The sequence below is a fragment of the Streptomyces cirratus genome (genome assembly GCF_014650775.1).
Taxonomy (GTDB): domain Bacteria; phylum Actinomycetota; class Actinomycetes; order Streptomycetales; family Streptomycetaceae; genus Streptomyces; species Streptomyces cirratus.
In genome coordinates this window covers 1-45,290 of record NZ_BMVP01000027.1, presented here as the reverse complement: position 1 = coordinate 45,290, position 45,290 = coordinate 1, and the positions used below count along the sequence as shown (strand labels likewise).

General features: G+C 70.0%; 38 protein-coding genes and 4 pseudogenes. 24 read left to right on the top strand and 18 right to left on the bottom strand.

All coding sequences use genetic code 11. The annotated features are described in order from the left end of the window. The first annotated feature begins 254 nt into the window (after positions 1–254). Both IE207_RS34370 and IE207_RS31945 read left to right on the top strand, forming a co-directional pair. Positions 255–1,326 (top strand): IS630 family transposase gene (locus tag IE207_RS34370; protein WP_444545004.1). Its coding sequence is split into 2 segments (ribosomal slippage): positions 255–719 and positions 721–1,326, totalling 1,071 coding nucleotides; the frame shifts between segments, so codons are not numbered across the junction. A 307-nt stretch (positions 1,327–1,633) separates the two neighbouring features. Next, a complete protein-coding gene (locus IE207_RS31945) occupies positions 1,634–3,490 on the top strand; it encodes an NACHT domain-containing protein (RefSeq protein ID WP_190187824.1) in 1,857 nt (618 codons plus the stop codon). Between the two features lie 4 nt (positions 3,491–3,494). Here IE207_RS31945 and IE207_RS33640 read toward each other — a convergent pair. Next, positions 3,495–3,662 (bottom strand): annotated as a pseudogene (locus tag IE207_RS33640) (helix-turn-helix domain-containing protein); the annotation flags it as partial. Positions 3,663–3,807: 145 nt separating this feature from the next. On the opposite strand from IE207_RS33640, the gene IE207_RS31935 reads away from it, so the two are divergent. The 7 genes from IE207_RS31935 (at position 3,808) to IE207_RS31905 (ending at position 9,263) form a co-directional block, all read left to right on the top strand. Continuing rightward, the gene (locus tag IE207_RS31935; protein WP_190187823.1) at positions 3,808–4,167 is read left to right on the top strand and encodes a UBP-type zinc finger domain-containing protein; all 360 of its coding nucleotides are present in this window, start codon (positions 3,808–3,810) and stop codon (positions 4,165–4,167) included. A 641-nt stretch (positions 4,168–4,808) separates the two neighbouring features. Beyond that, a complete protein-coding gene (locus IE207_RS31930; protein WP_190187822.1) occupies positions 4,809–5,381 on the top strand; it encodes a YceI family protein in 573 nt (190 codons plus the stop codon). A 387-nt stretch (positions 5,382–5,768) separates the two neighbouring features. Beyond that, entirely contained in the window at positions 5,769–6,278 is a 510-nt protein-coding gene (locus tag IE207_RS31925) for a hypothetical protein (protein ID WP_190187821.1), read from the top strand. 50 nt (positions 6,279–6,328) lie between these two features. Further along, a complete protein-coding gene (locus IE207_RS31920; RefSeq protein WP_190187820.1) occupies positions 6,329–6,724 on the top strand; it encodes a hypothetical protein in 396 nt (131 codons plus the stop codon). A gap of 132 nt (positions 6,725–6,856) precedes the next feature. After that, positions 6,857–7,690, top strand: a complete 834-nt coding sequence (locus IE207_RS31915; protein WP_190187819.1) for a transposase family protein — start codon at positions 6,857–6,859, stop codon at positions 7,688–7,690. A 103-nt stretch (positions 7,691–7,793) separates the two neighbouring features. Then, on the top strand, positions 7,794–8,621 hold the full coding sequence (locus IE207_RS31910) for a barstar family protein (RefSeq protein ID WP_229874233.1): 828 nt from the start codon (positions 7,794–7,796) through the stop codon (positions 8,619–8,621). 60 nt (positions 8,622–8,681) lie between these two features. Beyond that, complete coding sequence (locus IE207_RS31905) at positions 8,682–9,263, top strand: hypothetical protein (protein ID WP_190187818.1); 582 nt, start codon at positions 8,682–8,684, stop codon at positions 9,261–9,263. Between the two features lie 291 nt (positions 9,264–9,554). On the opposite strand, the gene IE207_RS31900 is transcribed toward IE207_RS31905, so the two are convergent. The 3 genes from IE207_RS31900 to IE207_RS31890 form a co-directional block, all read right to left on the bottom strand. Beyond that, positions 9,555–10,013 carry a hypothetical protein gene (locus tag IE207_RS31900; RefSeq protein ID WP_229874231.1) on the bottom strand — a complete coding sequence of 153 codons (459 nt, stop codon included), beginning with the start codon at positions 10,011–10,013 and terminating at the stop codon, positions 9,555–9,557. A gap of 371 nt (positions 10,014–10,384) precedes the next feature. Continuing rightward, positions 10,385–11,083, bottom strand: coding sequence for a sigma-70 family RNA polymerase sigma factor (locus tag IE207_RS31895; RefSeq protein WP_190187828.1), 699 nt, complete (start codon positions 11,081–11,083; stop codon positions 10,385–10,387). A gap of 143 nt (positions 11,084–11,226) precedes the next feature. Further along, positions 11,227–11,985, bottom strand: a complete 759-nt coding sequence (locus IE207_RS31890) for a hypothetical protein (RefSeq protein WP_229874229.1) — start codon at positions 11,983–11,985, stop codon at positions 11,227–11,229. A 230-nt stretch (positions 11,986–12,215) separates the two neighbouring features. On the opposite strand from IE207_RS31890, the gene IE207_RS31885 reads away from it, so the two are divergent. Both IE207_RS31885 and IE207_RS31880 read left to right on the top strand, forming a co-directional pair. Continuing rightward, on the top strand, positions 12,216–13,439 hold the full coding sequence (locus tag IE207_RS31885; RefSeq protein WP_373304808.1) for an MFS transporter: 1,224 nt from the start codon (positions 12,216–12,218) through the stop codon (positions 13,437–13,439). Next, the gene (locus IE207_RS31880; protein ID WP_229874225.1) at positions 13,436–14,521 is read left to right on the top strand and encodes a sugar ABC transporter permease; all 1,086 of its coding nucleotides are present in this window, start codon (positions 13,436–13,438) and stop codon (positions 14,519–14,521) included. The genes IE207_RS31885 and IE207_RS31880 overlap by 4 nt, the downstream gene beginning before the upstream one ends. On the opposite strand, the gene IE207_RS31875 is transcribed toward IE207_RS31880, so the two are convergent. Further along, complete coding sequence (locus IE207_RS31875; RefSeq protein ID WP_190187816.1) at positions 14,508–15,716, bottom strand: acyl-CoA dehydrogenase family protein; 1,209 nt, start codon at positions 15,714–15,716, stop codon at positions 14,508–14,510. The genes IE207_RS31880 and IE207_RS31875 overlap by 14 nt on opposite strands. A 152-nt stretch (positions 15,717–15,868) precedes the next feature. Here IE207_RS31875 and IE207_RS31870 point away from each other — a divergent pair, with 152 nt between their 5' ends. From IE207_RS31870 to IE207_RS31860, 3 genes are read left to right on the top strand one after another with little or no spacing between them, the layout of a single operon-like run. Beyond that, positions 15,869–17,665, top strand: coding sequence for a CoA transferase (locus IE207_RS31870; protein WP_190187815.1), 1,797 nt, complete (start codon positions 15,869–15,871; stop codon positions 17,663–17,665). Further along, positions 17,662–19,347 (top strand): class I adenylate-forming enzyme family protein, encoded by a 1,686-nt coding sequence (locus IE207_RS31865; RefSeq protein WP_190187814.1) that lies wholly within the window; start codon positions 17,662–17,664, stop codon positions 19,345–19,347. Before IE207_RS31870 ends, IE207_RS31865 begins: the two co-directional genes overlap by 4 nt. Positions 19,348–19,397: 50 nt before the next feature. Then, positions 19,398–20,141 carry a DJ-1/PfpI family protein gene (locus tag IE207_RS31860; RefSeq protein WP_190187813.1) on the top strand — a complete coding sequence of 248 codons (744 nt, stop codon included), beginning with the start codon at positions 19,398–19,400 and terminating at the stop codon, positions 20,139–20,141. 68 nt (positions 20,142–20,209) lie between these two features. Here the strand turns inward: IE207_RS31860 and IE207_RS31855 are convergent, their stop codons facing one another. The 6 genes from IE207_RS31855 to IE207_RS33915 form a co-directional block, all read right to left on the bottom strand. Beyond that, the gene (locus tag IE207_RS31855) at positions 20,210–21,661 is read right to left on the bottom strand and encodes a PepSY-associated TM helix domain-containing protein (RefSeq protein ID WP_190187812.1); all 1,452 of its coding nucleotides are present in this window, start codon (positions 21,659–21,661) and stop codon (positions 20,210–20,212) included. Between the two features lie 110 nt (positions 21,662–21,771). Continuing rightward, on the bottom strand, positions 21,772–22,092 hold the full coding sequence (locus tag IE207_RS33630; RefSeq protein WP_229874224.1) for a hypothetical protein: 321 nt from the start codon (positions 22,090–22,092) through the stop codon (positions 21,772–21,774). Between the two features lie 603 nt (positions 22,093–22,695). Further along, positions 22,696–23,535: a metal ABC transporter solute-binding protein, Zn/Mn family gene (locus IE207_RS31845; protein ID WP_190187811.1), complete on the bottom strand. Its 840-nt coding sequence runs from the start codon at positions 23,533–23,535 to the stop codon at positions 22,696–22,698. Continuing rightward, positions 23,493–24,362, bottom strand: a complete 870-nt coding sequence (locus tag IE207_RS31840) for a metal ABC transporter permease (RefSeq protein ID WP_190187810.1) — start codon at positions 24,360–24,362, stop codon at positions 23,493–23,495. Before IE207_RS31840 ends, IE207_RS31845 begins: the two co-directional genes overlap by 43 nt. Then, positions 24,359–24,994 carry a metal ABC transporter ATP-binding protein gene (locus IE207_RS31835; RefSeq protein WP_190187809.1) on the bottom strand — a complete coding sequence of 212 codons (636 nt, stop codon included), beginning with the start codon at positions 24,992–24,994 and terminating at the stop codon, positions 24,359–24,361. Before IE207_RS31835 ends, IE207_RS31840 begins: the two co-directional genes overlap by 4 nt. Positions 24,995–25,146: 152 nt before the next feature. Next, positions 25,147–25,332: a hypothetical protein gene (locus tag IE207_RS33915; protein ID WP_190187808.1), complete on the bottom strand. Its 186-nt coding sequence runs from the start codon at positions 25,330–25,332 to the stop codon at positions 25,147–25,149. A gap of 1,178 nt (positions 25,333–26,510) precedes the next feature. Between IE207_RS33915 and IE207_RS31825 the strand changes: the two genes are divergently transcribed. Next, the gene (locus tag IE207_RS31825) at positions 26,511–27,164 is read left to right on the top strand and encodes a hypothetical protein (protein ID WP_190187807.1); all 654 of its coding nucleotides are present in this window, start codon (positions 26,511–26,513) and stop codon (positions 27,162–27,164) included. 1,211 nt (positions 27,165–28,375) lie between these two features. Then, a complete protein-coding gene (locus tag IE207_RS31820; protein ID WP_190187806.1) occupies positions 28,376–28,978 on the top strand; it encodes a hypothetical protein in 603 nt (200 codons plus the stop codon). A gap of 136 nt (positions 28,979–29,114) precedes the next feature. On the opposite strand, the gene IE207_RS33620 is transcribed toward IE207_RS31820, so the two are convergent. Then, on the bottom strand, positions 29,115–30,842 hold the full coding sequence (locus tag IE207_RS33620) for a beta-ketoacyl-ACP synthase 3 (protein ID WP_229874222.1): 1,728 nt from the start codon (positions 30,840–30,842) through the stop codon (positions 29,115–29,117). Between the two features lie 411 nt (positions 30,843–31,253). On the opposite strand from IE207_RS33620, the gene IE207_RS33615 reads away from it, so the two are divergent. Further along, on the top strand, positions 31,254–31,469 hold the full coding sequence (locus IE207_RS33615) for a hypothetical protein (RefSeq protein WP_229874220.1): 216 nt from the start codon (positions 31,254–31,256) through the stop codon (positions 31,467–31,469). Between the two features lie 246 nt (positions 31,470–31,715). Here the strand turns inward: IE207_RS33615 and IE207_RS31805 are convergent, their stop codons facing one another. The 3 genes from IE207_RS31805 to IE207_RS31795 all read right to left on the bottom strand — a co-directional run bounded on the left by IE207_RS31805 (position 31,716) and on the right by IE207_RS31795 (position 34,436). Next, complete coding sequence (locus tag IE207_RS31805) at positions 31,716–32,363, bottom strand: hypothetical protein (RefSeq protein WP_190187805.1); 648 nt, start codon at positions 32,361–32,363, stop codon at positions 31,716–31,718. A gap of 478 nt (positions 32,364–32,841) precedes the next feature. Beyond that, positions 32,842–33,294, bottom strand: a complete 453-nt coding sequence (locus IE207_RS31800; protein ID WP_190187804.1) for a hypothetical protein — start codon at positions 33,292–33,294, stop codon at positions 32,842–32,844. Positions 33,295–33,443: 149 nt separating this feature from the next. After that, positions 33,444–34,436, bottom strand: coding sequence for a YncE family protein (locus IE207_RS31795; protein WP_190187803.1), 993 nt, complete (start codon positions 34,434–34,436; stop codon positions 33,444–33,446). A gap of 189 nt (positions 34,437–34,625) precedes the next feature. On the opposite strand from IE207_RS31795, the pseudogene IE207_RS31790 reads away from it, so the two are divergent. After that, a pseudogene (locus IE207_RS31790) lies at positions 34,626–35,118 on the top strand (helix-turn-helix domain-containing protein); the annotation flags it as partial. Between the two features lie 207 nt (positions 35,119–35,325). On the opposite strand, the gene IE207_RS31785 reads toward IE207_RS31790, so the two are convergent. After that, entirely contained in the window at positions 35,326–36,087 is a 762-nt protein-coding gene (locus IE207_RS31785) for an SDR family NAD(P)-dependent oxidoreductase (RefSeq protein WP_190187802.1), read from the bottom strand. A 276-nt stretch (positions 36,088–36,363) separates the two neighbouring features. Between IE207_RS31785 and IE207_RS31780 the strand changes: the two genes are divergently transcribed. Beyond that, positions 36,364–36,939 carry a TetR/AcrR family transcriptional regulator gene (locus IE207_RS31780; RefSeq protein WP_190187801.1) on the top strand — a complete coding sequence of 192 codons (576 nt, stop codon included), beginning with the start codon at positions 36,364–36,366 and terminating at the stop codon, positions 36,937–36,939. A gap of 108 nt (positions 36,940–37,047) precedes the next feature. Here IE207_RS31780 and IE207_RS31775 read toward each other — a convergent pair whose 3' ends face one another. Together IE207_RS31775 and IE207_RS31770 are read right to left on the bottom strand one after the other, a co-directional pair. After that, on the bottom strand, positions 37,048–40,584 hold the full coding sequence (locus tag IE207_RS31775; RefSeq protein WP_190187800.1) for a tetratricopeptide repeat protein: 3,537 nt from the start codon (positions 40,582–40,584) through the stop codon (positions 37,048–37,050). An 82-nt stretch (positions 40,585–40,666) separates the two neighbouring features. After that, positions 40,667–40,984 (bottom strand): trypco2 family protein, encoded by a 318-nt coding sequence (locus IE207_RS31770; protein ID WP_229874218.1) that lies wholly within the window; start codon positions 40,982–40,984, stop codon positions 40,667–40,669. 756 nt (positions 40,985–41,740) lie between these two features. Here IE207_RS31770 and IE207_RS31765 point away from each other — a divergent pair. From IE207_RS31765 to IE207_RS31745, 5 genes and pseudogenes are all read left to right on the top strand, one after another. Then, positions 41,741–41,968: pseudogene (locus IE207_RS31765) on the top strand (DUF3626 domain-containing protein); the annotation flags it as partial. A 36-nt stretch (positions 41,969–42,004) separates the two neighbouring features. After that, a pseudogene (locus tag IE207_RS31760) lies at positions 42,005–42,447 on the top strand (transposase); the annotation flags it as partial. Between the two features lie 395 nt (positions 42,448–42,842). Further along, positions 42,843–43,568: a YoaK family protein gene (locus tag IE207_RS31755; protein WP_190187799.1), complete on the top strand. Its 726-nt coding sequence runs from the start codon at positions 42,843–42,845 to the stop codon at positions 43,566–43,568. 347 nt (positions 43,569–43,915) lie between these two features. After that, complete coding sequence (locus IE207_RS31750; RefSeq protein ID WP_190187798.1) at positions 43,916–44,422, top strand: hypothetical protein; 507 nt, start codon at positions 43,916–43,918, stop codon at positions 44,420–44,422. Between the two features lie 182 nt (positions 44,423–44,604). Beyond that, positions 44,605–45,180: a hypothetical protein gene (locus IE207_RS31745; protein WP_190187797.1), complete on the top strand. Its 576-nt coding sequence runs from the start codon at positions 44,605–44,607 to the stop codon at positions 45,178–45,180. Positions 45,181–45,290: the final 110 nt, after the last annotated feature.

Genomic DNA, 45,290 nt, shown 5'->3' with positions numbered 1-45,290 from the left:
CCACTACACTCCCGACGCGCCCTCCTGACCAGGCCAGATAGCGAAACGCTGCTGGAGTACTAAGTCGGAGTCCAGAGCTGTCCCACGGACGGTTGTGCACGAAGACGAGGAGCGGCGGGTCCGCTGCACCGACCTGCTGCCATGGCCTGCGAACCTGATCCACGCCGATTACGGTGGAGGAAGGGGTCTACTGAGCTTGAAGGCAGGTTGTCGTAGGGGCTGACGGTTGGTGATCGTCGTGGTATGCCGGAGGTATGAGGTATCCGCAGGGTGGGGATCTGACCGCGGAGAGGCGAGTGTTCCGTGAGCGGGTCCGGATGGAAGCGGTCGGCATGTTCGTCGATGGGCGGGGCAGCACGGGCATCGCGAAGGAGTTACGGGTCAGCGTCAGATCGGTGCAGCGGTGGCGGCGGGCCTGGCGGGAGGCTGGTCAGGACGCGGTTCGTTCCCGTGGCCCGGCGTCCCGGCCGAAGCTGAGCGATGTGCTGTTCGCCGCGCTCGAGGACGAGTTGGCCAGAGGCCCGGTTGCACACGGCTGGCCCGATCAGAGATGGACGCTGGCCAGGATCAAGACCCTGATCGGCCGACGTTTCCACAAGAGCATGACGCTGTCGGGTATCTCCCAGATGCTGCGCAGGCACGGCTGGAGCCACCAGGTTCCGGCCCGCCGTGCCGTCGAACGCGACGAGACAGTAGTCGCCTGCTGGGTGAAGGACGTGTGGCGCACCTGGAACCACCGCGGCGGCGCTCGGAGCCTGGATCGTCTTCGAAGACGAAGCCGGATTCTCGATGACGCCGCCGACCTCACGCACCTGGGGCAAACGCGGAACCACTCCGGTTATCCGGGTCCTCGGCCGCTCCCAGCGACGCTTCTCCGTCGCCGCCCTGTGCTGCTACAAACCCTGCGAACGCTCCCGCCTGGTCTACCGGCCCAAACGGCACACCGATCACAAGAACGGGGGCCGCAAGAGCTTCGCCTGGACCGAGTACCGCGACCTCCTCATCGCCGCCCACCAGCAGCTCGGCGGACCGATCGTCCTCGTCTGGGACAACCTCAACGTCCATAAGGACCGTCGCATGCGTGAGTTCATCGACGCCCACGACTGGATCACGGCCTACCGCCTGCCGCCCTACGCCCCCGACCTCAACCCTGTGGAAGGCATCTGGTCGATCCTTCGCCGGACCAGCCAGGCCAACACCGCCTTCACCGACCCCGACCACCTCATCCGCTGGCTACGACACGGCCTCCGCCAGATCCAGTACCGCAGCGACGTCATCAACGGATGCCTCACCGCGACCGGCCTCGCACTCACGACACGAGGTTGAGGGCGTGTTGTCGTCCGTCTGAGTCCGGTTTCGGCGAGGCAACCAGTAGCTCCGCGCGGCGCTCCTGCGCTGGCCGGTCCAGGCAGGGCATGCTGTGCGGGGTGAGAGGTGCCCTCAACCGAGAGTGGGTCCGTTACACAAGCGGGCTGCTGCTAGCTTCGGCATGCCTGGCTGTGTGTGTCTGGGCCGTGATCACGTTCATCAGCGGCAACCTGGCCATGTCCGACAAACTAGGCCTGATGGGTCTAGTGGTCGGACTGCTGCCCGTGGCCGGTGTAGCAGCGAGGCACTCAAACCGTCGGCCGATGTGGACGTGGTCCAAGCAGCCCGAAAGCTTGCCGAAGTGGTAGAAGCCAGTGAACTGGCGCAACGGACTCAGTTGCTGGGCGGCGACAACCAGCCGATCAATGTTGCCTTCTGCTTTCGGGCCCCACCCTCCCGGGCAGCTGCTGGTGCCGAGCCCGCTGGGAATCTGAGCGAGATCAGCGACTACTACCGCCGCCTTCAGCCCGGGCGGCTGCTCATCACCGGAGCCCCCGGAGCAGGAAAGACAGTCCTGGCCGTCGAACTCATGCTGGGCCTGCTTGAGATACGAGAAGTCGGCGAACCTGTCCCGGTCCGCATGGCCCTGGCTGGCTGGGACACCACTCAGCCCCTGGACAGGTGGCTTAGCGACCAGCTCGTAGATACGTACCAGCTGAGCAAGGCAACAGCCAAGCGCTTGGTCGAACGACGCTGCATCCTGCCGGTACTCGACGGCCTGGACGAAATGGACGGCGGAGTGAGCGTTGCCGGACCGTGCCGTGCCGCTGAAGCCCTGGCCGCCTTCAACCAGTACCAAGTCGGCCGCCAAAAGGCACCTCTAGTAGTGACCTGCCGCACTACCACCTACGACACGCTCTCAGCAGGAATCCGCCTGACCGACTCAGCCCGCATCGTCGTGTCATCTGTGACGGCCGAACAGGCAGAGCGCTTCGTCGCCGCTCGCGCTCTGGCCCCCGACGACTGGCAGCCGGTGCTTGCCATCGCACGACAGCACCCGCAAGGAGCAGCCGCCCATATCCTCTCCACCCCCTGGCTGCTCACCCTGGCGGTGACCGTCTACGAAGCCAACGGCCACCCCACCGAACTGCTCCGCTTCACCGACCCAGAGGCGCTGCGCAACCAACTCCTTGACCAGTTCCTGCCCGCCGCCACCAAACTGCACGAGCGTGCAGGCAATCGTGTCTACGGACCGGAGCAGGTCGGGTGCTGGCTCGGGCTCCTCGCCCGATATCTGACCCAGAACGCCCGCGAACGCCGCACTGTGGGCGGCCACGTGCTGTCCAGCACCGACCTGGTTCTGCACCGGCTCTGGCCAATCGCAGGGATGCGTGCCCGAGTAGCCGACATGGCAGTAAGCAGTACCGTCGGACTGGCCTTCGTGTACTCGATGGTGCCCGCGGCCATCGACGACCACAGGCTAGCCCTGGGGCTCGTAGTCTTGGCATTGCTGGCCATCAGCTGGATCGTCGCCTCGGCCAGAACTGTCTGGCCCACACCCAAAAGCATCACGCCTGGACGTCTCCGCACGCAGGAGGGAAGGCGAGCAGTCATCGGGCCAGTCGTTGTAGGCTTCGTTGCAGTACTTGCCTTCTCATTGGCCGTGACCCTGCCCAACACGTATTCCCCTGCCTCCGACGTCGTGCTGGGCTGTAGCTTGCTCTTCCCGGTCGCCCTGATCGGAGGCTGTGCTTTTGGCCTTCGGCGCAACCTGGAAACTACGGCTTCTAATACGGGCCCCAACGCCCTTGTTCGGGCAGATCTACGCTCAGGGATTCTGGTCGGTGTCAGCGCCGCGGCCGGCCTTGTCCTGAGCATCGTGACCTGGGGCCTTTTAAAGGAACGGGGGTTTCACCCCAACTATTATCGCAGTCTGATCATCTTGCTGGTGCTCTTGGGTAGCGGTGGTGTTCTTGGCGGGGTTGTCTGGGCCGCCGCCTGGCGTCGCTACGTTGCCACACTACTCTGCACACGCCGACGTCTACCGTGGCGCCTCGGGCGGTTCCTCGCCTGGGCCTCTGACGCAGGTCTACTTCGGGTTGCCGGGAACGCCTACCAGTTCAGACACCTCGAGCTTCAGGATCACCTCGCAAACGCGGAAGCGGCGGGCGGCAATCAATAGTGCAGCGCCACGATCGACGCCACCGCTGAACTGAGCGGACGCTGACGCGCAACTCCTTTGCGATCACGCCATTGCTGAGACCGCTGACGAACATCCCGGCCGCTTCCATCCGGATCCGTTCGCGGAAAGCCTGCCTCTCGGCGGTCAGACCCCCACCCTGCGGATACCTCATGCTTCCGGCATACCGCGACGATCGCCAGCTGTCAGCCCCCACGACCCCACGCCTACAAGGTCAGTAACCGTCCCGGCTTCGGCTCCAGGTGCCGAAACCCCGTCCGAAACGGCGTCCGAGCGACCTCGCCAGGGAGGCGCAGCGCATGCCTCAGGAGCAGATCCCGGGTATTGATCTCACTGCGCCGCCGAGTGGCGACGGGTGCGTGGAGTGTCTGGCAGGCGATGGACCCGGCTGGTGGTTCCACCTGCGGCGCTGCGCAGCGTGCGGGCACATCGGATGCTGTGACTCCTCGCCCTCGCAGCACGGCTCGAAGCATGCCCGGATGGCTGGGCACGCCTTCCTGACGAGCTTCGAACCCGGCGAGTCCTGGTTTTGGAACATCGAGACCGAGCAGTACTACGAGGGCCCGCCACTGGCACCGCCGACCTCACACCCGGCCTCGCAGCCGACCCCGGGGCCGCGGGGCAAAGTCCCGGCGGACTGGCAGCTTCACCTGCACTGACCTGCTCCGAGCTCCGGGGCCAGCGGGTGGGGGAGAATCGGCCCCCGTTTGACATGCTTCGAACGGATGGCAGGGTGGTATCTGAGGCCAATGTTGGGAGGCTCGGCATGGTATCCGGTTGGGCACGATGTTCCGCAGCACGGCAACTTCCGCTCATGCTCACGGTCGGCGCGTTCTTCCTGAACTCCGGGCTCTCGAAACTCGGTGCGGACGAGGCCACCGCCGCGAGGCTGCAGCAGCTCGCCGCCACGACCTACCCGTTCCTGGGCAGGCACGACTCCCAGAAATTCGTACGGCTGCTCTCCGCCGGGGAGCTCGCGATTGCCACGACACTGCTCCTGCCGGTCGTGTCTGTCGTTCTCGCCGGGGTTGCGCTCACCGCATTCTCCGTTGGCACCCTCGGGCTCTACCTGCCTACGCCAGGGATGCGGCAGGAAGGCAGCCCAGCCTGCGCCCGACCGAGCAGGGAACCGCGCTGGCCAAGGACGTCTGGATGCTGGGTATCGGCGAGTCCCTCATCGCCGACGGCTTGAACGAACACCGGTGACACACCGCGAGCACGTCGGCCCCCAGCACTGCCTTACGCGCTCCGTGGCCGCCATAGGGTCAGGGCTATTTGAAGGGGTAGAACAGGGGCGCACATGGCCATGACCAAATGGTTCTTCGAGCCCGGTCATACCGCGGCGGAGTTCCGCGCCAGACACATGACGGTCACTTACGTGCGCGGGCAGTTCAAGAACGTGCACGGCTTGCTGGAGGTCGATCCCGACGAGCCGGAGGACGCTCGCGTCGAGGTGACGGTCGATGCGACCCAGGTGTATACCGGTCAGCCCCAGCGCGACGCGCACCTCCGCAGTGCTGATTTCTTCGATGTCGAGCACCACCCGATGTGGACATTCGTCGGGTCGTGTATTCACCAGGTGAGCGGAACCGAGTTCGAGGTGACCGGAGATCTCACGGTACGTGGAGTGACGCGCCCCGTAACCTTTGACGTCACCTACTTGGGACAGTGGGATACGCCTTGGTGGGAGGAGGGGCGGGATCTCGGGCCCAGGCGACGCGCCGGTTTCGCCGCCACGACGCGTATCAATCGACATGACTTCGGGGTGAGTTGGAACGATGTGGTCGACCGCGGCGGCGTGGTCGTCAGCCCCATGGTCGATGTCGTGGTCGACGTCGAGGCCGTGCTCGAGCCCATCGAAGCGGCCGCCTGAGCACGACCAGCTCGGCTTGCGAGCCGAACAGCTTGATAGCGGGCGGCAATCGCTGAAGCCGGCAGCAGGTCTCGGACGATGGTGGGTGAAGAGGCTTGGCTTGTTGTGCTGGCGGACGGGTTCTCTGTGGCGGCTTGTCGCTGAGGTGGGCAGCCTGGGTGCCAATGGCCGCAGTGAGAGGAGTGCTGATCAGTGAGCTTCCGCCAACTTGAAGTAGCAGGTCAAAGGGCTGGTGTGACCGGTCCCCGGGGTACTCGTGCTGGTCGTGGGCGGGAGTCTACGAAGGAGATCGTCCGTCAGGGCAGTCAGTTCGAAGGGAAACACGGTGCAGCCGTGTCGGCTGGTGTGCGAGCCTTCTTCTTCCATATGCCGACCGAGAAGACTCCGATGACCCAGGACGACGCCCTCAAGCAGCTCAGCCATATCGCGCGGGAGAGGGCATTCGACAGGCACGTCGGGTCAGACCGGCTCATCCAGGCAGGGCTGGACGCACTGATTGCTGGGGTTGAGAGCCCCTCTCTCGCCATGCTGGCCGGCCTCCTCCGCAGCGAAGAGCCTGACGCGCCAGCACTCTTCGACCAGGTGCTGGAGGAGTTGGGGTTGTTGTTCCATCCTCCCGCCGATCCTCGGGCGGCAAAGTGGGCGATGGCCGACTGGGTCGCCGGTCAGATCGCCGACAGAACCCTGGATCCCGCCTTGGGTACCTGGCTCATCTGGGCCAACATCGCTGAGGACCTCGGCTACCCCGAAGAGCTCGAACCGCTTGTCCACTGCGCGCACAACCTGGACGGCTGGGAGGAGAGCTGGGGAGTCTCCCTCGACGAACTCAACCGGGAAGCAGTCGAGGCGGCCAAGCATTTCCTGAACAAGCGGTCGGGGGCAGAAGCTGGCAGCTGACCGTCCCGTTCGTACCCGCCGCTGTCCTGCTGCCCTCTACGATCCGGTGCATGCTGGATCCCGAGCTGCTGGAACGGATCACCGCGCGGCGCGCGGAACTGGACGAACTCGAAGGGTGGCTGGCCAGACAGTTGGCCGAGGTGCGGGCCGAACGGGACGAACTCGCCGTCGCCGAGAAGGTCCTCGAGCGGATGAGCGAACAGCTCGCTGAGGAGCGAGCCTCGGCCACGCCGGTGCCTGGGCAGGTGGGCGGTCGGGCGGTGATGCTGATCCCGCACCGCGAGCCGGGCGTGGAGGACACCGTGCTCCCGCCGGACTACCAGCGCATCCTCGCCGCCGTGCGGCAGGCCGCCGGGCCGGTCATGGCCCGGCGGGTCGGCGAGATGCTGGGAGTGGACATCAGCGCGAAGAGCAAGCTGGAGCCGCTGCGGGGGAAGCTTCTTTGACTGACCGACCGCGTCTGGCTGCGGAAACAACCCGACGGCCGGTTCGCCACCCGTCTGTGACCTGGTACGCAGCAGCAGCAAGCAGTGCGGAGCTGGCGTAACCGGAGTGCCCCCGGCGGCCGTTGGAATTGTGTGACGAATAACAAAGAGCGCGCCGAGGACACCTGCCCGCTTGTCTACCAGTGCCGCCTGCCGCTGTCCACGCGCACCGTCAACCACCTCGCCGATCTGCTGCGGCGCCACCTGAAGGCGATCGGGTCCAGGTGGTGGATCCTGCCGCCGGGGAAGATCGCGGTGATCGTCTTGGCAGTACTGCGCCACGACCAGTGCCTGGGCGACATGGCCGGCGGAAACGACGTGTCCGAGTCCACCGTCCGCCGTTGGCGCGACGAACTGATCGGGCTGGTCGCCGCCCAGGCGCCGCGCCTGGACCGCGCCTTGAAGAAGGTCGCTAAGCAGGGCGGGGAGGTGGTCCTGATCGACGGCACCCTCATCCGCACCCAGCGCCGCACCGGCAAGGCCGACCGGCGCAACTACTCCGGCAAGCACCGCAGCCACGGCCTGCACTTCCTCGCCCTGACCGACGAGAAGGGCCGACTGATCTGGATATCCGCCGCCCGTCCCGGCCGCACCCACGACAACACCGCCGCCCGCCACGACCACATCCTGGCCCACCTGCGCGCCGCCGGCCTCGGGGCTCTCGCGGACCTCGGCTTCCGCGGCCTGGACAACGACATCCTCGACCCCGTGATCGTCACCGGCTACATCGCCACCCGTACCCACAAGCTCACTCGAGGCGAGAAGGAGGCCAACCGCGTCCTCGCCGTCGGACGGGCACCCGTCGAGCACGGCTTCGCCCACCTCAAGAACTGGCGGATCCTCACCAAGCTCCGCACCGACCCCGCCCGCGCCACCCGCCTCCTGCGCGCTCTGGTCGTCCTGACGAACCTCGAAATCAACCGCTGACGGACGATCTACTGCTCAGACAGTCGCCCGTGACCAGCACGAGTACCCCGAGAACCGGTCACACCAGCCCTTTGACCTGCTACTTCAAGTTGGCGGAAGCTCCGTGTACGACTTCCTGGAGCAGATCCGCCTCCGCCCCGGCATGCGGCTGCCCGGTGGTTCGTTGATCCAGCTGGAGTCGTTCCTCGTCGGCTACCGAGTCGCACTGAGCGTGCACTCCATCGACGAGCCCTTTGCCTTCTGGCCCGACGACCACTTCACCCAGTGGCTGCATGAGCACCACGACATGTCCAGCTCCCTCGGTTGGGCCGCAGAGATCGAACGCAACACCCCGGACGGATCCACTCCGATGGCGGAGTTCTTCCAGCTCCTGGACGACTACCGCCGTCACGCCGCTTTGAAGCCGACGCCGAACACCTCAAAGGCCCGCTTCCCTGGCATCGAGTACATGGGCAACACGTTCGTCACCCTCTTCCGGCGCCAGCTGCTCCTCAACCAGGCCGTGCAGCGTCTCGAAGACCGCGACTTCCGCGTCGTCCGGCTGGCAGCAGGCCAATGGAGCACGGAGCAGCACATGCACCGCGCCATCGCCGCCGCTTTGCAGTTCCCCGACTACTACGGACACAACCTTGACGCACTCAACGACTGCCTCGGCGACGTCGCCTGCTACGGCGGTTACGACGACTCAGAGGAAGGCGCGGGACTGGTCCTCACCTTCACCGACTACGACCGATTCGCAGCCGCCTGCCCCCGGGCGGCGCAAGTCGTACTCGACATCATCGCCGACCGAGCCCGTCAGGCAGCCGTACTTCAGCGCCGGCTGATCTGCTTGGTCCACAGCAACGACCCCGACATCCAATTCGACCCGGTCGGTGCCATGCCCGTCATGTGGAACAGCGACGAATGGCTGGACGCCAACCCACGAGGCTGACGGGGCCTGCGGGTCCCCACCGAGCGCCGCACTGTCCGAGCCGGAACGTAGATTCACCGCATGGGAATCTACGTATGCAGCGTCGACGCCGACGACTGGTTGGACGAGGACATTCTCCGGCCCACTGCCCAGGCCCTCGACGCCGAACTTTCCAAGCGCGGCCTCGCGTCCTGCCCCCCGCCGGCAGCAGTGCAGTTCGTCCCACAGTCCGGAATGTCGTTCGAAGAGAAGATGTACCGGCCGATACAGACATTTGAGGATCTTTGCCGCGCTCAGTCGGACGCGCAGGACTTCTACGACGCACTGCTCGGATGGGACCTGCTGGTATCCGTCGACTTCGAGGACTGCCTGACCCTTCCCGTGCCAGCTCGCTACAGCGAGAACACGACCGTCCTCAGCGCCCATCGCACGCTCAGGGCAGCGAAGCGTCTTGTCGTCCAGCTCGCTCTGCCGCCGCACGTTCCGCACCGTTGCGACAACCTCGATCTCGGCAATTGGTTCGACAGTCCGGCCGCGGCCGCGGCCGCCGTCAGCCACCCCGGCCCCTGGGCCGAGGACCTGGACGCCGCGTACTACGCGGCGCTTTACCTCCGTGCTGCCGAACACTCGCTTCGGCGGCAATGCCCCATCAACTACGTGTGATGAGCGATTTCGTGCAAGCTGCCCACTGCCGGGGAGTGATCTACGGCCAGCCGGGAAACGATCTCCAGGGGTTATGACTGCTCGCTGCTCATGACCCGTCGTGAACAGCCCCTTGGGTGAAGAGGTGTTGGACGTGGCGCTGCACGACTTTCTCTGGACCTGCGTGCGTAGCGTCGTCGCATTTTCAGGTGGCGCCGAACGTCCACCGGGGAGCAGGCAGCGCTGCCGCCGTCCCGTGCGAATGTGAACCAGACCGCGCCTTCGAGTGGCGGTCTTGGTGCGGTGCGGGTCTCAGGCAGCGTCGCTTGCGACGGGCGGGCGTTTCGGCAGGCCGAACGTGGAGTCGAAGGCGCGGCACAGTGTTACAGGCACGAGCAGGTACGGCGCTCCCGAACCCGAGATCGAGTGGGGGCCGGCTTGTCCCGCTGTGAGGGCGTCGTACGGAGTCAGCACGTCGAGGTTGTCGAACACGTAGTAGATGGGCAGTTCGGTCCACGCGACGAGATGGAAGTGCGAGCGGACCGCAGCCCGCTCGATCGCGTGGCGGCGGGTCGAGCGGCTGGTCATGCTGCTCTTGCAGTCGATCATCGCGAGGTGGTCGTCCCTGGCGGCGAGGAGGTCGGGAGTCCACCGGAGGGAGCTGTCGGTTTTGCGGAGCGCGGCTTGAATCGGCTGGGTGAGGACTCCCTGTCCCCACGCGTTGACCGACCATCCGCGCGCGGTCAGTTCTTCTGCGCTTCTCGTGGGCATCCCCCACGGCCTTCCTCTGCTGAAAGCTCGGCATGACCAGAAGTGTTGCGCAATACGCCCCGGCCGAAACGAGTGGCGGGCGCAGACCGGCCAGACGGAACCCCGCACATCCCGTCCCGACGCGTCCGCCTCTGTCCGCCTGAGTCCGGCTGTGTCTCACTGCGTCCGGACCATGTTGACCGGAAACAGCCGCTACTCGTCCTGCCTGAGACGGCCTTGAGGAGCCGCATCCCGCCCGACGGGTGCACTGAAGGATCGTGTGTCGGCAGGACAGCCGGCATCGGGGCGGCGCCTGGCCGAGACCAGGGCCGCCCCGCGGTGCAGGTTCGGTCAATGCTGCGGTGCGTGGGGTGACCGCAGGGCTGCCGGCATCACGCCCGTGACGCCGCGAGGACGCGGTCCTGGGCTGCGCCGGTGTCGCGACCGGCCTGTGCCGGGAGCCGCGGTTCCGGCGCGGTGGTCGTCGGGGTTGTGTCCGTCAGGAGGGCGATGAGGTTGAGCCGGGCCCGGGCCACGCGGGAGCGGACGGTGCCGACGGGGCAGCCGATGGCGGTCGCGGCCTCCGCGTAGCCCAGCCCGAGGAGCTGGGTGAGGACGAAGGCCTCGCGGCGCTCGGTGGGTATGGCCGCCATGAGTTCGGCGAGGGCGATCCCGTCCTCGAAACCGGGGACGCCGTAGGGCTGGGCCTGCTCGGCGGCGGTCTGCCAGTCCTGCTGGTCCGACAGGCGGGGGCGGGCGGAGGCGTGGCGGATGCTGTCGACGACCGTGCGGCGCGCGATGGACAGCAGCCAGGTCCTGGCCGAGGAGCGGCCCTCGAAGCGGGGGAGGGCGGCCAGAGCGCGGAGGAAGACGTCCTGGGTGAGGTCATCGGCAGCCTGGGTGTCGGCGCTGAGGTAGGCCACGTACCGCCAGACGTCGCGGTGGAGCGCGCGTACGAAGCGGTCGGCCTTGACGGGGTCGCCGTCGCGGGCGTCCAGGGCAAGCCGTGTGACCGCCTCCTCGGAGCCGTTGGTGGGCCGGGAGGTCTTCGGGTCGGCCGTACGGGCATGGGTGGGCAGGGCAGGAGTCATCGCCACGAAATCCTCATGGGTGAAGGGAGTCCGGCGCCGCGCACGGCGGGGCCGGTGAAGGGGGTACGGCCAGCGGGAGGGCATGGCCGATGCCCGAGGCGCGACGGCGCGTTGCCGTCAGCGTTCGCTCGGGGAGCCGGCTGTCACAGGACAGCGGTTCCCGTCGGCGGACCCCGTGAGGTGAGGGAGTGGGCGAGGAGGAGTTTCGGCAGTGCCTGGTGGTGGCGGGACCGGCGGACGTGGATGCGGGGAAGGTGCGGTGTCGTCGGCGCGAGGAGGCGGAAGAGGACCCGCAGAGGGGTCCAGAACCAGCCCGCGACGGCACGCAGGAAGCGGAACGCCGCCTGTTCCGCGTAGGCGAGCCAGAGGCCGCACAGGACGGCGGCGAGCAGGTGTGCGGCCAGCATGCCCGTCGGGGACATGCCGGCCATGTCGTGGCCGGTGGCGGGCATGCCGATGCCGGCCGCCGTTGACGCCATGTCGTGCATGTCGTGCATGCCGTGCATGGCGTGGGTGTCCGTCATCGCGGGGCCCGGTGGCGGCTGGGACAGAAGTGTGCCGAGTCCCGCGTCATGGACGACTTTGAGGGCTTCGTGGGCCGACAGGTCCGCAGTTCCTTCGCCGCACGTCAGGTACGCGGCCCATTGCCGGGTGAAGGAGCTGCCGGCCGGCAGGGACGGGTGGATCAGCGACTGGGTCAGGGTGAAACCGGCGTGAAGCAACGCCTGGACGGCCACTGTCGCGCTGGTGACGGCGAGAAGTCCCCGCTCGCGGTCCGCCAGGGTCCAGGCCGCTGCGATCGTCCCGGCGAAGGCGGGCGGCAGCGCCCACCAGGGGACGGCCATGCCCGACATGAGGATGTGGCCGGTGGCCGCGAGCAGCACGCAGACGGCTGCGAACATCGCAGCCCGTGCGGCTCTGGAACAGTGGCCCGGTTTCATGGCGCGTTCATCTTCGCACCGGGTTTCCGGGCAGGGCAGGGGGGTGCGCACTTCACGACAAGTCCTCGTCCTCGCCCTTGGTACGACTGGCTCCGGTCGGTTGTGGCGCACGGCACAGGAGGGAACGGGAACCGGAGGGCCGTGCCACCCGACTGCCTTCCCAGTCGGGCCGCTTATGCAACATCCGGAGAATGGGGACTTCTGTGGGGGCAGCGCAAGTCGCTCCGGGGTCGGTGGAGTTGGACGGTTGGGCAAGGCGACGGCTGACCGCGCTCCTCACGTGCGCCATGGCGTTCTCGATGCTGCAGCTGTTCCTGATGGGGGCGCTGGGCCCGCGTCTCGTGGCGGACATGGGCATATCGCCTGCCGTTCTCGGGCTGACGACGACGATCGGATTCGGGACGGCTGCCGTTCTGTCCCCGGTGGGGGGCCGGATCGTGGACCGTATCGGCTCAAGGCGCTCACTGGTTCTTCTCCTGTTGGTCTCGACTGCCGCCCTGGCCCTGATCGCCGCCGCTCCGGGCATCGCCGTCCTGCTGGGGGCGGTCGCGCTGGGCGGAGTGCCGCAGGCGTTGGCGAACCCCGCCACCAACAAGGCGGTACTGGCCGCGGTTCCCCCCGCCCGGCGGGGCGCCGTGACGGGCCTGAAACAGTCGGGCGTGCAGTGGGGCGCGTTCGTGGCCGGTCTGCCGCTCGCGGCGCTCGCCGCAGGGGCGGGCTGGCGGGTCGCGGTCTGGACGGCATCGGGTGCCGCGCTGCTGGCGGCCCTGTGGGCGGTGCGGTCGCTGCCGGCCGATGCTCCGTCGTCCGCGCCGCCGCCCCGGGCATCGTGGGTTCCGCGGGGGATGGTGGCCTGGCTGGTCGTCTTCTCGCTCTTCCTCGGTGCCGGAATCGCTTCGGTAAACACCTATCTGTCGCTGTACGGCGTGCAGCGACTGGGGATGGACCCGACCGTGGCCGGTGCCCTCGTGGCGGTCCTCGGCGTGACCGGGATCGTCGGCCGGGTGGGGTGGTCCAAGGCGGCCGTTCCCGGGCGGGCCGAATGGCTGCCGGGGTGGCTGGCGTGGGGCGCGCTGGGGGCCGCGGTCCTGCTGGCCGCCGCCCAATCGGCGGGTCCGCTGGTGTGGCTCGGAGCTGTGGCGGTAGGGGTGTTCGCCGTCTCCGGCAACGCTGTGTCCATGGTGCTGGTCATGCAGCGCGCGAAGCCCGGGCGGGCCGGTCGGGACTCTTCGCTCGTCGCGGCCGGGTTCTTCGCCGGGTTCGCGATCGGTCCACCGCTTTTCGGTCTCTTCGCGGAGCACGGCCGGTACGGGGCGGGCTGGCTGCTGGTGGCCGCGGAATTCGCCGTGGGTGGAGCCGTCGCGTTCCTCTGGGCGCGTCAGGACCGCCAGGACCGGAAGGGGAACAGCGCGTGAGCTCCACGGACTGGGCCGACAGGGCGCTGGCGGCCGTGATGGCACGGGTGGTGGCCACCGGTGCGCAGGTGGGCGCTCGCTTTCCGCTGTATGCCGATCCCCGGGACGGCTCGTGGACGACCACCGGGCGCGGTTCGTGGGCCGGAGGCTTCTGGGCCGGGCTCCTGTGGCTGCGGGCGCGCTACTCGGGGCACGATGCCGACCGCCGCGCCGCCGCTGAATGCACTGCCCGACTGGAGGGCTGGACGGGTGCTGACACCGCGACCCGTGGACTGATCCTCTGGTACGGGACCGCTCTCGCCGAAGGCGACGAAGAAGCGACCGCACTGGCAGGCCGGGCGGCGCGCGCCTGCCTCCAGGACTTCGACCCCGAGGCAGGGATCGTCCCTTGGGGCGGCGCCTTCGGCGGCCCCCGCATGCTGGCCCGCGTGGACGGCGTGCCCGGGATGGTGCCCCTCCTGGTTCGTGCCGGTCCGGCCGGGGCAGCCATCGCGGCCGCCCACCTCGACCGGCACCTCGGCCTCTGCCTCGGCCGCACCGGGGATCCGCGGCCACCTGCCTGGCAGTTCGACGAAGCGGACGGGACGTGGAGTCCGCTCGAGGAACCGAGGCCCGGATGGAGCCGTGGCCGGGCGTGGCTGCTCCTCGCGATCGCCGACGCCCTCCTGCGGCCGGACGTCACTGCACACAGCTCGGCAAACCTCGTGGAGGCGGCCGAGCGGCTCATGGCTCAGGGCGACGTGGTGACCGGGCGGCTGATCCCACCGGCCGAGGGCGCCGACCCAGACGGGCCTCTGGACACCTCGGCCGCGGCGATCACCGCGGTCGCCCTGCTGAAGCTCGCCAGGGTCCCCGGTGCCTGGACGGACGCGTGTTCGTACCGGGGCGTCGCGATCCTGAGCCGGCTCGCGGAAGCCCACCTCTCCCGCGAGGGCGACGGGCTTCCGGCCGGGATGCTGTTGGACGGCTGCTACGACGCGGGCAAGGGCCTCGCCGTACGCCACGAGCTCGTCTGGGGCGACTTCTTCCTGGCCCTGGGACTCGCCTCGCTGGACGGGCTCGTCGACATCACCCGGGTGTGACCACCGACGGGCCGTAGCCGCGCAGGATCCGCCGGGCAACGGCCGTGATGTGGAGCTCGTCCGGGCCGTCGAGGATGCGGGCGGCCCGTCCGCCGCGGAACAGCGCGGGCAGGGCGGTGTCCGGGCCGAGCCCGGCGGCGCCGTGGACCTGGATGGCGGAGTCGGTGACCTGTTGCAGCATCCGGGCGGCGGCCACTTTGGCGAGCCCGACCTCGGTACGGGCGTCCTGTCCGGCGGCGATGAGCGCCACCGCCTCGTGGACCAGGGGCCGTGTGGTGCGCAGGGCGAGCAGGGCATCGAACACGTGCTGCTGCACGAGCTGGTGGCCCGCGAGCGGCCCGCGGGAGCCGTTGCGCGTGGCGGCCCGCTCGCACATGAGGTCGAAGGCACGTTGGGCCTGGCCGAGCCAGCGCAGGCAGCGCAGCGTCCGGCCCAGCGCGAGCCGTTCCCCGGCGATGGCGAGCGCCCCGCCCTCGGCACCGATCAGGTGGTCGCCGGACACGCCGACGCCGTCGAGTTCGATCTCGTACTGCCCCGCCGCCCCGAGGACGGGCAGCTCTCGGACGATCCGGAAGCCGGGGGAGTCGGTGGGGACGAGGAGTAGCGAGAGCCCTCCGCGGTCGCCCGGCGCACCGCTGGTCCGAGCCAGCACGGTCACCAGGTCCGCGGTCGCGGCCCCGGAGGTGAACCACTTACGTCCGGTGATCCGCCAGGTGCCGTCCACCTCGCGCTCGGCCCGGGTGCCGGTGAGGAAGGGATCGGTGCCGGGCACGTCGGGTTCGGTCATCGCGTAGCAGGTACGGATCTCGCCGGCGACCAAGGGCTCCAGGTACCTCTCCCGGATCCGGCTTCCGGCATGCCGCGCGAGCATGGTGACGTCGAGCAGCGGAGCGGAACCCAGGGCGGCCGGTCCATGGTCGCTGGCACCTTCGGCCTCAGCGAGCTGCGCGTACGCGGAGAAGGGCAGCCCGCCGCCACCGAGTTCGGCGGGCAGGGGCAGCGCCCACAGCCCGTCCGCGCGGGCATGGGCGTGTAGTTCCTGCAGAGCTGCTACGGCGGCCGGCCCGCCGGCGTCGAGGACCGGCTCCTGCGGGATCACCCGGGTACGGATGAAACGCCCGACTCGCTCCCTCAACTCCGTCAGCTCGCCGCTGGGTTGGGGAGCCGCGTCATCTGTCGTGCGTGAACCGGCCACCGTGTTCCTCCTGATTCCCGGGAACTCACGGGAACGTCTGTCCGACTGTCTGTCCGTGGAACTGGTCGGGCGCGGAGGCTCCCGAGTTCCCGCGTTCCGCGTTTTCCGCACGACCTGGGCGACGGCCACCGCCGCGCCGGGAGAGGAGAGGCATGGCGTCACCGGCAATCTCGCAGACGGTCCGGCCACTCGACACACTGAGCCTCAGCATCTCGGGCCCCCCGCAGATCACGAGCGTCGTCGCACAGCACCTGCGGCTGCTCGGCGCACAGGGAGAAGCCACCGGGCAGCAGAACGCGTCCGGTGCCATCACGCTCACTGGCGGTGGGTACGACACCGCGCACGCGACCGTCACCTGGGGCCGTCCCGGCAGCAGTGTCGTCGATGAGGCCACGGTCCAGGCTGCCACCGGCGTCATGGCCGTCCACGGCCGGCGCGACGGCAGCCCGCGCGGACTCGCCGCCGACTACGCGGCGACGGCCACCGGCGTCCTGGCCGTTCAGGGGCTGCTCGCCGGACTGGTCGGCCAGGCCCGCGGCATGGCCGCCACCCACGTCACCACCAGCGCGGACCGCGCCGGGCTGCTCGCGGTGTCGCAGTACCTGGCCGCTGCCGGAGCGGACGAGGGCGAAGCCGCGGAACTCGCGCCCGGCGGACCGCCCTTCACCTCCTCCGAGGGAGTGCTCTTCGAGCTGGAGACGCTCGACCCAGGGGCGTGGGCCGCGTTCTGGCGGGCCCTGGACGCCCCCGCAGAAGCGATGCGGGCCGGCTGGCGCCCCTTCCAGTTCCGCTACGCCACCGCCTGCGCCCCCTTCCCCCAGGCCCTCCACACCGTGACCCGGACGCACCCCCTGGCCCGCATCCGGCAGGCCGCGGCCCTTTCGGGAGCCGAGGTGTGCGTCCTGCACACCCTCGCCGAGCGGTTCGCCGAAGCCGATGGCGCCCCGCCCTGGTCCCTCCGGCCGCTGGGGACCGAGGGCCTCTCCACGTCGTTCCGGGCCGCCTCGGCCGGCCAAATGTCTCCTGATGCGGTGCTGCCACTGGCCGGTCTGACGGTGCTGGAGGCGGGCCGCCGTATCCAGGCTCCGCTCGCCGCGCATCTGCTGGGCCTGCTGGGCGCCGAGGTCATCAGGATCGAGCCGCCGGGCGGCGACCCGCTGCGCGGCATGCCCCCGGCGTGTTCCGGGATCTCGGCGCGCTGGCTCGCCCTCAACCGGGGCAAGAAGGCAGTGGAGATCGACATCAAGTCCGAGGCCGACCGCCGCGCCCTGCGGGGGATGGCCGGAGAAGCGGACGTCTTCCTCCACAACTGGGCGCCGGGCAAGGCCGCCGAGCTCGGCCTCGACTCCGACGACCTGGCACGGATCAATCCCGCGCTGGTGTACGCGTACACCGGCGGCTGGGCCGACCGGATCGCCGACGCCCCCATGGGCACCGACTTCATGGTCCAGGCCAGGACGGGGGTCGGCGAGGCCGTTCGCCCTGAGGGCGAGATCCCGGCCCCGTCCCTCATGACCCTGCTCGACGTCCTCGGCGGCCTGCACGGCGCCGAAGCGGTCCTCGCCGGGCTGCTGCTGAGGGAGCGCACCGGTCGCGGTGTCCGCGTGGACTCCTCACTTCTCGGCGCGGCCGACACCCTCACCGCTCCCGCCCTGGCACGCGTGGCCCGCGGTGAGAACCCGCGCCTCCCGGCCGGCTTCCGCCACCCCCTGCCCACGGCGGACGGATGGATCGCCCCCTGCGACGACACTGCCCCGGCCGCCACCGCCCACGACCTGCGCGATCTGAGCACTTCTGACGCCCTGGCCCGGCTGGGCTCGCTCGGCCTGACCGCCACCGCGGTCACCACCGACCTGTCCGACCTGCACCACGACCCGCGCTTCGCCGGCTCGATCAGCCGCGACGCGCACGGTGCCCCCGCCGTTTGCGACCCCTGGAGCTTCGCATGACCGTCGAACTGCACGACCTGCTGCCCGCCGAACTGCGCCGCTCGTGGGTGGTCGACGGCACCTGCCCAGACCTCGACCTCTACAGCCTCTTCCGGGCCCGCCAGATCGCGAACCTGCACCAGACGGCCGTCCTCGACGCCAAGGGCAAGCTCTGCTACACCGCCTTGGACCGCAAGGTCCGATGTCTGGCCGTCGGCCTCAGAGGCCTGGGCATACGCCCGGGCGACGTGGTCGGCGTCCAACTGCCCAACAACCGTAACGCTGTTATCGCCGACCTGGCCCTGGCCGCGCTCGGCGCCGTCGCCCTTCCCTTCCCCGTCGGCCGCGGCGTCCTGGAAGCCGAATGCCTGCTGCGCCGGGCCGAGGGCGTCGCCGTCATCGCCGCGGTCGAACACCGGGACTTCCACCACGCCGCCGACCTGCTCGCGCTCTCGCGGTCCATGCCGGCCCTGCGCCATGTCGTCGCCGTGGGCCCCGGGGCCGCACCGGAGGGAACCGCGGCCTGGTCCGAGCTCATGCGCTCCGACCCGCAGGCGTTCGTACCGGCCCGCCCCGACCCGGACAGCGCGGCCCGCATCCTGGTGTCCTCCGGCTCCGAGGCCGAGCCGAAGATGATCGCCTACTCGCACAACGCGCTCGCGGGCGGCCGCGGCAACTTCCTCGCCTCCCTCATCCCGGACGGCACGCCGCCCCGCTGCCTGTTCCTGGTCCCGCTGGCATCGGCCTTCGGGTCCAACGGGACCGCTGTCACCCTCGCGCGGCACGGCGGCACCCTGGTCCTGCTCGACCACTTCACCCCGGACGCAGCCCTCGCGGCCGTGCGCGAGCACGAGCCCACCCACGTCCTGGGCGTGCCGACCATGATCCGCATGATGCTCGAACGCCTCGACGCCACGGGCGAACGGCTGCCGGTGCCCACCGCCCTCGTCATGGGCGGGGCACCGCTCGACGAGACCACGGCGGAGGCCGCGGCCAAGGCGTTCGGCTGCCCGGTCGTCAACCTCTACGGCTCCGCCGACGGCGTCAACTGCCACACCGGGCTCGCCCACACCGTCCCGCCCACGGACGGCACAGGAGTCGTCGCCGGCCACCCCGACCCGCGGGTCGCGGAGATCCGCATCGCCGACCCCGACACCCACGCGGCGCTGCCCGGCGGGGCCGTGGGGGAGATCATCTCGCGCGGCCCGATGACCCCGCTGTGCTACGTCGCCGCCCCCGACCTCGACGCCCGCTACCGCACGCCGGACGGCTGGGTCCGCACCGGCGACCTCGGCTACCTGGACCCCGACGGCGTCCTGCACGTCGTCGGCCGCCTCAAGGACATCGTCATCCGCGGCGGCGCCAACATCAGCCCCGCCGAGGTCGAGCGCCAACTCAGCTCCCACCCCCAGGTATGCGACGTCGTCTGCGTCGGTGTCCCCGACCCGCTCATGGGCGAACGACTGGCGGCCTGCGTGGTCCCGCGCTCCGGACAGACCCCGACCCTCGAAGAACTCCGCGCCCACCTGACCGATCGCGGCCTGGAGCGGCAGAAGCACCCCGAGCGCCTCCTCGTCGTCGACGCCCTGCCCCTGACCCCGGCCGGCAAGCCCGACCGCGCCGCCCTCCGCGAACGACTGACCGCGGATCTGCCGGCCACCCCGGCAGCCGACCCCGGACCGCCGCTCGCACAGGCCAGCTGACTGGTCAAGCCCGCTCCGACCACTGGCCCGACCCTGAGCAGGAGCACGTGATGAACCGAAGGGACTTACTCCGCGCCTCGACCGCGATCGGCGCCACCGGCGCGGTCGCCGGCCTCGCCGGAACCGCACCGGCCGCAGCAGCGACGACCGTCACCGCGGCCGGGCGGCCCTCCGCCCCCGCCAACCGCCCCCTGCGCGTCCACATCGTCATGTTCGACGGAGTCGAGGAACTCGACTTCGCCGCCCCGTACGAGGTCTTCTCAGCCGCACGGTTCTTCACCGGGCGGCCGGTGGAAGTCCGCTACGTGACCACGTCGCGCCCCGGCTTCGTCCGCGCCTCGTACGGCTCGCGGATCGAAGTCGCGCACCAGTGGGCCCCGGACGAGGCCGATGTGATCGTCGTACCGGGCGGCGGATACGCGCGCCGTGAGGACCCGGGCGTGTGGGCCGAGATCCGACGCGGCACCCTGCCACGGGCGCTGGCCGCGGCACCCCGCACCGGCCTCACCATCAGCGCCCTGTGCACGGGCGTGATGCTGCTGTCCGCCGCCGGGCTGACCCGGGGACGGCCCTGCACCACCCACCACAAGGCACGCCCCGACCTCGAACAGCAGGGCGGGGTACTGAAGAACGCGCGGGTCGTGGACGACGGTGACCTCGTCACCGCCGGAGGCATCACCTCCGGCCTGGAGCTCGCCCTCTGGCTCGTATGCCGCGAACTCGGGCCGGACACGGCGACGAGCGTGGAAGCCATGCTGGAGTACGAGGCCCGAGGCACGGTCTGGTCCCGATAGGGAGCCAACCGCGTACGGGAGACCACAGGGGCGGGAAGGCATTCAGGATGCCCTCCCGCCCCTCCTGCTCAGGCGGTCCGGGACCGCTTGACCAGGCCGACGGCCACGTCGACGACGACGAAGCCGAGCAGCGTCCCCCCGAGTACGGGCAGCGCCCAGCCCAGGGCGACGACCGCCGGAACACCCACGACGAGCACCACCGGCGGCAGCTGCCGCCAGGTGCCGCGGGCGGGCGCCTTGCCGAAGGCGGCCTTGCGGTCCTCACGCGTGGGACGCCGCTGCCACCACATCCGATAGCCCCAGACCGTCACCAGGGTCAAGCCGATGGCGACCGCAGCGAGCACGATCTGGTTGACGATCCCGAAGAGCACGCCCATGTGGCCCTGGACGCCGAGCTTGCTCAGCTTGGCCAGCGCCGGATAGTCCGCCCACCGGGTGTGGGAGGTCACCTCACCCTTGGCGGTGTCCACGGCGACCTTGTCGTAGTGGACCGGCCAGGTGTTGTCGTTCTGGGCCACGACCCAAGCGCTGGACGCGTTCTCCGGCGGCGTCACCGACACGGTGCCGCCCAGCCCGGCCTTGCGCGCCACCGCGAGGGCGGCCTCGAAGCCGGCCGGGTCCACCTTGGCGCTCTCCTCTGCCGCGCCGTGCCCGGCATGCCCGGCGTGCTCCCCGCCTTCGTCCTCGGCCGGTGGCTGCGCACCGGGAAGCAGCGGGTCGAGTTCCGGGGGGTGCCCCTTCACCGCGTCCAGCAGCTGGCCGAATCGGTCACCCGCGTAGTGGGACCAGGTCAGGCCCGTCGCGCTGAGGAAGAACAGGCCCAGCGCCAGCCACACGCCGGTCGCGGCGTGCCAGCTGCGGGTACGACGCACTCCGCGGGCCCCGCGGTCGGGCAGCAGCACGCCGCGGGCGGACTTCGCCCGCTGGCCCCGGCTGCGGCCGATCCACAGGACGAGACCGCCGGCGACGAGCACCCAGAGCCAGCTCGCGGCGACCTCCGAGTAGAGACGGCCGAATTCGCCCAGGTGCAGGTTGCGGTGCAGGTCGTCGAGCCAGGTGGTGAGGGGCGTCGACCCCCACCAGGTGGTCAGCTCGCCCTGGACCTTCGCCGTGTAGGGGTCGACGAAGACCGTGCGCTGCTTCTCCCCGAGCTCGGGCACGGACAGGACGACGCGCGTGGTGTTCTCCGGACCGGCCGGGGTGACGACGGAGGCGAGGGTGCCCTCCGGGTGGGCGCTGCGCGCGGCGGCGATCTGCTGCGCCAGGGGGAGCGGCGCCTCGCCGACCTTCTCGACGCGCAGCTGGTCGCCGTAGACGGCCTGGTCGAGCTGCGGGGTGAACGTGTACGCGAGCCCGGTCAGGGCGGCGATGAGCAGGAACGGGGCGGCGAACACCCCGGCGTAGAAGTGCAGCCGGACGAGTTGGGCCCGTACGCCCCGCCAGGAGCGCCCGGCCGGCGCCGGGTTGGGGGCGGCTGCGGCCGCCGGTCTGTCCGGTGCCTGTTCGGTGGTTGAAGACATGCCTGTTTCTCCGATCGATGTACGCGTGTCCGCACCGGGGCGGGCGTCGCCGGGCCGGTGCGGGGAAGCCGCCCCCAGAGGGGGCGGGTGTCGTGATCACGTGCGAGTGATCAGGCGGACATCGCCGGACGAGGACCGCGCCTGGGGCACGTCCGGGCGAGCAGGACACCGAACCGACGAGCTGCGGGCTGGGCGGGCGCGAGCCGCGGCCGCTCCGGTACGGCAGGCAGGGCAGGGAGCGCACCGGGGGACAGGGAGGGGAGCAGCAGGGCGGCGAGACGCCGCAGGATCCGCTCCCCGAAGATCACGCACAGCGCGGTGCCGAGCGTCGCCAGCCCGTGCGCCAGGGTCATGGCCGAAGTCATGGAGTGTCCGGGAAGACCCATGCCGGCCATGTCCGCCCCCGGGTGCATGAAGGAGGCGTGGCCCATGCCGGCCATGGAGTGGTGGCCTGCTGTCCGGAAGACATGCCCGGTCCGCCGTGGTCCCCGCCGGACAGCGAGTGGAAGGCGAAGTGGAGGGAGAACTGGACGACGCCCAAGGCGATCGTCGTCGTCTCGAAACGCCGGGGACGCCCGCCCAGGAGCAGACCGCACACGAGGCTCAGGGCGGCGAAGAGCCCGACCGTGCTCGCCGCGTCGGGCAGCTGTCCGCCGGCCAGGACATGGCTCGCGGCGCCAAGAGACAGGCAAGCGGAAGCACAGAGCAGACCCGTCCGGGTCCGCCTCAGCCAGGTTCCCGGTCCGCGCACCGGCACAACTTATGCGCGCCCTACGCGGTGGCCGACGCTGTGTGCCGGGCGGCATGGAGTCCCGGGGCGCACCTTCCGGTGTGCCTATGAACCGTCAGTGCCACCCCAGCCGAGGGACGTTGGTCCCCGGGAAAGCCGTCGGGCGGGAGTGCCCGGCTACCAACGGAGCGCCCTGCGGGGAGCCGAATCACAGGAGGGATCAGAGGCCCAAATGGTGCATCCCGGGGCGGTTCGTGCAGTCCGTCCCGGGATGCGGACGGCCGATGGGTATCGGCGCAGGGGTTCAGGAGGTGCTCACGGCCTTCTTCAGCTCGGCCGCCGCGTTGCGGTAGACCGGCAGCAGTTCGAGGTCCTCCCCCGGATAGTTGACGATCTCGATCTGCTTCGCGCCGGAGTCGGGCAGCACTGTCCCGGTCGACATGTGGACGTTGTCCAGGACCAGGGCCGGCTTCTTGGAGGAGAGCTCGGCGAGCTGCGCCGGGGTGACGGCCTCGGGGCCGTACGTGCCCACGGTGGTGGCGCCGGCGAGCTTGGCCGCCCAGGCGGTGAAGACCTGGGTGACGACGTTCGGGCTCTTGCCGGCGGGCCAGGCGGCCTGGAGGTCCTTGTTCAGCTTGCCGTACTCGGCATCGAAGCCGGTCTTCCACGTGGTCGCGGCGTCGGCCGTGCCGAAGAGCGCGCCCAGCTTGTCGACCTCGGCCTTGACCTTGTCGGGGTCGTTGTCGAGGTTGACCTCGACGAGCTTCGCCTTGGAGCCGGCGGCCTCCTTGATCTTCGCGGCGTACGGCTCGAACGGCGCGTACAGCACGAAGTCGGCCTTGGCCACGGCGGCGAGGTCCGAGGGCTTGGGGTCGTAGTCGGGGGCGTGGTGGACGGACTGAGGGACGATGACCTTGACGTCCTCGGCGCCCGCGGCCTTGGCGAAGGCCCCTTCCCAGGTGGTGGTGACGACCACCACGCGCTTCTTCCCGGCCTTGGGCGCGCCGGACGCGGCGGGGGACGAGGTGCCGTCGTTCTTGCCTTCGCCGGTGCTGTCGCTGTTGTTGCCGCAGCCGGTGACGAGGGCCAGCGTGACCGCGGTCAGTGCGAGGAGGGAAGGGATGCGGACGCGGGTGCGCGCCATGGGCTGGTTCTCCGTTCGGAAATGAGATGGACGGCGAGGACGAGTGCTCCCGCCGTCAGGACGAGGACCGGGCCCGGTGGCCAGTCGAGCCACAGGGCCAGGAGGAATCCCGTCAGGTTCACGGTCACGCCGATGCCGATCGCCCAGAGGGTGATCGACTTCAGCGAGCTGCCCAGACGCCGGGCGGCGAGGGCGGGCAGCAGGGTCAGGGCGTCGACGAGCAGCGCCCCGGTGAGCTTGATGGCTCCGGCCACCGCAACCGCGACCAGCACCAGCAGCGCTGCTGTCAGGGCTCGTACGTCGACGCCGGAGCACTGGGCAAGTTCGCGGTCGTACAGGAGCAGGCCGATGTCGCGCCGCTTCCACCAGAAGAGGCCGGGCACGAGCACGGCGAGCACGCCCAGGACGACGAGGTCGGGGGTGCCGACGGACAGGATCGACCCCCACAGGAGAGCGAACGCCCCCGACGCGTTGACCCCCGACACGGCGAGCAGCAGCAGTGCGGCGGCGATGGCCAGGCTCATGAGCAGCCCCATCGCCCCTGAGAGGCCGTCCGGCGTGCGGGCGAGGGGTGCCACGCCCGCTCCGGCCAGGGCGCAGGCGACGAGCGCGCACAGCATCGGGTCGAGCCCGGTGAGGAGGCCGACGGCGATGCCCAGCAGGGCGACGTGCATCATCGCGAACCGCACCGGCATGATGTCGAGCCCGACGATGACGACCCCGATGACCGGCAGGCCGACCGCAGCAAGCAGCAGGGCCGCCCCGGCCCGCTGTACGGGGACCAGCTGGAGCAGGGCGCCGATGTCGGCGGTGGCGAGGGTGGTCACCGGACCTCCCGCAGCCGGCCCGCGGCCATCTCCAGGACCCGGTCGCAGCGGTCCGCGAGGGCCCGGTCGTGGGTCACGACGACGAGTGTCACCGGTAGCGAGGTCAGGACGTCGGCGGCCTCCGCCTGCCCGTCGAAGTCGAGGGCGGCGGTCGGCTCGTCGGCCAGCAGCACTTCGGCGCCCGCGGCCACGCAGCCGATGGCCCGGGCCAGGTACATGCGTTGCAACTGACCCCCGGAGAGAGTGTGGAGCGGCCGTGCGGTGAGCTGACCCACCCCGAGCCGGTCGGCTGCCTCGGAGGCGTCGTCCGGCGCGGCGCTGCTGGCCAGCAACTCCGCGCCCAGCAGTGGGAAACGGCCGGCGGCGGGCTTCTGGGGGATCCAGGCACAGGACCGGCGCCGCCAGGCCCATTCCGCCGGCGTGCGGGTGTCCCGTCCACCGACCAGGATCGAGCCCGCCACCTGGCGGTGCAGGCCGAGAACCGCGCGCAGGAGGGTGGTCTTGCCCGACCCGTTGGTTCCGGTCAGCGCCACCCGCTCACCTGCGGCGATCTCCAGATCCACGTCGGCGACGGCCTCCACCCGGCCGTGCCGGCAGGCGACTCCCCGCATGCGTACATCGAGCCCGCCCATCACACATCCTTCGGGTCGTTCGCTGCTGTGTGAGGGCGGGCCGTGCCGACCTCCACACAGCGGTAGTCGGACGGTGCATGCGAGAAGTTCCCGGACTCCGGATCTTTTCGCACGGGCATTGAAGCGGCGCGGTACGCAGGCCGTATGGCCGGTCAGCGGACCGCCGCGACGGAGTAGCCCGCCTCGGAAATGGCCTCGCGGATCAGGTGGTCGTCGAGGGAGGCCACTGCGGAGGGCGCGGCAGACGAGGCCCGGGCGCTCGCCCTGGCCGTCCGCGACCGGCTGCCCACTCGGCAGCCGGCGGCGGCCGCGGTCGGGACGGGCACCGGTCTGGTCATCGCCCTCAATCCTGCGGCCCGGAAGGCGGGTCTGAACGCCTCGGCGCTGGTCAAGCAACTCCTCGGCGGCCGAGGCGGCGGCTCCGCCGAGCTGGCCCAGGGCGGCGGCCTGACCACCGACGCCATCGATCGCCACGTTGTAGCCGTCCGTCTTCAGGGCGTTGTAGACGCCCTGCCAGCCCGAGCCGTCCCCGAACCCTCCGTGGACGAGCACGACGTTGCGCGGGAGATGGGCGGCACGGCGAAAGCTGCGGCCGCCTCCGGCGCGAAGCACGTGTGGAAGGTGGCCGACGACGGGGCCGGAGAGGACTTGTTTTCCGGCTGGTCCACCGACGCCGACGCCGACGCACTGACCGGGCTGGCGGCCAGAGAGGTCGGGGCGTCGCTGTGCCGCCTGACCGCGCCGGCACGAGCCGGTTGGCGGTCAGGGGGGCAGGTGCGGGTGGCGGAGCGGTTCCGTTCCGGGTCGGGCGGCCTGCGCCTCACGCTCACCCGGCCTGCGGGCCTGCGGGCCTGCGGGCCTGCGGGCCTGCGGGCCTGCGGGGCGCCGCCTCGATCGGCTCGGGTCGGAGTGAAACGCCTCGCGGTTGCATACGCCGGTCCGGGGGAAGCTCCAGGAGGCACGACTGCGAAGGCGTCGCCTCGGCGGGCTGGTGCCAGGAGCACGGGGACGCAACCCGCCCGGTGATGGACTGCCACTTGGAGGCGGAATTCGCTGCCCCCCTGGCCGGAGAGCGGGACGGGGTCGCGGTGGGCGCTGTGAAGAAGCACGCTCATGACAGCCGGCCACCTTCCCGGTCGAGCCCCGCTGGCAGCCGCTTGGCCACTTCCTGAGAGCCGTGATCACTACTGCAGCACAGGATGAGCTGGGGCAGCCGCCCCGTCCTGGCTGACGCCCACACAGCGCCACCTCCGCACCCATTCACACGTGGTGCCCCGGCCACGGCACAGCCGCCGGGCCGGGCCAGGGAGACCCACATCGAGGGCGGGATCCACTGCACAGAACGCGCCCGCCGCATGCGCGCCCCTGCCGTTCCACAGGGGCGGCCGTAGGCGGGGTTGAACTGGTCGGGTGACAACGCGGCCTGTCGGACTGCAATTGGCGTGTTCACGCCTTCGGAATTGCTGTGCTTTGACGGGGGCCTAGCAGACATCCCACTTCGAAGGGAACCGATGACATGAGGCGCATCGCACGGAGGTTCTCAGTCATCGCGGTGGCCGTCACAGCGGCGGCCACGGCGACTGTTCTCCCAGCGCCGCACGCCCAGGCCACATCCAGGCTGCTCACGCCTCCTGAGATCGGCATCCGGTTCAACACCGACGGCGATCCCGGCCAGTGCGGCGGGCGGACAGGTGATCAGTGGCACTCCGTGGGGAACTGGACCGATGCGATCCGCCTCGACACCGACGGGCGCCGGGGCGGTTGCCAGCTGGCGTTCGGCGTGTACGACCCGGACAATTCCTTGCAGGGTTTGTCCCTCACGTACGGCTTCGCGGCCACATCCGGCGGGGACCCGGGCCAGTGCGGGAACCAGGGCGTCTACCGGATGCCGATCCGGGGGGATGCCCGCACCTTCGGCCCCAGCATTCGGATCGACACCGACAACCGGCCGGGCGGCTGCACACTCACCTTCACCGTTCCGACGATCCGCGACTACTACGCACTCGACATCCAGTACGACGCAGATGGCGCCGCCGGCCAGTGTGTGAACACCGGGTATCACTGGGCGGAGACCGACCGCGGCCCGGTGACGATCGGCATCGACACCGACGATCGCCCTGGCGGCTGCCGGCTTCAGATCCGGCTGAGATCCGGCTTCAGATCCGGCTGAGATGGTGCGGAACAACCGACTACCAACCCTCCGGTGCTCGGACATGGGAGCAATAGTCAAGATCTGTGGATCAAGCCATGGCCGTCAGTCGCCGGACCTGCCCCAAAAGGCGATCATGGTGTCCACTCCATCGGCGTCCTTCAACGGCACGCACCACGCTGACCAACCCGGCATGTCCCACAGTTCCTCCGAGTCTGGGTGCCGTGCGTCGTAACGCTCCTGAGTTCGTTCGAAATCTGCTCGGGTCGGCTCCGCGGTTTCGAAGATCTCGATGGATTCCTGCCCGACAGCGGGCGCACGGTTGGAAATCGTCGTATGCCCCGGCCTCGATCACCTCCCACACGCCGATGATCGTGTGCGTTCCTTCGCTGCCGAAGGTCTCGTCTTCCCACAGAGCGTCGAGGTCGTCGATAGAGGTGAACGACATGCCTGCGGGCTGGAGTCCGTTCCAGCGGGTTCCGTGGAAGAAGAGCCTTTCGAACTCGCGCTGTCGCACGGTGGCCAAAGCCGCCGCGAGATCTCCGGAATAAGGCTCGATGTACTGCCACGATGACGCGCCCACCCCGGCTTCTGCCCTTCCTCCGGGCGTCGACGAAGCCGAGGTCCGTGTGAGGGAGAGGAACCGGTCCCCACCTTCGGCCCGGAGGCGAAGCCGTGGACGAACACCACGCCCAGTCTGTCCCGGTCACACATGCGGGCTTTCCCTGGTGTCTGCGCATTCGCCCGGGGTTCCTACCCGGCCGGATCCGGCCGCGAACTCCTGTGCCGCGCCACGGTCGTTTCGTAACCCGAGCGTGAGGCGGCGCGGGCCGGGACCGCCTCACGCCGGGAACCTCCGATGAGGCCGGCAGGGCGGGACCTTCCGTCTGACCGGGTGAGGGAGGAGCGATTCTGCTCGGGTCGGCGGGAGTTCGGACAGCACCGGCGCCGACGGCCGCGGTAGGGGCTCGCACTGCCGAACCGAAAGGCCGCCATGAGGCTCACCCGACCTCTTCTGCTCGCTGCTGCCGCGCTGTCGCTCTGTGTGGGACGACCGCCGCGGCGCAGCAACACCCCAGTCCCTCACCGTCGCACAATCCCTCGGCACGCCGAGGGCCGCCGAAACCCTGACCAGGATCACCGGCCCCCGGGTGGAGGTTCCGGACGAGTTCCGCGCCGTCGGAACGGCGAAGGCCACGTGTCCCGCGGGGACGACTCCTACGGGGGGAGGCATGACGGCCTCCCCCGAGCGGTTCATCGTCGCCGTCATGAGTTCCTACGCGCAGGGGCGGGACTGGATCGTCACCGCCATGCAGGACGACTTCCAGACCACGGGGACCATCGCGGCGACCGTGATCTGCTCGTCGGCTCCCCACCACCAGATCTTCGGTGACCGGGTCGCGCTGGGTACGAACCAGACCGCGCTCCTGCACCAGCGCTGCCCGCTCGGCGAGGTGCCCACCGGCGGCGGAGGGCGGGGCAGCGACGTGGGCGTGCTCGTCCAGAGTTCCCTCCCCAACCTCGACGCCTGGGAGATCGGCTACTGGAACGCCACGGCCGCACCCCGCACGGTGGAGCCCTTCGTCATCTGCTCGGCCGAGCCGCACCACCCGGTCCCCGGGCGGCCGGGCTCGGTGACGAAGTTCCACGGCACGGGTACGTCCCAAGTCCAGTGCCCGGCAGGACAGCAGGTCACCGGCGGCGGAGGCTACAGCGAGGGGACCGAGCTGATCCTGAGCACCTTCGAGAACAACGGCTGGCGCGCCAGCAGCGCCAACGCCTCGTCCGACACGCGGGAGGTTACCGCGATGGTGGTCTGCACCGGCAGCCAGTAGCCCTCGGGGGGGAGGCCCCCCGGTGGTAGGGGCCGTCGTCGATTGCGGTCGGGAATCCGCGACGGCCTGGGGCGACGGCGACAGGGCCGGCCCTGTCGGTGTGCGGAACGCCCCGAGTGGCGCCCGCTGTGTGAGGTCAGCGGAGTTCCAGCCTGTCGCACCGGACGAAGGCCGAGGCGAGCGGTGCGTGTGCGTGCGAAGAATTCCGCAGAACGGTTGTTACTTGATCAACTACTCCGGGTGGGTGAGACGGGGCAGGAGTGTGCTTGGTAGTGCGCCGGAGTGCACTGTCTTCGGTTGCCGTCTGGGGCGGGCGAGCGTGGGCGCAAGGAATGTCAGGGCCACGCCTGGTGGGTGGGGGGTGGGGTGTACAGGCACGCGTGACGGAAATGTCCCTGCCCGGCAACCGCCCTCGGGAGGTGCTGCGGCGGGGTGGGGGCGGGGTCGAGAGTGTGGGCCTCGGCTCACTCCGGGTCGGGATTCCGCACCGGTTGCCGTCTCCTGCTTCGGCGGGTTGACACTGTTGTTGAGGGGGCGTCACCCATGTCGTCTGCTTCTTCCTCCGATGGGCTGCCCCCCGGATCGAGGGGAACCACAGGTCGAACCGCGGACTCGAAGGCAGCCGCTTGCTGCCCCGGTAGTCGTCCTCCTTGACGCCGGTGCCCACGACGATGTCCACGCGCCCGGGATCGCCCGGCGTGGGCCACTGGGCCAGGACAGCCGTGTCTTCCAGGTCCCAGAAGCGGTGCGGCCCGTCGTTCGAGGGATCCACAGGCTCGATCGAGAGCATTCCGTCCCCCAGCAGCCGCACCGGTTGGGCGCCGGCCGCCACGGCCTGGACCAGCGGGCTCTCGCACGGGCAGCCGCGCAGCGTCAGGACCTCTCGCGGCAGCTGAGGTGCGTTCATGAACAGGCCCTCGACCTCCGCGCACCGCCCCCACAGCACACCCTCCTCCTCACCGTCGATGTCTTCTCGCACCAGGAGATATCGGACCGGGAAGTCCCGCTCCCACCCCGCATGTTCCTCGGACCGCACGCGGTCCGCCGCGACGCCCAGCCGCTGCGCGAGCACGGCCAGGATCCTCGCGTTCGCCTGGTGCGCGATGATCCGGTCCGCCTCCTCCGGCTTCCACCGCGCGGCGTCCAGTGCCGCACGCGAGGCGGAGGTCATGTGCTCCACGGCTCGCCAGAACACCTCCCGCCCTTCCAAGCGCATGTACGGGTCCGCCGGGGCGCCACCGGCCGCCGAGCGTTCCTCGGACCCTCCGCCGCGTACAGTGATCAGGTCGCGGCCACCGCCGTCGCTGCCGAGGACGCAGGTTCCGAGGGCGCCGGGTTCCTCGTGGTGGCCCGAGCGCAGGACGACGGCACCGGCGCCGTCACCGAAGAGCATGCTCGTGGGGTCGGCCGGGTCGACATTCAGCGAGAGCGTGTCCGTGCCGACGACCAGGACGCTGTCGGCCGTGCCCGCGGCGATCAGGCCCTGGGCGACCCCCAGCCCGTAGACGAAGCCGGCGCACACAGCCTGGACATCCAGCGCGGCCGCCCGGGTCATCCCCAGGCGCGACGCGACGATCGGAGCGGTGCCGGGGCACCGCCTGTCCGGCGTCGTGGTGGCGACGACCAGGGCCGCGACGTCACCGACCGCCGCCCGGGACAGTGCCTCACGGCCAGCCGCGACGGCCAGGTCCCCGCTGGTGGTGCCCGGCTCCACGACGTGCCGGAACCGGATCCCGGAGCGTTGGAAGATCCATTCGGACGACCGCCCCAGGGGCTCCGCCAACTCCTCGTTGGCTACCCTGCGCGGCGGCACGTACGCCCCGACCCCCGCCAGTACGGATGCCGGGACCGCTCGATTCCTCACTACCCCCGCCGTCTTCGAACGTGCTGGCCGGAGGGGCTGGCGTGACGGTTCTCCGGGGTGCTCGTGCTGGTCGTGGGTGGGAGTCTGCGGTCTTGATCGTCTGACAGGGTGGGCCGGGGCGGTTTCTCTGGTTCTTCCGCATCGCGGGCCCGGCGCCGCCTACCATCCGGTTCATGGTGGAGTCCGAGATCGCGGAACGGATCGCCGCGCGGCGTGCGGGGTTGGACGAACTGGAAGACCAGCTGGTCAAGTAGCTGGTGGAGGTGCGGACCGAGCGCGACGAACTCGCGGTGGCCGAACGGGTCTGGCAGCGGATGGCCGAACAGCTCGCCGCCGAGCGCGGAGACCGCGCCGGCCGCAGCGCGGGTCGCAGGCCGAGCGGTGCTGCTGGTCCCGCACCGTGGGCCCGGCGTGGCTGAGGACGCGCTGTCGCCGGACTACCAGCGCATCCTCGCCATCGTGCGCGACGCGGGCGGGCCGGTTGCGACCAAGCGGGTCGGCGAGGTGCTGGGGCTTCGGGTCGCGGTGCGGGGCAAGTTGGAGTCGCTCCGCGGGAAGCTGGCCAAGCTTGCCGGGCGGGGCTGGCTGCGCAAGCTGGCGGACGGCCGCTTCACCACGCGCCTGTGACCAGGTCGGCTGGGCGAACCGCACGGCTGCGCGAACCTGAAGGCCTGGTGCATCCTCACCAAGCGCCGCACGGGCCCTGGCCGCGCCACCACCCTCCTCCGGGCCCTGCTCGTGCTGACCAACTTCGAGATCAACCACTGACGGACGATCAAGTCCGCAGACTCCCGCCCACGACCAGCACGAGCACCCCGGAGAACCGTCACGCCAGCCCCTCCGACCAGCACGTTCGAAGATGGCGAAGGCTCATCAACCCAGTCGCAGTTGGAGCCCGCAGCCGCCAGGTCGGTCGTCTGTGTCGATGCGGGCGGTTACCGATCGGGCGTTGTCCACCGGGCTGAAGCCTCCCGGGAACGGTAGGGCGTTACCGCATTGTGCGCGGTCGCCGTCCGAGCCGTAGTCGACGTAGAGCGACGTCGTGTGGGCTGAGCTCGTCAGGTCGAACGTGAGATCGCACCCGCCTGGCCGGTTGTCGGTGTCGATCCGGATGACGGGACCGAAGCCCCGGGATTGCCTCTGGATCGGCATCTCGTGGACGCCCTCGTTTCCGCACTGGCCGTGATCAGCGCCCGGGGTGGCCCGGAAGGTGTAGGTGATGTGCTCACCCGCCAGGTCATTGCCCGGGTCGTAGATGCCGAAGGCGAGCAGGCAGCCGCCGGGTCGGGAGTCTGTGTCGAAGCGGATCGGGTCAGTCGCGATCCCTTCGGGCTTCCACTGCTCGCCTGTTCGTCCACCGCACTGGCCGGGGACGCCGTCGGGGTTGAACTGGACGCCGATCTCCGGCGAGATGGGCTGACGGGCGCGGGCCTGGGCGTGTGAAGCCGGAACGACGCCGACCGCGACCGCCGTGGTGGCAATAGCGGCAAGCGCCAAAGCCTTCTGCGTGATGCCTTTCATGACATCGAGTCCCTTCTCTGTTCGAAAGAGGCGAGATCCACCCGAAGCGCAGAATTCCGGCACCCTGAGGGCCCTAAACCGTCTGTAGACAATTAAGAGCGATGTACCGCTCGAACGGTTCAGTGGCCGGTTGTCCCGCTCGGGGTGATGTCCGGGGATGGCCGGGCGGATCCGCTGCGCAGCCCGAGCCCGGACACGACGTGGGGAGGTCGTGCTGATCGACGGCACTCTGATCCCCACCCGGCGCCGCATCTCAACCAGCTCAACCAGTTGGGGCAGGCTATGCAGGCCCTGGATCCCGTACTGGTCTCCTTGCCCCAGTTGCCGGGCTTCTGCCGGCATGAACCTACGGCAGAGCCGCATCTGATCTGAGTGCCGTAGTCGGCCAGCCTGGCCGACTACGGCACTCAGTCACAGGTGTTTGTGACTGAGCGGGATACCTGGCCCGGAATGCCAAGTAGCGTGCTCAGACCGAACGTCAGTAGAACCAGACGACGAGACGTACGTTCTCCGCGCCGTGCACGTCGCTGAGGATGCTCTTGACGCTCCAGACCCGGCCCCAGTCGGTGTTTGTCCCTGCGGCCGCTGCGCGGCTTCGCGTGCCGGAAGCGTCGGTCTCCTGCCAGTCGGTTGCCGCAAGATCCGCCCAGGTCAGCCAGGCAGTCCCGTACACGTCGTCCGGCCCGCCGTAGGCCGCAATCTCATTGCGCAGCCCATCCGAGGCGTCATCCGGGAGGCCGCGGTCCTCGGCCAGGGGGCGAAAACCGAATGAGTTACGGATTCCGAAGAAGCAGGCCAAGCCGTCGTAGGCGTTGCCTCGGTTGAGCAGGAAGAGATCGATTCCGACTTCCCACACTGAGTCCTCGCCCTCCGGACCCCACAACCGGGCCCCCGGCCGGCACTCGATCATCCCACTCACATTGGTCGACATGCCGGGATCTCGCTGCGCCCCGCAGCTGCCGCACCTGCATTTCCCGCCGCACCGGGCATCGCTGCTCGAAAGGCCGGGTACGGCGCTCAGTCACAGCTGAGACTTAGCGCGCAGGGTAGCGGGTTGAATGCCCTGAGCGGGCCGCCCGCTCAGAAGTCGATCACCCACACCGTCCCGCAGCAGTTCTGCGTGATCCAGGCGTGGCGGCCGTCCGGGGTCAGCGCGATACGGGTCGGCCCTTGGACGTCGAGGGTGCCGGTCACCTTGTTCGTGCTCGTGTCGATCACGGACACGCTGTTCGAGCCCTGGTTGGTGACGTAGGCGCGGTGGCCGTCGGGGCTCACCACGACGTCCATCGGGCGCTGGCCGACGGGGATGGGCGCGCCGATCACCTTGCCGGTCACCGTGTCGACGACGGACACGGTGCCCTGCAGGTCCGTGACGTAGAGCCGTCGTCCGTCGGGTGTCACCGCGAGGCCGTACGCGAAGTTGCCGAGGCGGCCGGGCCAGCCGATGACCTTGCCCGTGGCCGTGTCGATCACGGACAGGGAAGTGGGGGTCCCGTAGCCGGAGTTGGTGACGTACGCCCGGCGGCCGTCGGGGGAGACCACCACGTCGGCCGGGGTGCTGCCGACCTCGATCTTGCCGACGGCCTTCTCGCTCGCCGTGTCGATCACGGACACGGAGTCGGAGAAGGAGTTTGCGACGTAGAGGCGGCGACCGTCGGGGGTGACCGCCAGGCCGAGCGGACCGTCGCCGACACCGACGTAGCCGATCTCCGTGTTCGTGACCGTGTTGACCACGTTCACGGAGGAATAGACCGTCCCGGGGCTGGTGACGTAGGCCCGGAGCCCGTCCGGGCTGAGCGCGACGTCCTGCGCCGAACCGAAGTAGATGCGGGCGGTTCGCTGCAGCGTGTGCGTATCGATCACCCTCAGCGGGCTGAGCCGCCCGGTGGCGACGTACGCGAGGCCGCCGTCGGGAGACAGTGCGACGCCGTACGGGCGGCCGCTGACGTAGACGTAAGGGCGGGGCGAAGGGGGCGGAGCGGTCGACGCCGCGGCGGACGGCGGGACCAGCAGGCCCGCCAGAGCGAGAAGAGCTGCGGCAAGGCCGTACCGGATCCGCGAGCGGGAACTCATGGGCGCCTCCTGCCCCCTTCCAGGATGCCGGGCCTGGCAGCGCCCGCAAGCGGGCCCGGCAAGATCCGAAAGAGACGGCCTAGATGTATTGATCACGAGCGTTGTTGACACTCGGCGGGTCTTGAACATGGCGAAGACCTCCGGTGTGGTGGGAGCTGTCTAGGAACCCATTGCACGACGGAGGTCTTCGTGTCCCACCGTAATGCCCGGCTGGCCGTTCACGGCAGGCGGATCCTGGTCGACCGTGTTCTCGCCGGGCGTCCGGTCGCGCACGTGGCGGCCGAGATGGGGATATCCCGCCCCACAGCTCAGGCCCGCGTGTTCGTACAACACATGGGTCCGCCGGTGGCGGGCCGAAGGCGAGTACGGACTCCGCGACCGCCCGAGCCGGCCCGGCACGACGCCGGACCGGACACCCGTCCTGACCGAGGCCCGGGTATGCCTACTGCGGACCGAACGCAAGCTCGGCCCGGCCACAATCGGCCCGATCCTCGGCCTGCCCGCCTCGACCGTGCACCGCATCCTGGTCCGCCACGGCCTGAACAGGCTGGCCTGGCTGGACCGCTCGACCGGACAGCCGGTCCGCCGCTACGAACGGGCCCGGCCGGGCGAGCTGGTCCACGCCGACATCAAGAAGCTCGGCAACATCCCCGACGGCGGCGGCTGGCGGGCGGTGGGCCGCACGGCCGGAGGAACTTAAGAAAAGATCAGTAGTGGTCGGCTCCGGAAGTCCTTCGGGGGTTAACTCGGGAGCCGCTGTCGTGTCTATCCGTCGGTCAGGTCCCTGGCAGGGCGAGGTAGAGACTGCAGGCGAGTTCCATGGCATCGTCGGGGGTGCCCGCGCACTGCTGCGACGCGCCAGGCGCGGCGGCCGGCTGGGCGGGGTGGCTCACACCTGTGCCATGCCGCCGTCCGCGAAGAGTTCGACGCCGGTGATGAAGCTGGAGGCGTCGCTGGAGAGGAAGACTGCAGCCTTCCCCATTTCGCGCGGGTCGGCGATCCGTCCGGTCGGGTTGCCCTCTCCCATAGTCTTGACGGCGGCGTCGACGTGGTCGGCTCCCTGGGCCATCGCCAGTGCGCTGCGCAGGGAATCGGTGTCGACTGGGCCGGGGCTGAGAATGTTCATTCGGATGCCCGATCCCTTGGTGTCCTGGATCCAGGCCCGGATGAAGTTGCGTACCGCGGCCTTCGAGCCGCCGTACAGGCTCATCCCGCGCGGCGGCTGGATGGACGCCGTGGAGCCGATGATGACGACGGTGCCGCCGGGCGGCAGTAGCGCGAGCGCGGGCTGTACGGTGAAGAGGACGCCCTTGGCATTGACGTTGAAGGTCCGGTCGAACTGCTCCTCGGTAATGGCCTCGAGCGGGGCGTGCGCGCCGATCCCGGCGTTGGCCACGACCGCGTCGAGTCGCCCGTGACACTCCTTCACCTGCCGGTATGCCGCCTCCATCTCCGCGAGCTTGGTGACGTCGGCCACGATCCCCGAGCAGTTCGGCCCGATCGCCGCGACCGCCTCGTCGAGCGCCTCCCGGTGCAGGTCGGTGATGACCACTCGGGCGCCGTTGGCAACGAACTCCTGAGCGATGCCCAGGCCGACCCCGGACGCGCCGCCCGTGACGACGGCGACTTTTTCCTCGAGCGAGAGACCCATCTTCTGCTCCTCTGAATGAGTGGACTGCCATGTGCTGCGTTCGCAGCGAGGGTCGTGCGGATGGAAAGCCCAGGGCGTGACGAGGCTGGGGCTAGTGACCTGCCTGTTGTCCCCGGGACTGGCGGCCGTGGCCGCGCTACGTCGGGAGTGTGGGACGGAGGGGCATGCGCTCGCGTGCGGCGGGCCTGCATGCCCTAAAGTGGAGGCGCCTCCAGTTTCGTCACTGTAAGTGGAGGCGTCGCCGGTTAGCAAGCCCGGGACGACAGGAGACCGCGGATGACTAGAGAGACAGGGCGCCCGCTACGGGCCGACGCGCAGCGCAACCGGGACAAGATCCTCTCGGCCGCGGTGCGCGTCTTCGCCGAAGACGGACTGGAAGCGCACATGGAGCGCATCGCCAGGGAGGCCGGCGTCGGCTCCGGCACGCTCTACCGCAACTTCCCCACCCGGGAGGTCCTCATCGAGGCCGCCTACCGCAACGAGCTGATCCGGCTGTGCGACGCGGCCCCCGACCTGCTGGCCGCGCTGGCCCCGCGCGAAGCCTTGCGCGCCTGGGCGGGCCGCTTCATCGATTACGCGACCGCCAAGCTTGGTATGGCCGACGCCCTGCGCGCCCTCGTCGAATCCGGCGTCAACCCCTACGTCCAGAGCCACGAGATGATGCTGGCCGCCCTGACCTCGCTCCTGGACGCTGGCATCGAAGCTGGCACCATCCGCCCCGACATCGTCGCCACCGACATGTTCGCCGCCCTCGCCGGCATTGCCCTCACCTCGGGAAAGCCGGAGCAGCGAGAGCAGGCCGAACGCCTCCTCGACCTGATCCTGGACGGCCTGAGCACCAACCGGCGCTGACAGGCGGCGGACCCAAGACCTCATTGCTTCCGGGAGAGCCCCAAAAGGTGAGGTGAAGGCGCGGGGCCTACCGCCCCCGGACCTCCGCCGTGCCGCCGCCCGGCGCGGTCATTCGAAGGCGCGGCGGCCCGCGGTCTTCTGCCGGCTCGCCGCCAGGTCGTAACTCGCCAGCTCGGGGCGGAGACGGAAGGCCTCCTTCACGGCGGCCAGGGCCTCGTCCCACCGGCGCAGCGCCTCAAGGCTTCGGGAGAGCGCGTACATGCCGGTGGCGAGTTTGGGCAGGTGGGTGTCGGGGTCGGTCTCGGCCAGGGCGCGGTAGAGGGCTACGGCTTCCTCGGTGGCCGCGTGGGCGGCCTCCGGCCGGCCCGCCTTTCCCAGGCGCAGGCCGAGGGAGACCAGACCGCTCGCGAGGTCGGACAGATGGTCTCCGGGGGCGGCGGAGGAGACCAGGGCGCGTCGGATGCGCACGGCTTCCTCGGTGGCGGCCAGGGCCTGTTCTTCTCTGCCCAGGGCCACCAGCCGCGTGGCGAGGGTGAGCAGGCCTGTGGCCAGGTGCCGCTGGTGGACGTCGGGGTAGGCGGCGGCCAGGCCACGCAGGACACGGACGCCTTCGGCGGAGTTGGCCAAGGCCTCCTCCCGACGTCCCAGGGCCGCGTACTGTGCGGCGACGGTGCTCAAGCACCCGTACAGTTCGAGCAGGTGCGCCTCGGGGTGGACGGCGACCAGGCCGCGGACGATGCTCACGGCCTCCTCGGAGGCGGCCAGGGCCTCGTCCGGCCGGCCCAGGTCTTCCAGGGGCCATGCGAGGCGGCCCAGGCTCTCGGCGAGCTGCGGCAGGTAGGCGTCGGGCAGCGCCTTCGCCATGTCGCGGCTGATGCGCACGACCTGCTCGGTAACGGACAGGGCGATGTCAACCCGGCCCATGGCCGCCGCCTTTGTGGCGAAGTCGTTCAGAGCGGCGATGTAGCCGGGATGGTGGAGGACGCGGTCGTCCGTGCCGGTGCCGGCATCTGTGGGGATGTCCGTGTCGGCCGCCCTGCGGGAAAGGTAGAGGCGGCCGGTCTCCATGGTGGCTTCCATGGCCTCGTTCTGTCGGCCCAGGGCCCAGAGCCTGTCGGAGTAGACGGTCAGGGTCCTGGCGAACTGGCGGATGTCGGAGGGGGTACCGCCCTTGGCACGGCGGCGCAGCCGCACGGCTTCCTCGGCCGCGGCCAGTGCCTCCTCCCGCCGCCCGAGGTCGGCCAGCCGGTCGGAAAGGGTGTTCAAGCTGCCGACCAGGTCGGGCAGGTGGATGTCGGTGTCGGTGTCGGCCAGGCCGCGGGCGAGTGTGACGGCTTCCTGAGCCGCGGCCAGCGCCTCCTCCCAGCGCCCGAGATTGCCGAGCCGGCCGGCCAAGCCGTTCAGGCTCGCGATCAGGGGTGCGACATCGGCATCCGAAGCGGTGTCGGCCAAGGTGCGTGCGAGTGCGACGGCTTCCTCGGCGGGGGCCACGGCTTCCTCCCGGCGGTCCAGGTCGCTCAGGCGTAGGGAGAGGATGTTCAGGGTCCAGACGAGCTCGGCCGCCTGGGCGGAGCTCCGCCGGGGGAGGTTTCGGTAGCGATCGGCCAGTTGTCGGGCGAGGTCGCAGGCCCATACCGCGAGGCGCCGGCTGCCAGGCACCTGATCGCTGAGTTGCCGCAGGACGTCCAGGGGGGTACCGGGATCATCGGTGATCCGGTGGAGGGCGGCGATGAGGGGCCCGGGATGTTCGACCCGCGTCGCCGTGTCCAGCACGGTCGGTGCGAGGACGGCGCGGTGCTCGACGCACAACTCGGCCAACGACGTGTCGAGCCGTCCTTCGAAGACGGGATGTGCGGCGGCGCGGCTGTATTGGGCGAGCAACCGGGTCGCCTGCGTCGCGGCGATCCCGGGGACGAGACGGTGCGCGAGCGTGGGGTCTGCTTCCAGACGACGGCCGATCAGACGTTCGGCGAGCCGGTCGGGCTGCAGGGTGCCCCACGGGCCGGATTCGGTCGGGGGGTACAGGGCAGCGATCCATGCGAGGACGGCGTCGCGGCGGTCGCGCGGCTGGTCGGCCAGGCCCGCCACCTTGTGCAGGACCTCGTCGGCATCGTCGTGGGTGGCGGCTCCGATCAGCAGGGCGGCGGCCAAGGCGTCGTCGAGCGTGTGGGTGCTCAGCGCCGGACTGAGGCCGTGGGTGGCGGCGCTGCGCTCCCAGTAGCGGCGTTCGTGCAGCAGCAGACGGTCTTCGACGCCGTCGGCGAGGCCTGACGCCGGCTGGTCCGGCCCGGGGTCGGCGGCATCCAACAGGTCTGCCAGAACGGTCATGTGCAGGGTCAGCGCGTTGTCCATGTCCGCACGGTCCAGGGCACCGGGGACGAGGCCGGCGGCCAGGGCAGGCCAGTCGTGTCCCTGCCATCCGCGCACGGCGGACAGCGCGGCGGCGAAGGCGTCCGCCGCTCTGCGGTAGGCCTCTGCTCGGGCGGCCACGTCGCTCTGCAACGGCGGCAGTACGACGACCTGCGTGCCGTCCAACAACTCCTCGGCGGCACGGTTGACGGCCTGCGCGCTGGTCCACCAGTCTCCGGCGGTCCGGGCCAGCAGCAGGACCTTGAAAGGAGTGGCACCACCGTGCTCGGCGGCGGCCTCCAGCAGCGCCGCGAGTTGCGCGGCGCGTGTCTCGGCGTAGTCCAGCACGACCAACAGCGGTTTGGCCGCCGCACGTACCGCACGCAGTTCCGTGGGCAGGGCGTCGGCGCGCGGCCACAGCACCGCCCACCCGTCGCCGGTCAGGGCGGCGGCCAGCTCCTGCGCCAGTCGGGTCTTGCCCTGCCCCGCGGAGCCGTGCAGCAGCCGGCTGCCGAACCCCTCCTGCCGACACCAGGCGATCAGCCGGCCCAGCAGTTCCTCGCGGCCGTGGAAGCCCACGATCTGTCGACCCGGCTGCAGCAACGCCGCCGCGGATACCGGACCACTGCTCACCGTCACGGGATCGACGTTGGCCAGTTCCTGGAACTCCACGGCTTCCAGGGTCATGGAACCCGCGCCGTACTCGGCCAGCGCCGCCCGGAAGTCCGCGTCGTGGTACAGCACGTACGCCGGCACCACTGTCAGCGCGGCGTGCGCGAAGTGGCCGGGATCGGCGGCCACCACCCCGGTGAGCAGTCGGCCGCAGAACATGGCCGCCCCCGAGAGACCGCCCCACGGCGAGGTCCCGTCCACCGGCCAGGCGGGCGGGTGTTGGACCAGGTTCATCACGTACCGGTTGCCGACGAACCCGCTGCCCGGATTCACCGCCCCGACCAGCTGCGCGGCCTCCACCGCCGCCCCCGGCCGCTGCACAACGTCGGGCACGCCCCACGTCTCACAGGCCTGCCCGGGGCGCTCGGTCACCAGCCGTCCCCATCGCACCCCCGTCCCCGAAGGAGGCCGCCACAGCTCGTCATCGAGGTGCACGAGAGCCGCGTCGTCGCGTCCACCGGGCGTACCGCACCACACCACCACGCCGCCGGCTACCGTCTCGGCACCGGGACGGAACACCTGCACGAGCGCGCCACGGCGGGTGACCACGTGTGCCGAGGTCAGCACCAGCCGCGGACCGACCACGTACCCCGACCCCGGCCCGCCCGGCCCCCCGATCGCCACCAACCGGTCCCGCCTCACCGCATCCCTCTCTCTCAGTACCGTCTCTCAGGTACCCGCACGATGACGCCGGATCGGTCCCGTATCAGTCTCGGATCCGGCCGGTGACGTCCCCGGGCCCGGCAGCCCGGGCAGGTGCCCCGCCGACCAGCAGATCGCCGCCGTCCGGGTTCCGGGGGGTCAGCGTGAACGACACCCGGTGCGTCCGGCCCCGGGAGAGCCCCGCCTCCGTCTCCGCCGTCACCGCCCACACCCGGAAGCCTGCCTTCGCTTTCGCGTCCGCGCGCAGCTCGACCTCGAACTCCATCTCCACCGGCCCCACCGCGAAATTGATTTCCTGCCCCGCACCGCGCGCCGCGGCCTCCAGCAGTTCATCGCGCACCGCCGCCACCGCGTCTGCCAAGCCGATCTCCATGGACTCCGCCCGTTCTCCGTCGCCTGCGCATTTCCTCAGGGCGAGCGTAGGAGCACGGACCGGTTCCGCGCAGGCCATCACGAACACTTGACCGACTCCGGCCTGTCGCGAGTGGCGGACGGCGGACGGTGGCGGACCCGGCAGCGCGCGCCAGGAAGGGGCCTCGCCACCCGGCGGGGGAGGGGTAGCCCCTTGGACGCACGGCTCCACGTCGCCGTCGACCGTGCTTTCTCGCGTGGGCACGGGGCTGGACCGGTGGCTGCCTTCCCGTTCGTCTCAGGAGCCGTGATGGCCGCGGTGGTCAGCCGTCTGTGGTGTCTGAGCAGGAGCCGGCCCCGAGCGATGCTCGACCAGCGGCCTCGGAGCGCGGCTTCGCATTGCTTGGCGACGGGTTCGGCGGAGCCGGCCAGCGGGACGTTGCAGGCGTTCGAAAGTCCGACGGGGCGACGGCGTGGATCACAGGGAGTGGAGCAGCTTTCGACGGCAGCCTCCGTCTGGCCAGCCGCCCACCCGGGCGGCTGCGACGCCTCATCGCGATGGACATGCGTCGCGGGGCTCCGGGAGCCCGTCGTGAAAGACCGCGAGTGGGCCGGTGGTTCGGCAGGTGCCTCGAATGGCGGGGATGTGCCCATCTTCCCCGTGTCCTGGCCGGTCTGCGTCATGGTCGTCGTCAGGGCCGCGGGTCGGTGGTGTGGCGGGCAGCGGGACTGTGCCTTCGCGGAGTTCGGGCCCTCGCATGGAGGCCCTGGCTTCCGGCTCAGGGTTGAAGAACTCCGACGTCACCTCGGCTACCGCGGCCAGGAACACGTCGACTTGGGCACGCAGATCGCGGTCGACGGCGTGCTCGATCCTCGGATCGTCGGAGATGCCGCACGTGCCGGCCGCTATGACCCCCAGACGGTCAAGAACGTGTGGCACTACCTGGCGCGATTCGGGGCGCCCTGGAAGGACGCCGCTGATTCGGTGAGTCCGGAACTGGTGGAGGGGGCTGTACTCGATGGGTTCTCCGAGTGGACCGCTGCGCGGGTGTGGGCCAAGCTCCACCATCTCGTGCTGGACGAGCTCGGCGCCCGCGGAGAGCTGGACTGGTCGAGGTACGCGATCGACTCCGTGAACATGCGAGCCCTCAAAGGGGGGAGCTGACAGGCCCGAATCCTGTCGATCGCGGGCCGCGTCGCCGCCGTCCCGCCAAACTGCACGGCTACAAGGGCTACGACTACGACCGCCTGCGGAAATGGCTCCGCTCTCGGAATATCACGCCGCGTATCGCACGCAGGGGAATCGAGGCCTCCCAGCGTCTCGGTCGTCACCGTTGGACCGTGGAGAGAACAGTGGCCTGGCTGTCCGGGTGCCGTCGTCTCCACCGCCGCTACGAACGCAAGGCCGACCACTTCCTCGCTTTCGCCGGCATCGCATCCACTCTCATCTGCTACCGGAGATTGACCGACTGACACGACCTCTAAGACCGTGTCCTATGTGGTGAGGCGTCGTTGAACTTCGGATGGGGCGGGGTATGTGGAGTTGCATTGTTCCAGATGGGTTGTGGGAGATCGCGGGGGGACACGCTGCGGCGCCACATCGGCCAGGAGGCCGCGGTCGACTACCTCTACCGGCTGGCCCTGACCCTGGCGGCCTGACCGCCGAAGCGACACGCGAGAGGAGGCGCCTCCACCAGCAATCGTGAGGTGTCGCAGGTGTAGGTCGCTACGATCTCCAGGGACCGGAGGCCTTTTCTCCCGCGCCCTCGCTCCCGCCGGGAGTCCAATGAGTCCCGAGCCCGCTAGTTGCGGCGGAGCCGTCATCCGGGAACCGACTCGCCCGCGCCATGAGCAGAGGGGAGGACCCCATGACCCCCACCCGGCGCCGACGCGGGATCCTGCTGCCGCTGGCCGCGCTGCTGTTCCCGCCGGATCCGGGCGGGGCGCGGTCCCCGCACGAGGTGTTGGCGCCGCTGCTGATCGTCCTCACCTTCGTGAGCGGTGTCGTCGACGCGGTGAGCTACCTCGGGCTCGGGCACGTATTCGTGGCCAACATGACGGGCAACGTGGTCTTCCTCGGCTTCGCGCTGGCCGGGGACCGGTCCCTGTCGGCCCCCGATTCCCTCCTGGCCCTGGGTGCCTTCCTGGCCGGCGCCGCCGCGGCCGGGCGGCTGCGGCGCGCCACCGGGGCCGCCCGGATGTTCGCGCCGCTCGTCGGGGTGCAGACCCTGCTTGTGGGCGGCGCGCTCGCGCTGAGCGCGGCTGGCGGCGGGCCTCCCGCGGGCATGATCGCCTTGCTCGCGCTCGGCATGGGGCTGCAGAACGCCGTGGTGCACCGGCTGTCCGTCCCCGATCTGACTACCACCGTCGTCACCAGGGCCTTGACCGGTCTGGCAGCCGACCCGTGGGGGCCGGCGCCGCTGCGCCGGCTCGTGACGGTCGTGGCCCTGCTGCTCGGAGCCCTCACCGGCGCGCTGCTGACGCACCGCCACGGCGCCTCGTGGGCCCTGGCCCTGGCCGTCGCCCTGCTGGCCTGCGTGGTCCTGGCCAGGGCCCGGGAGAGCGGCGAGAGCACCTCCGACGGCCCGGGGTGAGGACTTAAGGCCGTGCCACCCGGTGAAGTCTCAATCGCCCCTCTTGCAGACAATGGCCTGATGTCGGGGCCCTGGGCCGAACGGCCAGGTCCGTTACCTGTTTCCGGACCTGACCTCGCGCGTCGAGCCGGAACGGCAGTTCCTGTCGCCCAGCAGCTGAAACCTCCCACCGGCGGGGCGGCGGCCCACGGAGCGGCCGCTGGCCCCGGCCTGCCGTTGCCGGCCCCGAAGCGGCACTGCGTACCGCGGCCAGCCCTACTTCGAGAGTGCTCCGATGCCGCCGCCTCAAGTCCGTGGGCACCGCTACTATCCGGAATGCCTCACGGGGCGACGAACGGAGTCGGGGAATGAACGACGTCAACGAAGCAGCGATCAGACGGAAGTTAGGCATCCCGAACTGGCGGAACCTGTCCAAGGACAAGGTGCTCAGGTTCGCGGCAGCGATGCCTGAGATGGCCACTGAGGTGCGGCTCAAGCTCATCGAGCAGTTCCCAGCCTTCAAGGACCTGGGCAAGGCCGACATTGATGCGGTCACAGAGGCCCACAAGGCCACCCTCGCAGCCAATGAGAACAGTCAGAAGCACTTCTACCAGGCTTCACAGGACCAGCGGGACGCCCTGCGGGCCGACCTTGGTCGGGACGACCTCAGCTGGGAGCAGCGGGAAGCCCTCCACGACCGCCTCGATCAAAACGTGCGGCAGGTGAACGAGAAGGACAGTGAGAGCAAGCAGTTCCTGGGGGCGGGGATGAAGGTGGTCGCAGCCGCCGGTGTAGCCGCCCTCGGGCTGGGCGTTGTATTTGTCGGCGGCAAAATCGGTGGAGCGAGCGAGGGCGATCCCGAGGAATCCAAGTAGGACTGTCGTGCAGTGGGGCGGCCTGCGAGACGGACTGAAATCGCTTCCACCCCGTCGCCTGGGCGTTCAAGATGTTCCTCATGACCCATCGTGCCGTATTCTTCCGGTCGTGTCCGAGTCCTTGGACAGAGGACTACGCGGTCCTCGGCGGGCGGCCTGTTGTCTCGCCCTCTGGGGCTGCTGTGCCGGAGCTGGAGACCGATGCGGAGCTTGCGTTCGCGTTCCGTACGGCTGCCGACCTTCTGGCCGATCGCTGGTCCGCCAACGGTATGGACGATTCGTTGGTGTTGGTCGTGTTGTACAACTACCGGCACGCTCTCGAACTGGGGCTCAAAGTAGTGTTGCGCGCCTTGGTCGACAGCATCAGGTTCGAGGTTGCGCCGGGCGATGAGGAGCCCGAGGTTGTAAAGAAAGTCGGAAAAAATCTCCCTAAGACTCATCAGCTCAGCGTCTTGACCGGCTATCTCGTCCAGCTGGCGCCGATGTTCCGGATGCGCTTGCACGACGACGTCACATCGCTATGCGACGAGTTACATGCCCTGGATCCGAGCGGCCAGGCGCTGCGGTACAGCATGGTCAAGGGTCAGGCCGGGGCGACGGTGCCGGCCCGCCCTGACCCTTTCTACGTCGACGTCCCCGAGTTCGCCCGCCGCGCAGGTGAGGCGTGCACCGCGCTGGACCTGCTTCTCGATCAGATCACCAACGTGCAGGACTGGCAGGTCAACCTGGGCCCGGACTACCTGAGGCAGCGGAACTAGGGTCTGTCTTCAAAAGATCGTTCGGTGGTGGATCATGTTTTCGTGATCCGTCGTCATGAACTGACCGATGCAGAAGGGGAGTTGCTGGCTCCGTTGATACCGAGTGCTGG

Coding starts and splice junctions, on each gene's coding strand:
- IE207_RS31935 (WP_190187823.1), top strand. CDS start 3,808: ATGCCTCAGGAGCAGATCCCGGGTATTGATCTCACTGCGCCGCCGAGT.
- IE207_RS31930 (WP_190187822.1), top strand. CDS start 4,809: ATGGCCATGACCAAATGGTTCTTCGAGCCCGGTCATACCGCGGCGGAG.
- IE207_RS31925 (WP_190187821.1), top strand. CDS start 5,769: ATGACCCAGGACGACGCCCTCAAGCAGCTCAGCCATATCGCGCGGGAG.
- IE207_RS31920 (WP_190187820.1), top strand. CDS start 6,329: ATGCTGGATCCCGAGCTGCTGGAACGGATCACCGCGCGGCGCGCGGAA.
- IE207_RS31905 (WP_190187818.1), top strand. CDS start 8,682: ATGGGAATCTACGTATGCAGCGTCGACGCCGACGACTGGTTGGACGAG.
- IE207_RS31900 (WP_229874231.1), bottom strand. CDS start 10,013: ATGCCCACGAGAAGCGCAGAAGAACTGACCGCGCGCGGATGGTCGGTC.
- IE207_RS31895 (WP_190187828.1), bottom strand. CDS start 11,083: ATGACTCCTGCCCTGCCCACCCATGCCCGTACGGCCGACCCGAAGACC.
- IE207_RS31890 (WP_229874229.1), bottom strand. CDS start 11,985: ATGTTCGCAGCCGTCTGCGTGCTGCTCGCGGCCACCGGCCACATCCTC.
- IE207_RS31885 (WP_373304808.1), top strand. CDS start 12,216: ATGGGGACTTCTGTGGGGGCAGCGCAAGTCGCTCCGGGGTCGGTGGAG.
- IE207_RS31870 (WP_190187815.1), top strand. CDS start 15,869: ATGGCGTCACCGGCAATCTCGCAGACGGTCCGGCCACTCGACACACTG.
- IE207_RS31865 (WP_190187814.1), top strand. CDS start 17,662: ATGACCGTCGAACTGCACGACCTGCTGCCCGCCGAACTGCGCCGCTCG.
- IE207_RS31860 (WP_190187813.1), top strand. CDS start 19,398: ATGAACCGAAGGGACTTACTCCGCGCCTCGACCGCGATCGGCGCCACC.
- IE207_RS31855 (WP_190187812.1), bottom strand. CDS start 21,661: ATGTCTTCAACCACCGAACAGGCACCGGACAGACCGGCGGCCGCAGCC.
- IE207_RS33630 (WP_229874224.1), bottom strand. CDS start 22,092: ATGGGCCACGCCTCCTTCATGCACCCGGGGGCGGACATGGCCGGCATG.
- IE207_RS31845 (WP_190187811.1), bottom strand. CDS start 23,535: ATGGCGCGCACCCGCGTCCGCATCCCTTCCCTCCTCGCACTGACCGCG.
- IE207_RS31835 (WP_190187809.1), bottom strand. CDS start 24,994: ATGGGCGGGCTCGATGTACGCATGCGGGGAGTCGCCTGCCGGCACGGC.
- IE207_RS33915 (WP_190187808.1), bottom strand. CDS start 25,332: ATGACCAGACCGGTGCCCGTCCCGACCGCGGCCGCCGCCGGCTGCCGA.
- IE207_RS31825 (WP_190187807.1), top strand. CDS start 26,511: ATGAGGCGCATCGCACGGAGGTTCTCAGTCATCGCGGTGGCCGTCACA.
- IE207_RS31820 (WP_190187806.1), top strand. CDS start 28,376: ATGACGGCCTCCCCCGAGCGGTTCATCGTCGCCGTCATGAGTTCCTAC.
- IE207_RS31805 (WP_190187805.1), bottom strand. CDS start 32,363: ATGAAAGGCATCACGCAGAAGGCTTTGGCGCTTGCCGCTATTGCCACC.
- IE207_RS31800 (WP_190187804.1), bottom strand. CDS start 33,294: ATGTCGACCAATGTGAGTGGGATGATCGAGTGCCGGCCGGGGGCCCGG.
- IE207_RS31795 (WP_190187803.1), bottom strand. CDS start 34,436: ATGAGTTCCCGCTCGCGGATCCGGTACGGCCTTGCCGCAGCTCTTCTC.
- IE207_RS31785 (WP_190187802.1), bottom strand. CDS start 36,087: ATGGGTCTCTCGCTCGAGGAAAAAGTCGCCGTCGTCACGGGCGGCGCG.
- IE207_RS31780 (WP_190187801.1), top strand. CDS start 36,364: ATGACTAGAGAGACAGGGCGCCCGCTACGGGCCGACGCGCAGCGCAAC.
- IE207_RS31755 (WP_190187799.1), top strand. CDS start 42,843: ATGACCCCCACCCGGCGCCGACGCGGGATCCTGCTGCCGCTGGCCGCG.
- IE207_RS31750 (WP_190187798.1), top strand. CDS start 43,916: ATGAACGACGTCAACGAAGCAGCGATCAGACGGAAGTTAGGCATCCCG.